The sequence below is a fragment of the Pseudoduganella namucuonensis genome (genome assembly GCF_900116645.1).
Taxonomy (GTDB): Bacteria; Pseudomonadota; Gammaproteobacteria; order Burkholderiales; family Burkholderiaceae_D; genus Rugamonas; species Rugamonas namucuonensis.
Map to the genome: position 1 here is coordinate 229,225 of NZ_FPBO01000006.1, position 57,671 is coordinate 286,895.

The following is a 57,671-nucleotide window of genomic DNA, read 5'->3' on the forward strand; positions in this document are numbered from 1 at the left end:
GGACCTGTCGCAGCGCAGCTTCACCGACGTCGCGGTGACCGTCTCCGCCTCGGCCGGACGCGGCGCGGGCCAGTCGCTGGCCGATGGCGGCGGCGGCCGCCAGCAGGAGCGCGAGCAGGCACAAGAGCAGCAGCGCGGCCCGGGCCGCGCGCTGTCCGAGGGCGAGCAGCCCTCTTCCACCTTTGCGATGATGCGGGAGTAACGGATAGATGAATAAAAAACTGGTGATAGCTTTGGTGGGCGTTCTGCTGCTGGGCGCGGGTGTGGCCGGCGGCGCGGTGTGGTACCTGGGCAAGCAGTCCGCCGCCACGGAAGGCAAGGGCGGCAAGGAGGTCAAGCACGAGGAAGCCAAAGCGGCCGATGCCGAGCCGCCCAAATACATCACAGTCGAGAAGGTGATCGTCATGCTGCGCCGCAGCGAGGGCGAGAGCGTGACCCACTATCTGTCGGCCGACCTGGTGATCGCCACCACGGCCAAGCAGGAAAAGGAATGCAAGGAACACCTGCCGCTGCTGCGCAGCGTGGCGGTCAAGGCGCTGTCGGCGCTGCCGATGGCGAAGGCGTCGACCATGTCGATCGACCAGTTCGCCGAGGAATTGAACAAGGCCTTCGACGAGACTTATGCGAAAGACAAGCGCGAGCGGCCTTTCAACGAAGTCATGATCGGGAAGCTGATCCTGGAGTGATGCCAAATGAATGGGGCGGGCATGGCCTATAAAGAGCAATACGGGGACAGTTACGGCGAGGGCTACGGCGAGGCCGGCGGCGCCCCGGCCACGCACAGCGTGGCCGACGAGCAGAAGCACCTGCTGTCCTTCGCGCCGCTGGTCAAGCGCATCGTGCGGCAGCTCAATTCGCAGATCGGCGGCGCCATCGACCGCGACGACATGGAGCAGATCGGCCTGATGGGGCTGCTGGAGGCGCTGCGCCGCTACGGCGAGCCGGACGCCGCCTTCCCCAGCTACGCCGGGCTGCGCATCCGCGGCGCCATCCTGGACGAGCTGCGGCGCCAGGACTGGCGCCCGCGCGCCGTGCGCCAGCAAAGCCACAAGCTGCGCGACGCGGTGCGCGAGCTGACCCGCAAGCTGGGCCACGAGCCGGACGAGCGTGAAATCCTGGCCCACCTGAAGATCACGCCCGACGAGTACCAGGCCTACCAGCTCGACGAAAGCGCCGAGCTGCTGGCCAGCTTCGACGAGGTGCTGCAGGACACGCTGGGCGGCGGCTCCGACAGCGCCCCCAACCCGGAGGACCAGCTGATGATACGGCGCAGCCTGGCGCAGGCGCTGAACGGCCTGGACGAGCGCGAGCAGCGCGTGGTGCAGATGTATTACGAATTCGAACTGAGCTACAAGGAAATCGCGGCCGTGCTGGACCTGACCGACGCCCGCGTATGCCAGCTCAACAAAGCGGCGCTGATCAAGATGCGCGCGGTGCTGCAGAGCGCCTGACAAAGACAAGACCATGACGCGGAAAGGCGTACCATCATGCAGCAACTATTAGGCATTCTCATCGTTTTAGGTAGCGTGTTCGGCGGCTTCTTCATGATGGGCGGGGTGTTCCATCAGATCTGGCAGCCGATCGAGCTGTTCGTCATCGCCGGCGCCGGCCTGGGCGCGATCGTCATCGGCAATCCGCCGCACGTGCTCAAGGAGATGATGACGCAGCTGAAGAAGATCGTGGTGCGCAAGAAATACGATTCCGAGTTCCAGCGCCAGTTGCTGCTGCTGATGTACGAACTGCTGCAACTGGCCGCCGGCGGCCTGAAGGCGCTGGACGCGCACGTCGAGGCGCCCAAGGACAGCCCGCTGTTCCAGCGCTATCCGCTGGTGCTGGAGGAGCCCAAGCTGCTCGCCTTCATCGTCGACAACTTCCGCCTGATGGCCATGGGCAAGATCAACGCGCACGAGCTGGAAGGCGTGCTGGAGCAGGAACTGGAAGCCATCCACGAGGAACTGAACCAGCCGGCCAAGTCGATCGGCAAGATCGGCGAGGCGATGCCGGGCTTCGGCATTCTGGCCGCCGTGCTGGGCATCGTGATCACCATGAACACCGTGTCCGAGGGCGCGACCTCGGGCGAGATCGCCGAGCACGTCGGCGCGGCCATGGTCGGCACCTTCATCGGCATTTTCCTGTGCTACGGCGTGCTGGACCCGATCGCCAACGTGATGAAGCAGTTGGTCAACCAGGAGGCCTCGAACAAGGAGTGCGTGAAGGTGGTGCTGGTGACGCACGTGGCCGGCAAACCGCCGCTGCTGGCGATCGACGCCGGCCGCCGCCTGGTGCCGTTGAACATCAAGCCGAGCTTCGCCCAGCTGGAACGCTGGATCACCGAGCTGGAAGGCGGCGACAGCGAGCCGGAAACCACGTCGCGCCGTGGAGGTGGCCGTGCAAAAGCCGCATAGCAAGGAACACGAACAGACCATCGTCAAGCGCGGCGGCGGCAAGCACGCGCACGACGATCACGGCGGCGCCTGGAAGGTGGCGTTCGCCGACTTCTGCCTGGCGCTGATGTGTTTGTTCCTGGTGCTGTGGCTGATGGCGGCCCGCAACACCGAGAGCCTGCAACACATCCTGACCGAGGCCGACGGCAACAAGACCGACCAGGGCAAGGGCGTCATGCCCGAGCAGGTGGGCGGCCCGCGCGGCAGCCTGATCGAACGCTTCCCGATGCCGCGCACCGGCAAGACCGACGCGCCCGGCACCGCCCTGGCCAGCGGCGCCGACACGCCGGAGATCCAGGACGCCAAGGTCAGCTACGAGACCCCGGGCGATCTGCAAAAGCTGTCCAAGGCGCTGGCCAAGATGAGCGTGGACGCCGGCCTGGCCAGCAACCTGGAATCCGTGGTCACGCCCTACGGCCTGCGCGTGATGCTGCACGACACCGACAAGCAAGGCATGTTCGTGCGCGGCAGCGCGGTGCCGACCGACCGCTTCCGCGACCTGCTGCGCAAGATGGGGCCCTTGTTCCAACGGATGAAAAACCAGATGCTGATCGTCGGCCACACCGACGCCACGCAGTACGCCGACACCGGCTATTTCGCCTATTCGAACTGGACGCTGTCGTCCAACCGGGCGATGGCGGCGCGCTCCATGCTGCTGTCCGGCGGCATGCGCAAGGACAGCGTGCTGCAGGTGGTGGGCATGGCCGACCGCGCGCCGATGGACACCCAGCGCGCCGACGCCGGCGTCAACCGCCGCATCGAGCTGCTGATCCTGACCAGCGGCCAGGCGCAGGCGGTGGCGGCCATGTTCGGCATGCCTGGCAACAGCCACGGCCTGGGCGATATCGACACGGCAACACCTGACGCGGAATCGCTACAGAAGTTGCGCAACAAGCTAGGGCCGGAAGGCAAATACGGGACGGGCCGCGATGCAAATTGATTTTAAAGATGCCCGCAGGCATAAGGCGGGTTAAGATGAGCGTTTCGAAGAGCAGAGGTCAGCGTATGAGAATCTCCAGCGGAATCGCGGACGGCATGGCCGTCCAGCGCGTCGCCGAGCCGGTCGCCGGCGCGGCGCCAGCCCCGGCCGCGCCGGCCGCGGCGCAGTCGGCGGGACTGCAATCGGCCGTGCTGCAGCCGGCCTTGGCGGCCATGAAGGACATGCCGGAAATCGACCACGACAAGGTGGCCCAGTTGCGCGACGCGCTGGCCAAGGGCGAACTGCCGTTCGACGCCAACAAGCTCGCCGGCCTGATCCAGCGCTTCCACGGGAGCGATCAGTGAACACGGCGGTGGCGGCGACCGGCGCGGCGGCGAACCCCGCGACGCGCCAGGAAGCCATGCAACAATTCCTGCAAGGGGTGGCGGCCGACACGGAAGCCTACCAGGCCCTGCTCGACTTGCTGGAACAGCAATTCCACGCGGCGCTGCGCCACCAGAGCGCGCGCCTGGGCGAGGTGGCCGAGGCGGTTTCCGCGCTGGCCGACACGCTGGAACTGCGGCGCCGGCAGCGCGTGGCGCTGGCCACCCAGCTGGCCGGGCCGGACGCCACCATGGCGCAAGTCTACGCCCTGCTCAAGCCGGAGCTGCGCGCGCGCCTGGAACAGGATTGGCGCCGCCTGGAAACCATGGTGACCGAATGCAAACGCCTCGGCAAGCGCAATAGCGACCTGCTGGTGGACCAGTACACCATCATGCAGCGCGTGCTGCACGGTGAAGACCAGATCTATGAACCCGTTTAATTTGCAGCGGGCCACCGCCGCGACCCCGTCCACCGCGGCCACCGCCAGCAATATGCGCCCGGCGGCGGCCACGCAGGGCATGGGCGGCGGCTTCGGCTCGGCCTTCAGCCAGGTGCAGCGCGACGTCTCGGCCTTCATCGCCCAGGGCGGCGGCATGTCCGCCGGCGGCGGCGCCAGCCCGCCCACCCTGTCGTCGCAAACGGCCAGCTCGATCGCGCTGGCGCTGCAGGCCCGCGCGGCCGGCGGCACCGACGGCAGCGGCGCCATCGCCGACGCCGCGACCGCCTCCCCCACGGAATCCCAGCAGCAATTCCTGGACAGCATCAAGCCCTGGGCCGCGGCCGCCGCCAAGCGCCTGGGCGTGGCGCCGGAACTGGTGGCCGCCCACGCGGCGCTGGAGTCCGGCTGGGGCAAGCACCCGGTCGGCAACAACCTGTTCGGCATCAAGGCCGGCGCCCAGTGGCAGGGCGAAACCGCCTCCTCCGCCACCACCGAATACACGCAGGGCGTGGCCATGAAAAAGGTCGAACGCTTCCGCAGCTATCCGGACCAGGCCAGCGGCTTCGACGACTACGCGGATTTATTGATCGACAACCCGCGCTACCAGCAGGCGCTCAACACGGGCAGCGACGCCAAGGCCTTCGCGCAAGGCCTGGTGCGCGGCGGCTACGCCACCGACCCGGCCTACGCCGCCAAGCTGGCGGCCACGGCGGCGCGGCTGCAGGCGATGCGGGTTCAGCCGGGCGATTGAATCGAAATGGGCATGTCGGCCGGTTCGACCAGGCCCGCCCCCGTCACGCGCGCGCGGATCACGTGGCCATGGACATTGCGCACCCGCACCAGCGCGCCGCGCGCGCCGGTGTCGAGCGCCTCGCCCGCCATGCTGACCTCGATCTGTTCGCGTCGCGCCACGATGCGCACCGCGTCGCCGCGTTTAACCAGGGGCATCGCCACCAGCATGTTCTGCCTTAACACTTCGCCATTGCGCAGCGAGCGCCGCGCCGACATGCCCTCCAGGGCCGCCAGGTCCGACACGGTCTCGGTGAGCGTCGAGATGTCGGTGCGCCGCAGCGCCACGTCGGCCGCCGCCACCGCCCGCCCGGCCGGGATGTCGGCCGCCAGCACCGCCACGTTGGCCGTGATTTTCGCGCGCACCACGAAGTCGTACCGCCAGCCCTCGGCCCCCGGGCACACCGCCACCAGCCGCACGCGGCTGGGCTGGCGCAGCTCCGGCGTCTCCACCGTCACCGCCTGCCCGCAGGGTGGAATCGGGCGCGCGCCGCGCACCGCGGCCAGCTCGAACACCGGATCGGACCAGCCTGCCGTTTCGGCATGCCTCTCCAACAAGGTTCGCGCCGTTTGTTCCACCCGCGCCACAGTCTGCTCGGCTGTCGAGGCCGCCGCACTAAAATCTGGCACGGCAACAACCATTGCGGCTGCGAACGGAGTTAGAATTCGTTTGTTGAACATGGGCAATTACCTTTATGATGAGGGCCGTGGCGAACACCGACCACACGGCTGACATTTTACATGGGCGACTGCGTTTCCAGAGGAGGATGGGCATGGGTATCAATTTCAAGGACGCGATCGGCGTGCACGCCGACGCGCTCCATTTGCGGGCGGACCGCACGCGCATCCTGGCGACCAATATCGCCAACGAGAACACGCCCGGCTACCAGTCGCGCGACATGGATTTCGCCGCCACGCTGGCGCAGACCCAGGCCGGCGCGGCCGGCGAGCCCCAGCTCGAGGGCGACGGCGACGCGCTGTACCGCGTGCCCTTCCATCCGACCCGCGACGGCAACACCGTCGAGATCGGCGTCGAGCAGGCCGCGTTCTCGCAGAACGCGAGCGAATTCCAGACCAGCCTGACCTTCATCAACATGAAGCTCAAGGGCCTGGCCAAAGCCATCAGCGGCCAATAAGCGGCAGAAGAAAGCACACCATGGGCTTCAAAGACATTTCCCAGATCGCCGGATCGGCCATGGCGGCGCAGACCGTGCGCCTGAACACCGTGGCCAGCAACCTGGCCAACGCCGACTCCGTGGCCGGCAGCGAAAACGAAACCTACCGCGCGCGCAAGCCGGTGTTCGCCACCGTGATGCAGACCGGCGACAACGCCGACGCGGGCGGCCGCGTCCAGGTGCTGGACGTGGTGCAGAGCAGCGAACCGCTGCGCAAGGTGTACGACCCGGGCAACCCGCTGGCCAGCGCCGAGGGCTGGGTGTTCTACCCCAACGTCAACCAGGTGGCCGAGATGACCGACATGATGTCGGCCTCGCGCGCCTTCGAAACCAACGTGGAAGTGCTGGGCCGCATCCGTTCCATGCAGCAGTCCCTATTGAAACTCGGCGAAGGCTAAGCCATGCAAACCAATCTGTTCACCAATACCAACGGCGCGGCCGCCACCAACGCCAGCGGCAACGTGCTGGCCTCGGGCAGCGAGACCTCGACCATGTTCACCAAGCTGCTGGTGGCGCAGATCCAGAATCAGGATCCGCTCGAGCCCAGCGACCCCAGCCAGTTCGTCGCCCAGCTGACCCAGCTGTCGCAGACCGAGGCGCTGCAAAAGCTGTCGACCCTGACCAGCACCAACGCCACCGTGCTGCAGGGCATGCAGGCGCTGGCCCTGGGCGCGCAGGTGGGCTCGGAAATGTCGGTCGCCACCGACCAGGTCAGCCTGACGAGCGGCACGCCCGCCCGCGGCGAGTTCACGCTGGGTTCGAACAGCAGCGTCACCACGCTGGTGCTGACCGGCGTCGACGGCGTCGAGCACAAGGTCAACCTGGGCATGCGGTCGGCCGGCGCGGTGCCGTTCGCGCTGGACCCGGCGGCCCTGGGCCTGCCGACCGGCAATTACAAGATGCGCGTCGAGACCAGCACGCAGGAAAACCCGCCGCTGGACATCGTCGGCCGCCTCAACAGCGTGCGCCTGGGTTCGGGCGGCGCCATCGTCTTGAATGTATCGAATGTCGGCGAGGTGTCGCCTAGCGCCATCACCGCCTTTAACGGCAAAACAACTGTTGCCAGCAACTAAGTAGCCTAGCGCTCACTCTCGCCACCCTTGAAAGGACTCTCAACATGAGCTTAGATATCGCATTGTCTGGCATTCAGGCCATCAACGACCAACTGGGGACCATCTCCAACAACATCGCCAACGCCGGCACCTTCGGCTTCAAGGCCAGCCGCGCCAACTTCGCCTCGCAATACTCCGGCGACCAGGCCAGCGGCACCCGCATCGGCTCCGTCACCCAGACCATCGGCACCGTCGGCAGCACGCTGCAGACCGGCCGCGGCCTGGACGCCGCCATCAACGGCCGCGGCTTCTTCGTGGTCAAGGACGGCAGCAACGCGCCCTCCTTCACCCGCGTCGGCATTTTCGATTCCGACAACGCCGGCTTCCTGGTCGACCAGAGCGGCCGCCGCGTGCAGGGCTTCGCGCAGCTGCCGGGCTCGACCGTGCTGGGCCCGCTGGGCGACCTGAGCCTGCCGAGCGGCCAGATTCCCGCCGTCGCCAGCACCGAACTGTCCTATCTGAGCAATTTCTCGGCCGACTGGAAGGCGCCGGACCCGGCCGTCAACCCCTTCGTGCCGCCCGATCCCGTCGCCGTGCCGGCCACCACCCCCGACCCCAGCTCGTACAACATGTCGCGCGTGTCGGTGGTCTACGATTCGCAGGGCAACCAGCACAGCGTGACCCAGTATTTCGTCAAGGCCGCCGCCCCCAACACGGTTGAAGTGCACTTTGCCATCGACGGCAAAGGCGCTCCCCTTGCCGGCATCCCGATGGCCACCCTGCATTTCGACGCCAACGGCAAGATCCTGGACGTGAACGGCGGCGACCCCCTGCTGCCGAAGACGCTCGCGGTGACGTTCCAGCCCTCCGTGCTGGACACCACCAACGGCGCCAGCGACATGAACATCACCATCGACTACAGCGGCAGCACACACTCGGCCGGCGAGGCGACCACCTCGGTGAACAAGGCCGATGGCTACGCGGCCGGCAACTTCTCCGGCGTGGAACTGGCCGGCGACGGCTCGGTGGTGGCCAAGTACACCAACGGCGAGCGCATGACCGTGGGCAAGGTCGCGGTGGCGACCTTCGCTTCGGAAAGCCAGTTGACCTCGATCAGCGACACCAGCTGGCAGGCCAACCTGGATTCGGGCACGCCGCTGTACACCACGCCAGGCACGGGCCTGGCCGGCTCGCTGACCACCTCCGCGCTGGAACAGTCGAACGTGGACGTGACCACCGAACTGGTGGGCCTGATGGTTTCCCAGCGCAACTACCAGGCCAACTCCAAGGTCATCCAGACCGAGAGCGCGGTGCTGCAGTCCCTGATGCAGGCGATGTAAGGACGGCCTGAACCATGGATGCATTGATCTACACCGCCATGAGCGGAGCCGAACGGGCTCTGCGCGGGCAACAGGTGCACGCCAACAACCTGGCCAACATCGACACCAACGGCTTCCGCGCGACGATGGAGCTGTCCACCTCGCGCGCGCTGGGCGGCTACGGCTACGACGACCGCCACATGTCGGAGATGCAGGCCAACACCGTGATGGACCGCACCGGCACGCTGAAAAGCACCGGCCGCGACCTCGACGTCGCCATCAACGGCGAGGGCTACTTCGCGGTGCAGCCGCCGGGTGGCGGCGAGGCCTACACCCGCGCCGGCGCCATCACGCTGGACGCGGACGGCACCATGACCGTCAACGGCCGCCCGCTGCTGGGCGAAGGCGGCCCGATCCGCCTGCCGCAGCACACGCGGGTGGAGATCGGCAGCAACGGCACGGTCTCGATCCAGACCCCGGGCACGGCCGACATGCAGGTGGTCGACAAGCTCAAGCTGGTCAAGGCCGAGGGCGCCGAACTGACCAAGAACGCCGCCGGCCTGCTGGTGGCGCGCGACAACCAGGCGCTGGCGGCCGACAACACCGTGGCGGTGCAGGCCGGCCACCTCGAGGGCAGCAATGTCTCGGCGGTGGAGGAGATGGTCGCCACCATGAGCTTGAACCGCACCTTCGACGTCCAAATGAAACTGTTCAAGGCCAACGACGCGATGGCCGAGGCAGGCAACCGCCTGATCGGCGGCTGAGCCACAAACCCAAGGAGCAACCATGAATCCCGCAATGTGGATCAGCAAGACCGGCATCCAGGCGCAAGACGCCAAGCTGCAAGCCATCGCCAACAACCTGGCCAACGCCAACACCGTCGGCTTCAAGCGCGACCGCGTGGCCTTCGAGGACCTGTTCTACTCGATCGACCAGCAGCCGGGCACGCAGCGCGCCGACAACAACACGCTGTCGCCGTCCGGCGTGCAGCTGGGCAACGGCACCCACCTGGTGGGCACGCACAAGATCTTCACCAACGGCAATATCCAGAACACCAGCAACGCGCTGGACGTGGCCATCAACGGCAACGGCTTCCTGCAGGTGCGCCGTCCCAACGGCGAGGCGGCCTACACCCGCGCCGGCCAGCTGCAGCTGGACGCCAACGGCACCATCGTCAACAGCTCCGGCCTGCCGCTGGTGCCGCAGATCACCGTGCCGGTCACCGCCACCGCCATCACCATCGCGGAAAACGGCGTGGTCTCGGCCACCATGCCCAACACCGCCACGCCGGCCGTGATCGGCCAGCTGACCTTGACCGGCTTCATCAACCCGGCCGGCCTGCAGGCGCTGGGCGAGAACCTGTTCGCCGAGACCGCCGCCAGCGGCGCGCCGACCGAGGGCAATCCCGGCACCGACCAGTTCGGCAAGCTGCGCCAGGGCGCCCTCGAGGGCTCCAACGTGCAGGTGGTCGAGGAGATGGTCGACATGATCGCGGCCCAGCGCACCTACGAGATGAACACCAAGGTGCTGACGGCGGCCGAGAACATGCTGCAATACCTGGCACAGGCGGCGCGCTGATGAAAACCGCCCTGCCCGTCCTGGCCGTGCTGCTGCTGGGCGGCTGCGCCGCCATCCAGCCGCCGGCCGTCCGGCCGGGATCGTTCGACGAGGCGCCCACGCTGGCGCGCTCGGCCGCCCCGCGCGGCAGCTCCGGCGGCGTCTACGCCGTCGACGCCGGCCTGTCGCTGACCTCGGACAGCCGCGCCTTCCGCGTCGGCGACGTGGTCACCGTGGTGCTGGAGGAAACCACCCAGGCCTCGAAGAGCGCCGGCACCTCCTTCAGCAAGGAGGCCAGCGTGGCGGTCACCCCGCCCAGCCTGCTGGGCAAGACCTTCGCCAAGGCCGGCGTGAACCTGGGCGCCAACCGCTCCTTCGAGGGCGACGCCACCAGCACCCAGCAGAACGCGCTGACCGGCGCGGTCACCGCCATCGTGCAGGAAGTCATGCCCAACGGCCTGCTGCGCCTGGCCGGCGAAAAGGTGCTGACGCTGAACCAGGGCGAGGAGTTCGTGCGCCTGCGCGGCTACGTGCGCGCGGCCGACATCGACGCCGAGAACCGCGTCTCGTCGCTGCGCATCGCCAACGCCCGCATCGCCTATTCGGGCCAGGGCTCGCTGGCGGACGCCAACACGCCGGGCTGGCTGGTGCGCTTCTTCACCGGCCCCCTGATGCCGTTTTAAGCCAGCCGTTTTTCGCGTCGCTCGCATGTTCTTATCTGTTCTCGCCGTTTTAACACCGCCGCCGTTCCGCCGCTTCCGCCGTCCCGAGGTCTTGCCATGAAACTCCGCCTGTTGTCCCTGCTCACCGCCGCCCCCCTGCTGCTGGCCTGCGCCCTGCCGGTCCAGGCCGCGCAAACGCTGCGCAACCTGGTCAGCATCGAGGGCGTGCGCGAAAACCCGCTGGTCGGCTACGGCCTGGTGGTGGGCCTGAACGGCAGCGGCGACTCGACCCAGGTCAAGTTCTCCAGCCAGTCCGTGATCAACATGCTCAAGCAGTTCGGCGTCAAGGTGCCGGACGGCACCGACGCCAAGAGCAAGAACGTGGCCACCGTCATGGTCAGCGCCGTGTTCCCGCCCGGCTACCGCCGCGGCCAGGCGATCGACATCACGGTCTCCTCGCTGGGCGACGCGAAAAGCCTGCGCGGCGGCGCCCTGCTGCTGACGCCGCTGCGCGCGGCCGACAACGAGGTCTACGCGCTAGCCCAGGGCAATATGGTGGTCGGCGGCCTGTCGGCGGCCGGCAAGAGCGGCTCGTCCGTCACCGTCAACACCCCGACCTCCGGACGCATCCCGAACGGCGCCATCATCGAGCGCGAGATCGTCAGCGACTTCGCCACCAAGCCCTCGGTGCGGCTGTCGCTGCGCCACCCCCATTTCCAGACCGCGACCAACATCGTGGAATCGATCAACAAGCGCTTCGGCGACATCGCCACCACCAGCGACGGCACCAGCGTGGAAGTGACGGCGCCGGAAAACCCGACCCAGCGCGTGGCCTTCATGGCCAAGCTGGAATCGCTGTCCATCGACGTCGGCGACGAGAACCCGAAGGTGGTGTTCAACTCCCGCACCGGCACCGTGGTGATCGCCGACGGCCTGCGCGTGAAGTCGGCCGCCGTCACCCACGGCTCGATCAAGGTGGTGATCACCGAGAGCACCAAGACCAGCCAGCCCAACGCCTTCAGCCAGGGCGGCACCACGCAGCAGTCGGCGCAGTCCCAGGTCAGCGTGGACCAGGGCTCGGGCCAGATGTTCAACTGGCCGGCCGGCGCCAAGCTGCAAACCATCATCGACACCATCAACAGCCTGGGCGCCTCGCCGGACGACATCATGGCCATCCTGCAGGCGCTGGACCAGGCCGGCGCCATCGAGGGCGAACTGGTCGTCATATAACTAGAGGAACGCCATGGACCGCTTCGCCCCCATCCCGCAGCGCCAGCTCGCGCTGGGCAAACAGGAAGACAAGCTCGCGCCGGTGGCCGGCAACGCCGGCGGCGCCGAGGCGCCGGCCGACACCGATCCGGCCAGCGCGGCCTACCGCGCCAAGGCCGCCGAGGCCGCCGTCAAGTTCGAATCTTTCTTCATTGGCAAGATGCTCAACCAGATGCGCTCGGCCAACCGGCAACTGGCCGGCGACGGCGAGGACGGCCACCGCGACAGCATCAACGACGACATGCTGGACATGGCCGACAACCTGGTGGCCGACCAGCTGGCCGGGCGCCACGCCTTCGGCGTGGCCGACGCCATCTTGCGTCAACTCCTCCCCACCGCGGCGCCCGCCGCGCCGCCCGCCCTGCCCGGCGGCGGCATGCCGCTGCCTTCTAGCACAAAATCTCGCTCTTCGATTTAATCGGCGCGCGAAAGCGGTCGCCTTTACACTGTAACGGGCGGATGGATGCGAAATTGCAAGCCGCCTGATGCCTTTCTGGAAAGATTCGCCCCATGAGCTTCATCAACAATGCCCTGTCCGGCGCCGTCGCAGCGCAAACCGCGCTGACCGCGACCAGCCAGAATATTGCAAATCTGCAAACCAAAGGCTACACGCGCCAGGGCGCGCTGTTGACGGCGGCGGCGCCCGGCATTTCCAGCAAGGCGCCCGGCATGGGCGTCGAGGTGTCCGGCCTGATGCGCTTCAGCGACTCCTACAAGACCCAGCAGATGTGGCGCGCCGCGTCCGAGCAGGGCCAGTACAGCCAGTCCCAGCCCTACCTGTCGCAGCTGGAACGGGTGATGGGCGACGACCAGTCCAGCCTGAGCAGCGGCATCGACGAATTCTTCAAGGCCCTGAACGCGGCCGGCGTGGAACCCAACTCCACCCCGCTGCGCCAGCAGGTGGTGACGGCGGCCAATTCCATGTCGCAGCACTTCAACAGCATCTACAACGTGGTCGCCAACCAGGAATTGTCGGTGAACCAGCAGCGCGGCGCCATGCTGCCGGCGCTGAACGCCGACCTCGCCAATATCGCCCGCCTGAACCAGCGCATCATCGGCGCGCAGGCGGTGGGCACCAACGTCTCCACGCTGATCGACGAGCGCGACCTGGCGCTCGACGCGCTGGCGTCCAAGGTGGCGATCGAGGTGATCGAACAGCCGGACGGCGCGCGCAACGTGGCGCTGCGCACCGGCCAGCCGCTGGTGGTGGGCACCCAGTCCAGCTCGCTGACCTTCGAAACCGCCAGCGGCGAGGCCGTGCTGGCGCTGAGCTTCGGCGGCACCCGCTTCGTGCTGGAGGACACCAAGCTGGGCGGCCAGATGGGCGGCCTGAGCGACTATGTCGCCAACACGCTGAAGCCGCTGCAGCAGTCCATCATCGACACCGCCGAGCAGATGTCGGCCATGATCAACACCCAGCTGCAGGCCGGCTTCGACGCGGCCGGCAACCCGGGCGGCCCGCTGTTCACCTTCGACGCCGCCAGCACCACCGGCATGCTGCAGATCAACCCCTCGTTCAAGGCCAGCGACCTGGCGTTCTCCGCCGACGGCACGCCGGGCGACAGCGCCAACCTGCAGGCCCTGATCGGCATCAAGACCCGGACCGTGAACCTGGGCTCGATCGGCCCCGTGCTGCTGGGCGACGCCGACACGCAACTGGTCGGCAAGCTGGGCATCGACAGCCAGCAGAACCAGGCGCTGCTCAAGACCGCCACCACCATCCGCCAGCAGGCCGAGGACGACTGGAAGTCGACCAGCGGCGTGAACCAGGACGAGGAGGCCGTGGCCCTGATGGAGTTCCAGCAAATGTACCAGGCGAACATGAAGGCGCTCGCCGTGGCCAATTCCCTCTTCGACGCCACCCTGGCGATGTTCAACTAGGAACCACCATGCGTATCGCCACTTCCCAGTTCCAGGCCTCGATGAACCGGTCGCTGAACACCAACCAGGAGCAGATCTCCAAGCTGACCGCGCAGATGGCGTCGGGCTCGCGCATCCAGGTGCCGTCCGACGACCCGGTCAACAACGTGCGCATCTCGCGCCTGAACCGCGAGGAGGCCATCCTCGGCCAGCACCGCGCCAACATCGACGCCGTCAAGATCCGCCTGCAAAAGAACGAAACCTATCTGACCAGCGTGGTCGGCGACATCAACCAGGTGCGCGACCTGATGGTCTGGGCGCTGGACGGCGGCGGCACCCAGCCGGACGACCTGCAGTCCATGGTGCAATCGCTGGAATCGCTGCGCGACAGCATGCTGTACAGCGCCAACGTGAAGGACGCCGAGGGCCGCTACGTGTTCTCCGGCACCTTGACCGACACCCCCGCCATCACCTTCGATGAAAGCGCGGCGCCCGGTTCGCGCTACAGCTACACCGGCAACAACAACAAGCAGCAAGTGGTGGTCGGCAACGGCATCGCGCAGACCGCCAACGTCGACGTGCAGGGCCTGGAAACCTATCTGAACCGGATCGACGCCGTGCTCGGCGGACTGGAGACCGACGGCGTCTCGTCCAACGACCCGGCCATGCGCGAGCTGCTGAAGGACGCGCTGACCGGCTCGGACACGGCGATGAGCTTGATTTCCGGCAAGATCGCCGAGTTCGGCGGCGCCCAGAACATCCTCAGCACGCTGGCCGACAACCACGGCAACGTCAGCCTGTCGAACCAGATGGCGATGACAGACCTGGGCAAGCTGGACTACGGTCTGGCCGCCACCGAACTGAATGGCTACAATATCGCGTTACAATCCACTTACAAGGCCTATGCCAAGGTAAGCAACCTGTCACTGTTCAACGTTCTGTAAACTCGCATGCAAATCGCCCAGCGCTCCAGCACCACAGGACTTGCCCCCAACGGGACGGGCAAGTCCGGCACCGCCGGCAAGGTCGACGAGACCGGCCAGGCGGCGCAGGCTGGCGCGCCCGAGGCGGCCGCCGCCCCTTCCGCCGCCGCGCCGGTGCCGCGCCGCGGCGTCAGCAACTGGGACCAGCCGCTGCAGCGCGACATCTCCGGGGCGCAGCAGGCGGTCGACTTCCTCGAGCAAAGCGCGGCCCAGCTGCGGGCCCTGAAGGCGGAACTGAGTTCCAGGCTGGCGAGCCGCGCCGGCCGCGACGGCCAGCTGGAGGCGCGCGTGCGACAGTTCAGCGATACCTGGCGCAACCGCGCCGAAGCGTCCGGCGGCACGCTGGACAACCAGCTCTCCTACAGCAGCGAGAATTCGGTGCAGCGCTTCAAGGTGCGCGGCATGAACATGGCCAACCTGCGCCACGGCGCGCGCGAGACGCTGGCCATCGCGGTCGGCAACGGCGCCCAGGGCCTGCGTTCGGTGCAGCTGGAGCCGGGCCTGTCGGACGAGGAGATCGTGCAGCGCTTCAACCAGGCGCTGGCGCCGGTGAACGTCGCCGTCGGCCTGGGCGACAACGGCGAGCTGGAGTTCGCCACCCCCGAATCCGAATGGGCCAATGTGCGCGACACGCTGGCCGTGCAGGGCGGCGGCATCCGCTTCCCGACCGGGCAGCTGAACCGCCTGCGCACCGAGCCGGAACCGGCCGCCATCACGCCCGAGGCGTGGCAGACCAGCGACGTGGAGGCCATCCGCGCCACGCTGAACCAGGTGATCCAGGCGCTGAACCACGTGGAGGCGGCGCTGTCCAAGGTCAACCTGGCGCTCAACGACGCCAGCCAGCGCGCCACCCAGGCCATGCCGCAGGTGAGCGCGGCCGGCATGGACCTGGCCGCCCAGAACTTCGTGTCGGCCTCCAGCGAGAGCAGCTACGCCTCCCTGCTGAGCCTGACCTCGGCGCTGACCGGCATCAACCGCGACCGCGTGATGGCCCTGCTCGGCCTGCGTTAAGCGCCCGCCGCGGACCCGATGGGTCCGCCCCTCCCCACGCTTTACTTGTCCTACGGCAGGCGCGGCAAGCCGTTGCGCGCCATGGCGGCGAACTTGTTCGCCTGCACCGCGTGCGCGAACACATAGCCCTGCGCGTAGTCGCAGCCGGCGGCCGCCAGCAGCGCCTGCTGCGCGCGCGTCTCCACCCCCTCCGCCACCACTTTCAGCCCCAGCTTGTGGGCCATCACGATCAGCGCCTCGCACAGCGCCAGGTCGCCGGAATCGCCCACCATGTCGCGCACGAAGCTGCGGTCTATCTTGATGAAGTCGATGTCGAAATTGCGCAGGTGCGCCAGCGAGCCGTAGCCGGTGCCGAAATCGTCCAGCGCCACCTGCAGGCCCATGGCGCGGTAGCTGCGCAGGCGCTCCAGCACCTGGCTGTCCTGGTTCATCAGGATGCCCTCGGTGATGTCGACCACGATCGAGCGCGGCGCCAGCTGCAGCTGGTCCACGTAGTCCATCCAGCCGGCGGCCGCGTCGCCGCGGAACTGCGCCGGCGACTGGTTCACGCTGACCTGGAACGGCCGTCCCAGCTCGCGCTGCCACAGCTGGACCTGCTCGGCGGCGCGCCGGAACACCCAGTCGCCGATCTCGACGAACAGGCCGCTGGCCTCGGCGCAGGCGATGAAATCCTGCGGGTGCAGCAGGCCGCGCTGCGGGTGGCGCCAGCGCAGCAGCGCCTCGGCGCGCTCTATCATGCCGGTGCCCAGGTTGACGATGGGCTGGTAGTACAGCTCGAACTGGTCCCCGGCCAGCGCGCAGCGCAGGTCGGCCGTCAGTTGCTGGCGCAGCTGCGCGGCCTGCTGCAAGTCCGGCGTGAAGTAGTTGTAGCGGTTGCGCCCGGCGCTCTTGGCCGCGTACATGGCCTGGTCGGCGTGGCGCAGCAGCTCGTCCGCCTCGGAGGCGTCCGACGGGTAGAAGGCGATGCCCACGCTGGCCGACACGTGGCCGCTGTCGCCGGCCAGTTCGAACGGGCGGGCCAGCGCGGCGATGATGTGCTGGGCCACCCGCTCCGCGCTGGACACGTGGTCCAGCCCGGACACGATGACGACGAACTCGTCGCCGCCCAGCCGCGCCAGCGTGTCGGAGGCGCGCACGCAGGCCGTGATGCGGGCGGCGGCCTCCACCAGCAGCGCGTCGCCCTGCTCGTGGCCGAACTTGTCGTTGATCTGCTTGAACTGGTCCAGGTCGATGAACAGCAGCGCCAGCAGCAATCCCTCGCGCCTGGCCTTCTTCATCTCGTGCGCCAGCCTGTCGTGCAGCATGTGGCGGTTGGGCAGCCCGGTCAACGCGTCGAAATTGGCCTGGCGCCAGATCAGCTCGGACGACTGCCGGCTGGCCGTGATGTCGGTCACCAGCGCCAGCGCGCCCAGGTAGACGCCGTCGTTGTCGAAGATGGGGTTGGTGGCCAGCGTGGTCCACAGCTCCTTGCCGTCCTTGCGCATGAACTTGAACTCGTGGCGCTCGGCGATACCCTGCTGGCGGCGCGCGATGTTGCGCTCCATGATGGCGCGGCCCTCGTCGTCCATGAAGGCCACCAGCGGCTGGTCCAGCATTTCCTCGATCGCATAGCCCAGCATCTGCGCCATTTTCGGGTTGACGAAGGAGGTGCGGGCCCTGCTGTCGATTTCCCAGATGCCCTCCTCCGCGCTGTGCACGATGCGGCGGAAGCGTTCCTCGCTGCGCTCGAGCGCGGACTGCTTGCCCTCGGCCAGTTCCAGCATCACGCGGCAGGCCTGGCCACTGCCGTCGGCGCTGGCGCGCAAGGTGACGGGGAAGCCCTGCTCGCCGGGCCGGCCGCGCGTCATCTGCAGGTCGCAGCGCAGCGGCGTGGCGCTGTTGAGGGCGTTGCGCACGAAGACGTCGAAGTCCGGCAGGAAGCGCGCGGCGATGAAGTGGCGGAACTGCGCCTTGCCCGGATTTTCCCGCGCCAGCCCCAGCAGGTCCGCGCCCACCAGGTTCATCTGCAGCACCGTGGTGTCGAAGGCCAGCACGTAGTAGCCCACCGGCGCCAGCAGGTAGATATCGTTGAAATAAGCTTGTTCCTGCTCGTGGCGCAGGCGCTCGGGATTGAGCGCGTAGTCCGCCATGCCCGGCGCGTCGAGCGCGGAAGCGGCGAACGGGGCCAATGGCGCGTCATCCCCCAGGACGGTGTCCAGCACATGGGGGGCGAAAAAAGCTGTAGCGTGCAGGTCCTTGTCCATCACACCCCTAAGTCTTGCGTTGTCCTGATCAATTCTAGACTAGTATGCGCCCCCTGGCCCGCCGCGTGTACACGGAAACAACACTTTAGCGGGCGTGCGCCCGGTTCAGGCGGCGCTCGGCGCGGCGCTGCAGCGCCTCGAAGGCCAGGCTCATCGCCCAGTAGAGGGCGGCCGCCGCCAGGTACAGCGGCAAGGGCTGGAAGGTGGTGGCGATGACCTCCTTGGTCGACAGCATCAACTCGGTGAGGGTGATGACGGACACCAGCGAAGTGTCCTTGATCAGGCTGATCAGGGTGTTGCTCATGCCGGGCACCGCCACCCGCAGCGCCTGCGGCAGCACGATGTGGCGCAGCGTCTGGAAATAGCCCATGCCCAGGCTGTAGCTGGCCCACCACTGGCCGCGCGCCACGCTGAGGATGGCGCCGCGCAGGCTTTCGGACAGGTAGGCGCCGGCGTTCAGGCTGAGCGCCAGGATGCCCGCCGTCACCGGCGTGAACTCGACGCCGACGCTGGGCAGGCCGTAATAGATGACGAACATCTGCACCAGCAGCGGCGTGCCGCGCATCACGCTCACGTAAAGCGCGGCCGGCCACGCCAGCGCGCGCCACGGCAGGATGCGCAGCACGGCGGTGGGAAAGCCCAGCAGCAGCCCGCCCAGCATGGCCGACACCGCGAACACCAGCGTGTAGCCGGCGCCGGTCAGCATGGCCGGCGCGGCCTCCCGCAACAGGGCCAGCAACTCCACTAGGGCGCCTTGCTGACGTCCGCGCCGAACCACTTCACCGAAATCGCCTTCAGGCTGCCGTCGTCGGCGGCGTCGGCCAGCGCCTTGTTCAGCGCGGCCTTGAACTCGGGATTGCCCTTCTTGAACGGGATGCCCATGCGCTCGACCGCGCCGACCTTGGCGCCGGCCTTGATCGGCAGGTCCGTGGTCTTCAGCAGGTAGGCCGTCATCAGGCTGTCGTTGAGCGCGGCGTCGACCCGGCCGACCGCCAGGTCGCGCAGGTTTTCCGGCGCCGCCGGGTAGCTGCGCACGTCGATGCCGGGCACCGCCTTGGCCTGCTGCTCGTACACGCTGCCCTGGCCCACGCCCAGCTTCTTGCCCTTGAGGTCGGCCAGCGCCTTGTACTGCGCCGTCTCGTCCTTGCGCACGATCAGCTGCGGCGCCGAATAGATGTAGGGGACGGAAAAGTCGAAGGCCTGCTCGCGCTTGGGATTGATGCCCACCTGGGCGACGATCACGTCGTACTTGCCGCTGGCCAGCCCGGCCAGGATGCTGGCCCACTCGGTGGTGACGAATTCCGGCTTCAGGCCCAGCTTCGCGGCCAGCAGCCTGGCCACGTCCACGTCGTAGCCGGCCAGCTCGCCGGTTTTCTGGTCCTTGTAGTTGAACGGGGGATAAGTACCCTCCATCGCCACTTTCAGGGTGCCGCGCGCCTTCGCGGTGGCCAGCAGGTCGGCGGCCGACGCGTGCAGCGCGGCGCAGGCCAGCAGCGCCGCCGCGGCCAGCTTCAAGGGTGTACGCATCTGGACCGTCCTCAAATTGTGGTTAATAACGGCGGCGCTGGCCGCGCCCGAAATCATGCCCCGCCACCAGGATGGAGCTGGCGATCAGGCCGCTCAGCCCGATGATCAGCTGCACCAGCTTGTCGTCCGGCAGCACCCACAGCGCGCCGGCCGGCGGCTCGACCCGCGCCACCGCCACGATCAGCGGCGACACCCACTCGGCCTCGGACGACACGTCCAGCAGCACCGCGCCGTCCTGCGTGGTCTGCATGTAAATCTCGCCGCCCTCGGCCAGGTTGAAGCACACGCCGTAGCCGGTCTCGTTGGGACCGATATGCTCCTTCAGCGCGAGGTTGTGCTCCTCTATCCACAGCTCGACGTCGGCCGGGGTTTCCAGCGCCGTCCACGGCACCGGGCGGAAGCGCGGGCGCTCATTCATCACATCCTGCATGGGTTTCCTGTCGGTAAAACCAATCGAATCCGACAGTGTACAACATCACCCTTTCCAGGTGCGCTTCAGGCCGGTGTCCGCGTGGATCCAGCCGCCGCGCGGCCCGGCGCGGTAATAAAAGCCCACGCCGCCCTGGCGGAAACTGCGCACCAGCCCGCCCAGCACCTCCTCGTTCAAGTGCGCGATGCGCACGTCCGCCGCGCGGCCCTGGATGTGCAGCGACTGGCGCGCGGCCGGCACGCCCTCCTCGATCAGCCGCTTGTTCGACGCCGGCGTGCGGTAGCCGGACAGGATCTCGACCGGGCTCTCGATGCCGTAGCGCGCCACGAAGGCCTGCGCGCCCCACAGCGTTTCCAGCAGCTTGGGGTCGATGGGCGCGGTTTCCTTGCCGTTCACGTCGCGCAGCAGGTGGCACAGTTCCTGGTAGGCCGAGTCGATCATCTCGCCGTCGCGCCAGTACAGCAGCCTGGCCTTCTCGCCGCTGGCCGGCCGCGTCACGCTGATGGTGCGCGGCTTGAGCCAGAATTCCAGGTCCAGCGCCTGGGCGTCGAAGATGTCCGGCGGCGGCTCGATGTCGACCTCCGGCGCGGGCGCGCGCGGCGTGTTCTGCGCCAGCACGGTGGGCGCCCTGGGGCGGGGATTGCGCGCCACCGTCTCGGCGCGCGCGGCGCAGCCGATCAGCGGCGCGGCGATGAAACCGGCGGCCGCCAGGGCCGATCCGGTCTGTAAGAAGTCTCTGCGCGTTACCATAGCAATTCCGTTGAAACAATTAGCGGACACTATAGCGTGAGCGGGGGGAGTTGAGAAACCTCTTTAAGAGTGCGCGCCAACTTTAAGGCGAAATTAAGCCGCCGCGCCCAGGCCCTGCTCGCGGATGGCGTCGCGCAGCAGGGTGCGGGGCGCGTCCAGCAGATAGCCCTGCGCCAGCAGCGGCGCGCCGGCGGCCTCGCCGATGCGCTGCAGCGCCTGCAGCGATTCGCGCGTCTCCAGTCGTTTGAACACCACCCCGGCGTTCTGCCGCGCGCTCTGCGCCAGCAACGCCACGATGCCCTCCTCGTCCTGCAGGTAGCGGGCGTCCAGGCGCACCACGTCCGGCCGCACGCGCTCCAGCAAGTTCAGTCCCTCGCGCGCCGATCCCGCGCTGACGGCGAAGCGGAAGCCGTTGCGGCGGTAATTGTCCGCCACGTAATTCAGTAGCCAGCCCTGCTGCGCCGTCACCGGCGGCAACAACAGCACGATGCGGGCGATGGGCAGGCCCAGCGCGTCCAGGATGCGCTGGAAGGCGTAGCCGTGGTTGCTGCTGACGGCGCTCAGCAGGCGGTCGTGCACGTTCAGGTACAGGTCGGCGTCGCCGCTGTCCTCCTGGCGGAAGAAGTTAATCGCGTGCAGCATGCGGCACAGGCGGTCCAGTTCCACCGACTCGTCGTCGCTGGCCGCGTGGTCCAGCAGCTTCCACAGCGACAGCCCCTCGTCGGCGGAGGACACGCTGCGCGCCAGGCCCTCGTAGGCCACCACCTCGCCGCGGTGCAGTTCGCGCACCGGCTGGAAGGCGCTGGTCATGGTGCAGTTGAAGAAGCGGCCGAGCGCGCGGCCCTGCGGGTCGAGGCGGATGCTGGTGGAGGCCGTGCTCTGATCGGACAGGCGGGCCAGATACTGGTTCAAGACGGGGAAACTCATGCGTACTCCTGATTCGCTGCAATACCCGAAGATTATCCGGGCGGCGCCGCGGCAAGAAGGAATGGTTTCACCGTTTGTTATTCGCTTTCCGAATAAGCCGGCGGGAACGCGCCGTGTATATGCATATGATGAAACATTCCTTCCTGGCCCGGAAAGGCGTTGATATCGTAAGCCCATCAGCAATCTTCCACGGATCCGCCCATGTGCCAGCTTCTCGGTATGAACAGCAGCAAGCCCGCAGACCTGCGCTTCTCCTTCGCGGGATTCGCCGAACGCGGCGGCCGCACGGGCGAGCACAAGGATGGCTGGGGCATCGCCTTCCACACGCGGCAGGGCTGCCGTTTATACACCGACCACCGCGCCTCGACCGCCTCGCCGCTGGCCGAGCAAATGAAGCGGCGCCGCATCAAGGCGCACAACGTGGTGGCGCACATCCGCAAGGCCACGCAGGGCCGCGTCGCGCTGGAGAACAGCCACCCGTTCACGCGCCGGCTGTGGGGCCGCACCTGGTCGTTCGCCCACAATGGCGACCTGAAGGGTTTTGATCCGGACGAGGGCCTGTACGCGCCGGACGACGACACCGACAGCGAACGCGCCTTCTGCCACCTGCTGTCCGGCTTGGCCGACCGCTTCCGCGAGGCGCCCGGCCGGCGCGCGCTGTACGTGGCGGTGGCCGAGCTGAGCGCGGAGATCGCCGTGCACGGCGTGTTCAACTTCCTGCTGTCGGACGGCGCCACGCTGTTCGCGCACTGCTCCACCCAGCTGCACTACGTGGCGCGCGAATATCCGTTCTCGACCGCCACCCTGATCGACTGCGAGCGCAGCATCGACTTCCGCCGCCACAACGGCCGCGACGACCGCATCGCCGTGATCGCCACGCAGCCGCTGACCTCGAACGAAAGCTGGACGGCCTTCGTGCCGGGCGAGCTGAAGATGTTCGCGGACGGGAAGGTGGTGGATGGCGCCGCGCTGGCGCTGCAAGGAACGCGGCACGCGCGGGCGGGCGCCTGCGCGGTGTGCTAGCGTCCCCGGTTCAGGCGGCGACGGCGTTCATGCCGATGGCGACCCGCGGCGTGGCCGACGGGTGCGGCTCGATCTGATGCTCCAGCCAGTTCGGAAACACCAGCAACTGCCCCGCCAGGGGCTGCGCCGCCGTCATGCCGCCGCCGTTGAAGCCGCGTCCCGCCACCTGCCCCAGCGCCACCGCCGGGCGCGGATCGCGGAACAGCAGCGGCGCCGAACCCTCCGGCGCCTGCAGGGTGAAACAGCCGCTCAGCAGCCGGTTCGGCTGGATCCGCGGCATGCTGAAGCCGCCCTCGTCGTGCACGCCAATCCAGCCCTCCACCCGGAAGCGAATCGCGCCGGGCAGCTGCATTTCCTGCAGCGCCTGGCCGAACGCGGCCTGCGCGGCCGTGTGCAGCGGCTCGAAGGCCTGCTGCTGGAACAGGGTCGGCTCGCTGGTCCAGCCGCGCCGGCCGCGGCCGCCCGCCTGCGGCTGGGCCGCGCGCCACTGGCGCACCGCGTCCAGCCACAACGGGAAATACGGCTGCAGGTAGGCGAGGTCGAACGACCAGATGGTGGTGGGGAAGATGTCCTGGCGGCTGACGGCGATTTCGGGCATGGGCAAGGGGGAGGAAAAGTCGGTCAGGCCGAGTTGCAGTTGCAGAAGCGCTTGCGCGGCTTGGCGGCGGCGCCGGCCTCGGCCGGCACGTCGTCGCCCCCGCTGTCGAGCTGCTTCCAGAAGAAGACGGTGTCCACGCCGTAGGGCGAGCGCACGTGGCCGGCACGGATGTAACCCTGGCTGGCGAAGAATTCCTCGCCGGTGGCCGTGCTGTGCAGCTGCAGCGCCTTCACGCCCCAGTTGCACGCGGTCTCCTCCATTTTGGCCAGCATGGCCTTGCCGGCGCCGTGGCGGCGCGCCTCGGGCAGCAGATAGCACAGCGCCAGCTTGCCGGCGCCCGTCAGCAGCGACACGCCGACGATCTCGCCGTCCAGCACCGCCACCAGCGAATGGTTGGTGGGCGATTCGAACCAGCTGGCCACCATTTGCGGGGTCTTGTTGCCGAGCCACGCGCCCAGGATGGCGGGGTCGTTTTTATGATCGAGGACACAGCATTCGGCGATGGATCGCCGCAACACATTGCATGCCGCAAAAGCGTCGTCCGATGCAGCAATACGAATTTCAAGACTCATGTGTGCTCACAAAATATTCCCGATAAAATCCATCGGGCGGCATAATCAAACGCCCCCGCCCGGCGCACAGCCCGACTATACACCAGACGGGAAATCTAAGCATATTACGAAAAATTCGTATCTTTTCCGGCGCGAATTATAGACCATGCAACCCAGTTTTTTCACCAGGGCCCACGATGACCAAATCCCAATTCAAAAATAAGTCGAGCCAGCGCCGCCTGCTGCTGGCCGGCGGCGCCGTGGCCGCCGACACCACCATCCTCAACGTGTCGTACGACGTGATGCGCGAAGTCTTCAAGGACATCAACCCCGCCTTCATCGCCGACTACAAGAAGAAAACCGGCGAAACCGTCGCCGTCAACCAGTCGCACGGCGGCTCGTCCAAGCAGGCCCGTTCGGTGGCCGACGGCCTGGAGGCCTCGGTCGTGACGATGAACCAGGCCAACGACGTCGACCTGCTGGCCGACCGCGGCCTGGTGACCGCCGACTGGAAGACCAAGTTCCCCAACAACGCCGCGCCGTTCTACTCCACCGTGGTGTACCTGGTGCGCAAGGGCAATCCCAAGCAGATCAAGGACTGGGCCGACCTGGCCAAGCCGGACGTCAAGGTCATCATCCCCAACCCCAAGACCTCGGGCAACGGCCGCTACACCTACCTGGCCGCCTGGGGCTCGGTGCTGAAGAAGGGCGGCGGCGAGGCGCAGGCGCGCGAGCTGGTCGGCAAGATCTTCAAGAACGTGCCCGTGATGGACACCGGCGGCCGCGCCGCCACCACCACCTTCGCGCAGCGCCAGATCGGCGACGTGCTGGTGACGTTCGAGAACGAGGTGCACCTGGTGGCCGGCGAGTTCGGCGACGCCTTCGAGATCGTCTACCCGCCGTCGTCCATCCTGGCCGAGTCGCCGGTGGCGGTGGTGGACAAGGTGGTCGACAAGCGCAACCTGCGCAAGCCGGCCACCGCCTACCTGAACTTCCTGTACTCGGACGCCGGCCAGGAGATCCTGGCCAAGCACAACCTGCGTCCCCGCTCGGAGGCCATCGCCAAGAAATACGCGGCCAACTTCAAGCCCATCAACCTGATCAGCGTGGACGAGGTGTTCGGCGGCTGGCGCGCGGCGCAGAAGAAGCACTTCGACGACGGCGGCGAATTCGACAAGATCTACTCGACAAAATAAGTCCCATCCCCCGGAAAAGCCCCGCGGTTCGCGCCGCGGGGCTTTTTTTCGTCCACGGCGTGGCGCGGGTGACGCGCGCGCCAGACTATCCATGGACGAGCTCAGCAATTTACTGTATCGTCCTCTATGGGACTATTGCCGTACAGCTAGAAACATTTTGTATGCCGCCGCTCCCCTCAACCCCGAACACGAACCTATCATGATCAAGAAAACAGTAGCCGCGTTGCTGATGTCCTTGAGCGCCGCCGCCATGGCGCTGCCGCTCGGCTCGCAATCCGTGCTGGTGGTCGAAGACGACACCGGCAAGATCCTCGTTGAAAAGAACGCCAACACCGTGGTGCCGATCGCCTCGCTGACCAAGCTGATGACGGCGATGGTGGTGCTGGACGCCAAGCAGGACATGAACGAGGCCATCAACATCGACCGGGTGGACGTCGACATGCTCAAGCACAGCACCTCGCGGGTGCCGGTGGGCGCGTCGATCTCGCGCGCCGACGTGCTGCAGCTGGCGCTGATGTCGTCCGACAATCGCGCCGCCGCCGCGCTGGCGCGCACCTTCCCCGGCGGCGACGCCGGCTTCCGGCGCGCCGTCAACGCCAAGATCCGCGCGCTGGGCCTGACCCAGACCGTGATCGAGGAGCCGACCGGGCTGTCGCCGAACAACAAGTCCACCGCCGCCGAGCTGGTCAAGATGGCGGCCGCCGCCGCCAAGTACGAGACCATCCGCGAGATGACGACCGACAGCAAGGACATGATCAACATCAACGGGCGCCAGGTCGAATACCGCAACACCAACCGGCTGGTGGGGGCCAAGGGCTGGGACATCGGCATGTCCAAGACCGGCTACACCGAGGAGGCGGGGCGCTGCCTGATCATGCGCATCAAATCGGCCGGCCGCAACGCCACGCTGGTGCTGCTGAACGCCGGCGCCAGTTCTGCGCGGCTGATGGACGCCTTCAAGATCCGGCGCTTCATCGGCGGCGAAGAAGAAAACGAAAAGCCGCGCGCCGCCAAGCGCACGCTGCGCAAAAAAGCCCCCGCCACCCCGCCCCGCCGCCGCCGCGCCACCTGACTTGACAGAATAACATCGGTGTCAGGCGCGACATTCGGACATTTTCCTGCGGAAATGTCCGAATGTCGCGCCTGACACCGATGTATCGGCGGTAACTAGTTGCCGGCGATGAGGGTGCGCAGGCCGCTGGCGCGCTGGGTGCGCTCGGCGATGGCGTCGTCCAGCACGTCGGCCACCGGCGTCAGCAGGGTGAAGTGGTGCTTCGCGCGCGTGATGCCGGTGTAGACCAGCTCGCGCGCCAGCACGGCGCTGCTTTCCTTGGGCAGCGCCATCACCGTGTGGCTGAATTCCGATCCCTGCGATTTGTGCACCGTCATCGCGAACGCCGTTTCCACTTGCCGCAGCCGCGTCGCCAGCACGCTGCGCACGGCCTGGCCTTCGCTGAAGTAGACCCGCAGCGATCCCGGCCGCGCCGGATCGGGCAAGGTCAGGCCGATGTCGCCGTTGAACACGCCGGTGCCGTAGTCGTTGCGCGTCACCATCACGGGACGGCCCTCGTACCATTCGCCGCGCCGGCGCAGCAGCCCGGCCGCCTCCAGCCGCTGTTCGATGGCCTCGTTCAGCCCCGCCACGCCCCACTCGCCCACCCGCACCGCGCACAGGATGCGGAACGATTCGAACGCGGCCAGCACCCGCATCACCCATTGCTCGTGCCCGCCTTCGTGCCCCCCTTCATGCGTCCCGGCGTCGTGGCCGGCGCGTATCAGCCGCAGGTAGCGCTCGTATCCGCCGCCGGCGCCTTCGCGCCCGGCGAGCGCCAGTTGCAGCGCGTCAGACGGTTGCGCGGGGGAGATCCACGCCAGCTGGCCGCCGCTGTCGCCGCCCAGCGCGGCGCGCGCGGCGGCGGCGTCGCCGGCGTTGACGGCCAGCGCCAGCTGCCCGATGGGGCCGCCGAAGCGGCGGCTCTGGCGCAGCATCACCGTCTGCTGCGCCAGCGGGCCGGCGTCGCGCAGGAAGCCTTCCGGGATCGCCTGCCCGCTCGCGGCGAGGATGTAGGCGGCGGTCGAGGCGCTGTAGCCGCCGGACTGCGCGTCCTGGCACAGGTCCCCCAGCACGGCGCCCGCCTCCACCGACGCCAGCTGGTCCTTGTCGCCCAGCAGGATCAGCCGCGCGTGGTCCGGCAGCGCGTCCAGCAGCGACGCCATCATCTCCAGGTGCACCATGGACGCCTCGTCGACGATCAGCACGTCCACGTCCAGGGGATTGCCCTTGTTGTGCACGAACTGGCGCGTGTCCGGCCGCGCGCCCAACAGGCTGTGCAGGGTGCGCGCCGCGCCCATGCGGGCGGCCAGTCCGGGCAGGTCCAGCTCCGGCACCTTTTCCGCCAGTTCCTCCAGCGCGTGGTCGATCGATTGCTTGAGCCGCGCGGCGGCCTTGCCGGTGGGCGCGGCGAGCGCGATGCGCAGGCCGCCCGCCGCGCCGGCCTCGAACTCCGCGCCGGGCGCCAGCTCCCGCTTGCCGCCGGCGGTGGCGAACAGCAGCGCCAGCAGGCGCGCCACGGTGTAGGTCTTGCCCGTGCCGGGTCCGCCGGTGATGATGCCCAGGTTGGCCCGCAGCGCCACCGCGCAGGCGATCTTTTGCCAGTCCGGCCCGCCCTCGCGCGGCGCGTGCGGGAACAGGATGTCCAGCCAGTGCCGCACGCGGCCCACGTCCACCGGGCGCGCCTCGCCGGCCCGCGCGCGCACCGCCCGGGCCACCGTGCTCTCGTCGCGCCAGTAGCGACGCAGGTACAGCCGGTCCTGGTCCAGCACCAGCGGCTGGCCGAAGTCCAGGTCGGCCACCGGCCACACCTGTTCGCTGGTGTAGAGCAGCGCGCGCCAGGCGCTGGCGTTCTTGGGCAGCGGCCCGGCCGACGCCTTCAGCGCCCTCCATTCCTCCTCGGTCCAGCCCAGCATGCCGCGCGGGTCGGACGCGAGCTCGGACAGCAGCAGGCAGCTGTGGCCCCGCCCCTCCAGTTCGGACAGCAGCACGCAGGCCAGCATCAGCGGCGGCGAGCTGTTGCCCAGGGTGGCAATGAAGCGGGCGAAGGCGCCGCTCAGGCGGCGCAGCTGGCCGGCCTCGGTCAGCGCGTCGATCTGGGCCAATAGCGCGGCGTGGTTGGCCGCTTGCGCGGGATGGATGCTCATGTTCGCTCGCCTTTGGTGGTGCGCAACAAGGCGTCCAGGCCGTCCAGCAGGGCCGCCTCGGGCTCCAGCAGGTAGCAGCCGCGCGTCTGCGCGTTGCCTATGCCGCGCAGGAAGAAGAAGATGGCACCGCCCAGGTGCAGCGCGGGGTCGTAGTCGTCCATGCGGGTTTGCAGCAGCCGGTGCAGGGCCAGCATGTAGATCGCGCCCTGGATGTCGTAGCGGTGCTCGGCCATGCCGTGCGCCAGCGCCTGCGTGTGGTAGGCCGCGTCGTTGGCGCCCAGCGCGTTCGATTTGTAGTCCAGCACCCAGTAGCGCCCCTCGTGCTCGAACACCAGGTCGGTGAAGCCTTTCAGCATGCCGTGCAGGCGCCGCTCCGGCAGGGCGGGACGGGCCACGCCCTGCAGCAGGTGGCGCCGGCACAGCCGGTCCAGCGCGCCGCTGCTCAGGTTCTCGCTGGGGAACCAGAATTCCATCTCGGGCAGCACGGCCTCCAGGCTGGCCAGCGGCGCGTCCAGATGGGGCAGCGGCTCGGTGGCGATGGCGCGCAGCCAGGCGACCGTGTCGTCCTGTCGGTGCGCCCAGCCGGCGCGCTCGATGCGGCGTATCAGGCGGGTGTCGAAGTGCGGGTCCAGCACCTCGCCGAAGCCCTCCTGGCCCATCCACTCAAGCTGCTCGTGCAGGAAGTTGCCGGGCACCGAGCCGCGCGGGAAGCGGTGCCATGGCGCGTCCTCCGGCCGAAGCGGCGCGGCGGCCAACGCGCGGGGCGCGGCGGCGTGGGCGTTGCTGGTGTGGGCGGCGGTGGCATGAGCGGCGGCGGACACGCCGCCGGCCGCCCGCGCCGCGTCCTGCGAGGCGGCGGCCTCCAGCAGCTTCTCCTGCAGCGCGGTGCGCGGCACGTAGGCGCCGTCCATGCCCGCGCCGCCGCTGGCCGGCGCGATGGCCGCGTCGACGGTCTCGAAGGGATCGTCGGCGGCGGGCGGAACGACGGGGGCGGCCGGCGTGGCGACCGCGTTCACCGTGCGCGGCGCGCCGGCCTGGTTGCCGCGCCGGGCCAGCGAGGTGAAACTGCCCACCGTCCAGTCGCGCTCGAAGTCGCCCTCGAAGCGCAGCGCGGCGATCAGTTGCGGGCGCTGTTCGACGCGGTCCAGCATCGTCACCGCCCCCGCCTCCTCCAGCATGCGCACCGAGATGGCGTCGCACCCGCCGCGCACCCGCTCCCAACGCGACGCCAGTTCGCCGGCCGGTAGCGGCTCGCCGCCCGTGAGCAGATAGCCCAGCGCCGAGTCGTGCAGCGTGTTCTCGCCCGCCTTGCGCGCGGCCAGCGCGGCCACGCCCAGCCACAGGAAGTGGCGCGGCCGCGTCAGCGCCACGTACAGCAGCCGCAGGTCCTCGGCGATGCGCGCGGCCTCCACCGCCTCCAGCGCCTCGTCGCTCAGCGCCATGTCGATATGCCGCGCGCCGCGCGCGTCGGTGTACTCGAGGAAGCTGCGGTTGCGCCGCTCCGCCTTGCGCGCGGTGACGGCGAACGGCAGGTACACCAGCGGATACTCCAGCCCCTTGGACTTGTGCACCGTCACCACCTTCACCAGTTCGGCGTCGCTCTCCAGCCGCAGCACCCGTTCGTCCCCGCCCTCGCCGCCGCCCTCGATCTGCTCGGCCAGCCAGCGTATCAGCGCCTGTTCGCCGTCCAGCTGGCGGCTGGCCGATTGCAGCAGCTCCGCCAGGTGCAGCAGGTTGGTGAGGCGGCGTTCGCCGCCGGCCTGCCGCAGCAGCGCGGCCGGCAGTTTCAATTCGTGGATGAAGCGCCGCAGCATGGCCAGCACGCCCTGCCGCTGCCACACGATGTGCAGCGTCTTCAGTTGCTCGACGCGCTCTTCCCACGCCAGTTCGTCGGACGACAGCCGCGCCAGTTCGGCCATGCCCAGGCCCGCCGTGCGGGTGGCGAAGGCGGCGCGCGCCAGGCCGCCGTCCAGCGGGCTGGCCAGCGCGGACAGCCAGCGCAGCACGTCCGCCGCCTCCTCGCTTTCCAGCACCGAATCCTTGTCCGACAGGTAGACGCTGGCCACCTTGCGCCGCTGCAGCGCGCGCCGTATCGCGGACGCCTCCCTGCGGTCGCGCACCAGCACGGCGATGTCGGCCGGCTGCAGGCGCTTGAAGCCCTGCGGCCCGTCGAAGCCCGCGTGCGGATCGTTCAGCAGGCAGACGATATGCTCGGCGCAGTGGTGGGCGAAGAAGTCTCGGTAGGCCTCGGCCTTCATGTCCTCGGACGGGGTGCAGGACACCAGCAGCGCCTCGACCTGTCCTTGCGCGCCCACCAGGAGCTCCTTGCGCCCGCTGGCGTCCACCGCGTCGAAGGGCAGCGGATTGCCGTCCGGCGTGCGGAAACGGAAGGCGCCGCGCTCGAAGCCACCCGACTGGCCCGCGCCCTCGGCGTGCAGGAACACCTGGTTGACGGCGGCCACCAGCGGCGCCGTGGAGCGGTAGTTGGTGCCCAGCTGATAATGCCGCCCTTCCGTCGCGCGCCGCGCGGACAGGTAGCTGTGGATGTCCGCGCCGCGGAAGCCGTAGATCGACTGCTTGGGATCGCCGATCAGGAACAGGCCGAGCGCCGGATCGTTGTCGGCCACGCGGTACAGCAGGTCGAAGATCTGGTACTGGCTGGGCGCGGTGTCCTGGAATTCATCGACCATGGCCACCGGATACTGCTCGGTGATGCGCTTGCGCAGCGCGGCGCCGTTCGCGCCCAGCAGCGCCAGGCGCAGGCGCTCCAGCATGTCGGCGAAGCCGAACTGGCGCGCGCGCTTCTTCAGCTCCGCCATGCGCCGCGCGATGGCCGCCGCCGCGTGCCGGTACAGCGGGTGCCGCAGCGGCTCCAGCCTGGCCAGCCCCTCGGCCAGCGCGGCGGTGTGCTCGAAGTCGTCCGGGATGGCGGGCGAGTAGCCCTTGGCGCAGGCGTCCTCGATGCCCGCCGTGGTCAGGCGGCGCCAGGCCGTGTCGCTGATGTCCGGCTGCACCATGGCGTCGTCCTGGGCCCAGGCGCGCAGGCCGTCGAACCATTTGACCAGCGTCTCCGGCTTCATCTTCACGCCGTTGAAGCACTTGGGCGCGGCTTCCCGTTCGCGCGCGATCCACTGCTCCATGCGGTTGGCGCGCTCGCACCAGCCCTCCTTCAGTTCCAGCAGCTGCGAGCGCTGGAAGCGCTGCACGCGCGTGATCAGCGCCGACAGCGATTCGTCCGGCGCGCCGGCCTGCTCGGCGAGCAGCTCGGCGCGGCGGGCCAGTTCGCCCACGCTGCGCTTGAGCACCTCCACGTCCGGCCAGCAGGCCAGCAACGCGTCCAGCGCCTGCGCGTTCAGCGGGTAGACCTGCTGGCGCCAGTAGTCGTGCGCCGCGTCCTCGAACAGCGCCGCCTCGTCGCTGACCAGTTCCTCGTCGAACAGGCTGCCGCTGTCGAAGGCGTGCTCGCGCAGCATGCGCTGGCACCAGGCGTCGATGGTGAAGATGGCCGCCTCGTCCATCGTCTCCGCCGCCAGCATCAGCCGGTGCGCGGCCCGTTGCCGCTCCTCGTGCGAGGGATAGCTGCCGAGCAGCGCGTCCAGGTAGGGGTCGGCGGCGGCGGCCTGGCCGCGGAAGTGGGCCGCCGCCTCGATCAGCCTTTCGCGCACGCGGTTGGACAGCTCGCGCGTGGCGGCGCGGGTGAAGGTCATCACCAGGATGTCGGCCGGCATCAGGGGTCGGCGGTGGCCGTCCTCCCCGCCGTGGCCCAGCACCAGGCGCACGTAAAGGGCGGCGATGGTCCAGGTCTTGCCGGTGCCGGCGCTGGCCTCGATCAGGCGCGAGCCGTGCAGCGGGAACGTGAGGGAATGGAGCAACTGGCTCATGCCGCGTCCTCCCCGTCCCCGGGGGCGATGGGCGTCAGGGTGATCTGCCCGTCCAGCCAGTCCGCCAGCGGGCCATACAGCTCGCGCGAGCAGTCCGCCCATTCCGGTTCGGCCGCCAGCGCGGCGAAATCCGGCCACAGGCGCGCCAGGCACAGGTCCGTGTTCTCGCCGTCGCGGTTGAAATCGCCGTCGTAGACCGCGCGCGGGTCGCCCTCGCGCACCAGCGCCAGCGCGGTCTTGCAGGCGGTGGGCAGCGGCTTGTCCATGCCGTGGCGCCACAGCGCGACCACGGTGGCCAGCGCCGCGGCCGCGGCCTGGGGCTCCAGCGGCGCCATTTTCACCACGGCGTCGCGCGCCACCAGATAGCCGGTGACGGGCTGGCCCTGCGCGGCGGCGGCCAGCTGGCGCAGCCACATGGCGATCAGCTTGTCGCCGCGCGGCCTGGGTTTCTCGCCCGGCTTGGCCTTGTCCGCCACCTTGGACGATATCTGCGCCAGCCACACGGTTTCCGTGCCGTTGCTGCGCAGCTGGTCCACCCAGTCCTCCAGCGGGATGCGCGCCTCGCCGGCGCCGAACGACAACAGCACCGGCAACTTGGGCGCGGGCAGCGGGTAGCGCGCGCGCAGGCGCAGCCATTCGGTGCGCACCGGCACCAGCGCGTCCACCAGCTTGCGCTGCTCGTGCTTGCCCACCAGGCCTATCGGCAGCAGGCCCTCGCGCTCCAGCCGCTCGGCGCGCTCGGTGAGGGTGGCGCGCACCTCGGAGACCGGCTCCGGTTCGCCGTCGTCTTCCAGCAGCTTGTCCTCCAGGCCGTAGCGCTCCAGCGCGTTCAGCGAGAACGGCTCCTCGTCCTCGCCCACCAGCACGGCCTCGGCGAACAGCACGCCCAGGCGCTGGCGGAAGAAGTAGCGCGCGGGCTGGCGCATGAAGCTGGCCAGGGTGTTCAGGCGCAGGCGGTAGTTCTGGTCCATTTCGAACGGCGGCAGTTCCTCCGGGGCGCCATCGGCGTCGCCGCCCGCGTCGGCGACGTCGCCCGCCCCATCGCCGCCCATGTGCGCCGCGCGCCATTCGCCGGCGTAGGTCGGCAGGCCGCCCTGCTCGAAGTAGCGGCGGCTGAAAGGCTGCAGCGCGTGCTCGGTGGTGCGCTTTTCAAGGTCGAGGCGCCAGCCGGCGCGCAAGTAGTCGATCAGTTGCGACACCAGCACCGACGGCGGCTGCTCGCTGTTGTCGCGCACGTTGCGGCCCACCCAGCTGATATACAGCTTGTCGCGCGCGGCCAGCACGGCCTCCAGCATCAGGTAGCGGTCGTCGTCGCGGCGCGAGCGGTCGCCGGGACGGCCCATGCCGGGCAGCGCCAGCAGGTCGAAGTCCGCCTTGCGCGCGCGGCGCGGGAAGTCGCCGTCGTTCATGCCCAGCAGGCAGACCACGCGGAACGGCACCGCGCGCATCGGCATCAGCGTGCAGAAGGTGACGCCGCCGGACACGAACTGGTGGTCTAGCGTGGGCTCGTCCAGCGCGCCCAGCCAGGACTCGCGCAGCACCGCCAGCGGCACGGCCTCGTCGAAGCCGGCGCTGTCGCAGGTGTCCAGCCAGCGGTTCAGGGTGTCGTTCAACAGCGCCAGCGTGAGGCGGTCGCCCTCCTCGCGCGCGTCGAAGAAGGCGGCCAGCAGCGCGCGCGCCTGCGCGCCCCACTCGGCCGGCGTGCGCGGCTGCGCCAGCAGGTCGCGCCAGGCCAGCAGCGCCTCCACCAGCTGCGCCAGCGAGCCGGCCAGCGCCGCGTCCAGGCCGCCCACCTCGCCATAGGATTCGATGCCGCCGAAGGCCACGTTGCCGCCGCAGGCGTAGCCCAGCAGCATGCGGCGCAGGCCGAAAATCCAGGCGTTCTGTTCCCCGGCCGGGGCCAGGTCCAGGCCGGCCCGGTGCTTCTTGTCCAGCCCCCAGCGCACGCCCGAGCCCTCGGTCCACAGGCCCAGCGTCGGCAGGTCGTCCTCGGTCAGGCCGAAGCGGCGCGCCAGCGCGGGCACGTCCAGCAGGTCGCGCACCTCGCTCTGGCGGCAGCGCTGCTGCGGCAGGCGCAGCAGCCATTCCAGCGCCACCAGCAGCGGATTGACGCTGCGGTCGTTCACGTCGCCGATCTCGAACGGGATGTAGCGCGGGTCGCTGCGCTTGTGCTGGGCGAACACCGCGTGGATGGCGGCGCTGAAGACGTCGATGTCGGGCACCATCACCACCACGTCGCGCGGGCGCAGCGGATTCCCTGCATGCTGCGCGTCGGCGAACATCGCCAGCAGCTGGTCGTGCAGCACCTCGACCTCGCGCTGCACGCTGTGGGTGACGTGGAATTCGATGGAGCGGTCGCCGTCCGGCGGCGGCGTGTGCGGATGTTCGGACAGCGGCAGCAGGTCGCGCACGGCGGCCTGCATCTGGCCCAGCAGCGTGCCGCCGTCGCCCTCGCTGAACAGGTCCACGCGCAGCGGCGCGGCGCCATCGCCGCCGGAGGCCTCGGCCGCATCGTTCGCGGCCGCATCGAATTCGTCCAGCATGCGCACGAAGTCGCGGCCCTGGCGGCCCCAGCTCGCCAGCAGCGGATGGCTGTGCGCGTGCAGTTCCTCCAGCGGGATCTGCGCCAGGTCCCGGCCGTTGCGCAGCTGCTGGCGGCGGTGGGCGGAGCGCAGCAGGTCGCGCCCGTCGATGATGTCGCCCCAGTAGAACTGGCAGGGATTGGGCACCGCCAGCACCACCTGCGTGTAGCGCGCCAGCGACGCCAGCGCCTGCAGGGTCTGGTACGGCAGGGCCGACACGCCGAACAGCACGATGCGGCGCGGCAGGCGCCCCTGCGGCCGCTCGCCGCGCGCGGCGGCCTGCACGAATTCGGTGTGGACGGTGGCGCGTCCCAGGCCGCGCTCATCCTCCGGCACGCTGGCGATCACCTCGCGCCACAGCGCACCCTGCCACTTCTGGTCGTCCGGCAGCGGCGCGTGCTCGCCGCGCGCGGTGCGCAGCAGGTCGCGGCCGGCGGCCCAGTCCTCCAGCCAGTCGGCGCGGTACACCTGGTACTGGTCGAACAGGTCGGCCAGGCGCTCGGCCAGCTGCAGGCGGCGCTCGGGATCGCCGTCGCCGAGGAAGTGGCGCAGCGGCGCGAACACCTCGCCGGCCAGCAGCGCCGGCAGCAACCGCATCAGGCGCCAGGTCAGCGGCGCCTTGTCGAAGGCCGAGACGCGCGGCACGCGGTCGCGGCCCAGCATGCCGCGGTAGGTCTCCCACAGGAAGCGCGCCGGCAGCGCCACGCGGGTCGCCGCGCACACGCCCAGTTCCTCCGCCAGCGCGATCTTGAGCCACTCGGCCACGCCGTTCGACTGCACCAGGAAGATGTCGGTCTCCAGCGGCGCCAGCGGATGCCCGCGCAGCCACTGGAACACGGCCGCGCGCAGCTGTTCCATCTGGTTGCCGTGCAGGATGAGTAAGCCGGGTGTGATCATGGTGTGTGCGTTGTGGGCCGAGCCGCCATTATCGTCGCAACCCGGCCCGCGCGGCTACACGCTTATGGTCAGCCGGCCGCGTGCGCGTCCAGCTCATGGGCGATGTGGTCCTTCAGGTGGTCCAGCATGGGCTGCATGCGCGCCACGATGTGGCGGGCGCGCGCCGGGTCGGAGTCCGGCTTCAGGTGCTCCAGCGCCAAGCACAACTCGCCGAAGCGCATGGCGCCGACGGCGCGCGCGGAGGACTTGATGCGGTGCCCCAGCTCGGACAGCCGCGCCAGGTCGCCCTCGGCCAGCGCGTCGTTCACCTCCACCATGCCGTCGCGCGCGGAGTCCAGGAACATGACGGCGTACTTGCGCATCTTTTCCTGCCGGTTGCCGAAGGTCTGCGCCAGCGAATTGATGTCGAACATGTCCGCCGCGGCGATCGCCGCGTCCACGGCCTGCGCCGCGCCGTCGCCCTGCGCGGCGGTGGGCGCGGCGTTGGCGGCGTTGGGCGCGGGCCGGTGCCCGTCGCCGCCCCCGGCCTGGGCCGCCGGCGCGGCGCCGGCCTGCACGCCGGGACTGGCCGGCGGCGCCGCCTCGACGCCGGCGGCGGCCGACACCATGGGACGCGCGTCCATGCGCGGCGGACGCCCGCCCTCGCCCGCGCGCTGGTTCATCCAGCGCGACAGCACGGTGAACAGCAGGTTGGGCGCGATCGGCTTGGTCACGAATTCGTCCATGCCGGCGGCGATGCAGCGGGCCTGGTCCTCGCGGCCCGCGTTGGCCGTCATCGCGATCACCAGCGTGCCGGCCAGCTTGGGATGCGACCGTATCAGGCGCGTGGCCTCGTAGCCGTCCATGACGGGCATCTGCACGTCCATCAGCACGCAGTCGAACTTGTCCCGCAACAGCATGTCGATCGCCTCCTTGCCGTTGTTGGCGATGCTGACCGTGGCGCCCGCGTCCTCCAGCAGTTCCTGGCCCACCTGCTGGCTGAAGACGTTGTCCTCCACCAGCAGGATGGCGGCGCCCTTGATGGTCTCCATCACGTCCGCCTGCAGCGGCTTGCCGTGGCTTTGCGCGAGGAAGTTGGTGCCCTTGGCCAGGCGCGCGGTGAACCAGAAGGTGCTGCCCTGGCCCTCGACGCTGTCCACGCCCACGCCGCCGCCCATCAACTCGGCCAGCTGCTTGCTGATCACCAGGCCCAGGCCGGTGCCGCCGTACTTGCGCGTGGTCGAGGTGTCGCCCTGGTGGAAGGACTGGAACAGTTTCGTCATCTGGTCCCGGCTCATGCCGATGCCGCTGTCCTGCACCTCGAAGCGCACCACGGTGTGGGTGTCGCGGTCCTCGACCGGGCGGGCGCGGATGAAGATCTTGCCGTTTTCGGAGAACTTGATGGCGTTGCTGGTGAAGTTCAGCAGGATCTGTTCCAGCCGCAGCGGGTCGCCGCGCAGCTGGTGCGCCAGGCCGGGCCAGATCTCGAACGCCAGCTCCAGGTTCTTGCGCGCCGCGTTCTCGCCCAGCTGGTTGGCCACGTTGCCCAGCAGGGTCTCGAGCGCGAAGTCCAGCACCTCCAGCTCCAGCTTGCCGGCCTCGATCTTGGAGAAGTCCAGGATGTCGTTGATGATGCCCAGCAGGTGCTGGCCGGAGTGGAAGATCTTCTGCAGGTAGTCGCGCTGCTTGGGATTGGTGACCGACTTGATGGCCAGGTGCGCCATGCCGATGATGCTGTTCATCGGCGTGCGGATCTCGTGGCTCATATTGGACAGGAAGTCGCTCTTGGCCTGGTTGGCCGCCTGCGCCTGTTCCTTCAGGTTGTGCAGCTCCGTGATGTCGGTGGCCAGCGCGATCACCGCCGCCACCTCGCTGTCGATGCGCACCGGCGCCTTCACCGCCCACAGGTGTTGCACCTCGCCGTGCCGGTCCACGTAGCGCTCCTCGCCGGCGCGTTTCAGGCCGTCGGCGAACACCAGGCGCTCCTCGGCCCAGGCGGCGTCCGCCTCGCCGGCTGGCATCAGTTCGCGGTCCATCTTGCCGATGATCTGGTGCACCGGGCGGCCCATCACCTCGGCCATCTTGGCGTTGACGTAGATGTAGCGGCGGTTCTGGTCCTTCATGAAGACGCGCGCGTCGATGTTGTTCAACACGCTGTCGAGCAGCTGGCGCTGCTCGACAGCGCTGCGGCGCGAGAAGTACAAGGTCAGCAGGTAGCCGTAGATCAGCATGGTGCCGATGAAACCGGTGCCCAGCGCGATCCACGGGAAATACGGGTCCAGGCCGTTGTGCAGGTCGGACTTCTTGACGCGGAACAGCGCCTTCCACAGCGTGCCGTTGAAGTCGATCGGCAGCACCGTCTCCAGGTAGTCCTCGGGATGCTCCGGCGCGGCCGGCGCGGCCTCGATCGAGCCGTTGTCGTTGTACAGCAGGCGGTCGGTCTTCTCGATGGTCAGGCGGCGCTTTTCCACGTCGGTCGAACTGTCCGCGTACAGGATCATGTGCACCTGGCGGATCGCCATCTCGTCGATGGCGCCCTGCACCAGCTTGGCCACCGAGAAGCCGATGCCGACCGAGCCCACATAGGCGGCGCGGCGGCTGGCCACGTCGTTGACCGGCATGCCGCGCTTGTAGACCGGCAGGCGCATGCCCAGGCCGATGTGCGGCACCGGCTTCTTCACCACCACCGGCTGGCCGGAGGCGCTGACCTGGCCGGTGTCGCGCGACAGGTCCATGGCGCGCGCGATGGCCGGATTGGCGCCGATGTCCACGCCAAAGCGCTCCATCACCATTTCCATCGGCTCGATGTAGAGCATCACATTGTATTTCTCGCGCCGGCCCGGCGGCTTGATGTCGAAGTTGGGATAGCCGCCCGGATGCAGGCTGCGGTCGTTGCGCACGCCGGCCACGAAGGCGTCGCGGTCGGCGTCGGCGACCGGCACCACGTAATTGAGCGCCTCGATGGCGGGGAAGTGCTGCGGCAGGTTCAGCGCCGCCACGTATTGATGGAATTGCAAGCGGTCCAGCGAGTCGCTGGTCTGGAACAGGGCCACCAGGCCGCGCACCACGTCCGAATACGACTTCACGCGGGCCGAGATGCTGTACTGCGTGCTGCGCGCCAGGTTGTCGAAACGCTGGCGGTCGTCCTCTTCCACCACCCGCGCGGCGTTGGCATACAACACCATGCCGACGGCCACGGCCAGCGACATACCTATGCCCCACAGCAAGGTACGTATATTCATCAGGCTTTTGAGCAATGCACTCAATTTACGCATCGGCTATCACTTCATGCCAAAAATAGTTTTTGCATTGCAGCAGCATACTATTAAAAACCGTTTCCACACCAGAATAAACATCCCGAACCTGTCCAGAACAACACCACGCGGAACCTATCTTCGCCCCGCTCCTCTAATTGCAGAGCAGGGAGGCGATCATGAAAACACCATCCGCAAGGGCATTCGCCATGTTAACCGCTGGCGTCGTCTGCTGGGGGTCGCACGGCACTATAATGTGCGCCCCTTCGCAACAGCGCGACCACCACGAGTTCGAAGCCGCGCTGGAGGCGCCGTACCGGCTGGACACGGGCGGCGCGCCGGCGCGGGTCACGCTGCGCTTCAGCCAGCCGGGCGGCGAAGCGGCGGTGCGCTGGCGGCTTGAACTGGTGGACCCGGCGGGACGGGTGCTGCGCCGCTGGCGCGGCCGCGCGGCGCTGCGCGACGGCGCCGCCAGCGTGACCGTGCCGGTGAGCGCCCCGTCGGTGGCCGCGGCCGGGGCGCCCGGCCCCCACCGCTTGCGGATTCGGGCCGAGCCCATGGACGCGCGCGGCCGGACGCGCGGCGCCGAAGCCGTCGCGCAACATTGGGACGTCGCCCTCGCGCCGCCGGCGCGGCTGGCGATGCCGCCGGCCGGCGCGGCCGCCGCGGCCGCCCAGGCCCTGCCCTACACGGTCTATTACGGCAACCTGCACAGCCAGACCAGCCACAGCGACGGCGGCGGCGCCCTGGACCACTGCGAGGGCGCCCAGGCGCCGCAAAGCGCCCCCTTCGGACCGGACGACGCCTACGAATACGCGCGCGTGCACGGCCTGGACTTCCTGTTGACGTCCGAACACAACCACATGTACGACGGCTCCGAAGGCACGGAGCCGGCCGCCGATCCCGCGCGCGCCAAGGCGCTGTACCAGTCCGGCCTGTCGGCGGCGGCGGCCTACTCGGCGGCGCACCCGGGCTTCCTGGCCCTGTACGGCATGGAATGGGGCGTGATCAGCAACGGCGGCCACCTCAACATCCTGAACAGCAACGAACTGCTGGGCTGGGAGCGCAACGGCGCCGGCGAGCTGCTGGCCGACACGCACACCGCCAAGGGCGGCTACGCCGCCCTGTACACGCTGATGCGCCAGCGCGGCTGGCTGGGCCAGTTCAACCATCCCAAGCAAAGCCAGTTCAAGGTGCGCGGCAAGGCCCTGGGCTACAGCGAGGCCGGCGACGAGGCCATGGCCCTGTGCGAGGTGATGAACACCTCCGCCTTCTCCACCAACACCACGGAGACCGAGGGCTTCCGCAGCAACTACGAGGACAGCTGCGTGCGCCTGCTGGAGGCCGGCTACCACCTGGCCTTCGCCAGCAACCAGGACAACCATTGCGCGAACTGGGGCATGTCCTACACCAACCGCACCGGGGTGCTGATACCGGAGGGCGAGGCGCTGACCATGGGTAGCTTCCTGCAAGCGATCCGGGCGCGCCGCGTGTTCGCCACCATGGACAAGCAGGCGCGGCTGATACTGACGGCGAACGGGCGCCTGATGGGCGAGCGCTTCGACAACAGCGGACCGCTGACCCTGGAGGTGCGCCACCTGAACACGGCCGGCGTGGGCGCCAGCGCGCTCAGCATCGTGGCCGGGGTTCCCGGCAAGCCGGGCTCTTCCGCGCCGCTGCCGGGCGCCGCGGCGGTCACCACCATCACGCCCGAACCGGGCGAGCATTTCTATTACGCGCGGCTCACGCAGGAGGACGGCAAGCTGCTGTGGTCCGCGCCGGTCTGGGTGCGGCAGCGCTGAGGGGTGGCACGGGTGGCGATATGCGGATAGACTGCCTCATCACCAAGGCGGCGCCCACCGGAGACCTGCATGACCGAACACCCCCTGAACGAGCCCAAGCTTGATTCCGACCTGGATCCCCACGCCGATCCCCACCTGTGGCTGGAAGACGTCGAGGGCGACGCCCAGCTCGACTGGGTGCGGCGCCAGAACGCCGTCGCCACCGAGGAACTGCAAAGCCTGCCGCAATTCCCCGTGCTGCACGGGCGCCTGAAAACCATCCTCAACTCGCAGGAGCGCATCCCCTACGTCACCCTGCACGAGGGCCATTACTACAACTTCTGGCGCGACGCCGAGCATGTGCGCGGCGTCTGGCGGCGCACCACGCCCGAGCAGTACCGCCGCGCCGAGCCGGAATGGGAAACCATCATCAGCCTGGACCGGCTGGCCGACGACGAGGACGAGAACTGGGTCTGGGGCGGCGCCTCCTTCCTGCACCAAAGCGAGCGCTGCCTGATTTCGCTGTCGCGCGGGGGCGGCGACGCCCACGTGTTGCGCGAATTCGACCTGGCCACCGGCGGCTTCGTCGCCGACGGCTTCATCCTGCCCGAGGCCAAGGGCAGCGCCTCCTGGATAGACCGCGACACCGTGTTCGTCTGCACCGATTTCGGCGCCGGCACCCTGACCAGCTCGGGCTACCCGCGCGTGGTGAAGGAGTGGCGGCGCGGCACGCCGCTGGACCACGCGCTGACCCTGTACGAGGCGCTGCCGGACGACCTGAGCGTGGGCGCCGGCAAGGATTTCGCGCCGGGCTGCGAATTCGAGTTCATCTGGCGCTCGATGAGCTTTTACACCAACGAGCTCTACCTGCGCGACGGCGCCACGCTGACCAAGGTCGACAAGCCGGACGACGCCACCGCCTACACGGTGCGCGACCAGCTCATCATCGACCTGCGCTCCGAGTGGACCACGGGCGGGCGCAGCTACCCGCAGGGCGCGCTGCTGGCCACGGACTTCCGCCGCTTCCTGGCGGGCGAACGCGACTTCGCAGTGCTGTTCGAACCGACCGCGGCCACGTCGCTGGACGGCGTCAGCGTGACGCGCTCGGCCATCCTGCTCAACGTGCTGGACAACGTGAAGAACCGCGTCATCGAACTGACCTTGGACGACGGCGAGTGGCATCGCCGCCCGGTGGCCGCGCCCGCCTTCGGCTCGCTGGAGGCGGACGCGCTGGACTCCATCGACAGCGACGAGTACATGCTGTCGGTGACCGACTTCCTGACGCCGACCACGCTGTGCCTGTGCCGCGTGGGCAGCGACGAGCGCGTCGTCCTGAAATCGCTGCCGGCCTATTTCGACGCCGCGCCCTACCGGGTGCTGCAATACGAGGCGGCCTCGCGCGACGGCACGCCGGTGCCCTACTTCGTCGTCATGCGCGACGGCGCACCGGACGGCGCGCTGCCCGGCGACCGCCCCGCCAACCCGGCGCCCGCGCTGCTGTACGGCTACGGCGGCTTCGAGGTGTCGCTGAAGCCGTATTACAGCGGCGCCACCGGCGCCGCGTGGCTGGAGCAAGGCGGCATCTACGTGCTGGCCAACATCCGCGGCGGCGGCGAGTTCGGGCCGCGCTGGCACCAGGCCGCGCTCAAGCGGCACCGCCAGCGCGCCTACGACGACTTCATCGCCGTGGCGGAGGACGTCATCACGCGCGGCCTGAGCAGCCCGCGCCACCTGGGCATCATGGGCGGCAGCAACGGCGGCCTGCTGGTGGGCGCCGTCATGACGCAGCGGCCGGACCTGTTCAACGCCGTGGTCTGCCAGGTGCCGCTGCTGGACATGCGGCGCTACCACCAGTTGCTGGCGGGCGCCTCCTGGATGGGCGAATACGGCGACCCGGACGATCCCGAGCAATGGGCCTACATCGCCCGCTACTCGCCCTACCACAACGTGGCGGCGGACCGGCGCTACCCGCGCGTGCTGTTCACCACCTCCACCCGCGACGACCGGGTCCACCCCGGCCACGCCCGCAAGATGGCGGCGCTGATGATGGAACAGGGCCACGACGTGCTGTACTGGGAAAACACCGAGGGCGGCCACGCCGGCGCCGCCAACAACGACCAGCAGGCGCTCATGTGGGCGCTGACCTACGCCTTCCTGCTCAAGCAGCTGGCCGCCTGACGCGCCGGCCGCGGCGCGCGGACTCCCGGGCGGCGTCGCGGCGGAAATAATATAAGTTATAACTTTTTTGTTTTATAATAGTTATAAATAATAATTATTTCCCTCAAAACCACCACGGGAGACATTCGTGAAAATTTCCTCGCGCGCCATCGCCTGCGCCTGCGTCATGCTCGTACTGGCGCTGGCCGGCCCCGCCGAGGCGCACGTGAAGTGGTTCGCGCAGTGGGACATCGTCTGCCCGCCACGGGATCCAAGACGCGTGCTGTCGCTGGACCTGTGGCGGGCCTTCTTCGCCGCCGCGGTGGCCGCGATGGCGGCGCTGGCCGCGCTCGATTGGCATCTCGCCCGCAACGACGCGCTGGACCGCTTCAGCCGGCGCGTGCACGACGCCGTCGCGCCCCGCGCGATACCGCTGTTGCGCTGCGGGCTGGCCATCTACTTCGTGCTGGCCGCGACTTGCCTGGCGGAGCCCGCCTACCTCACCCCCGAACTGCGGGCGCCGCACTGGGTGGCGGCGGTGCAACTGGCCGCCGCCGCGCTGGTGCTGTGGCGCCCCACGGCGTGGCTGGCCGGGCTCGCGCTGATCGGCCTGTACGCGATGGCGGTGGCCGAGTACGGCTGGTTCCACCTGCTGGACTATCCCTTGTTCCTGGGCCTCGGCGTCATCCTGCTGCTGCCCAAGCTGGCGCGCGGCGACAGCGTCTTGCTGAGCCTGGACGTGCTGCGCGCCAGCGCCGCGGTCACGCTGCTATGGGGCGGCATCGAGAAATTCGCCTACCCGGAATGGAGCTTCGACCTGATGAAGAACATCTCCTTCCTCAGCCTGGGCGTCTCGCCGGAGACCGCGATGTATATGTACGGCTTCGGCGAAGTGGCGCTGTCGTTCGGGCTGCTCGCCTTCGGCGTGGGCAGCCAGATCGCCGCCGCGTTGCTGCTGCTGGTGTTCGTGGTCGCGATCCCGCCCTTCGGCATGGTCGATCTGGTCGGGCACAGCGGCATCATCGCCGGACTCGTGCCGCTGACGCTGACGCGCTCGCGCCTGCGGGTGCGCCTGCGCTCGGCCGCGCGCAATGCGGCGTGGCACGGCGCCGCCTTTTCGGCCACGCTGGTGGCGCTCGGCATCGGCTACTTCGGCCTGCACGAACTGTACATCGCCCCCAAGACGGCCGCCCGGCTGCTCGCCTGACCTTCCCCCGACTGTCCCCCTGGGCGCCCCCCTCGGGCGGTCCAAGTCCCCGCCGCGCCAATCGTGCGCGGTGGAAATAAAATAAATTTTATTCTATGACAAAAAGTTTCCGTTGGTAATTGTAAAATTACCAACGTAACGTTTTCCATACACTATGCCGTTTTGCACTTAATAGCTTGACTCGCGGTGGCACCGGAGTATCTTTTTACCTGCTCCCCACCCTGCGGCTTTCCCCTCCGAGGACCTCTTCGATGAATGACATGACCGATTTTTCCGAGCAGCTCGACGTCAAGCTGCTGCTCCAGACTTTAATGGCGTTGAGGAAGGGCGATTTCACGGCGCGCATGCCGTCCGGCTGGACCGGCATCCCCGGCAAGATCGCCGACACGCTGAACGAGATCATCGAAACCAAGGAAAAGATGGTGAAGGCGGTCACCGAGGTGAGCCGCGTGGTGGGCCGCGAGGGCCGCCTGACCCAGCGCGCGGCCGTGCCCAACGTGACCGGCGGCTGGCAGACCATCCTCAGTTCCGTCAACACGCTGATCGACGACCTGGTGCGCCCCACCACCGAGATGGCGCGCGTGATCGGCGCCGTGGCCAAGGGCGACCTGTCGCAGACCATGGCGCTGGAGGTGGACGGCCACCCGCTGAAGGGCCAGTACCTGCGCGCGGCCACCACCGCCAACACCATGGTGGAGCAGCTTTCCTCCTTCTCCTCCGAGGTAACGCGCGTGGCGCGCGAGGTGGGCACCGAGGGCAAGCTGGGCGGCCAGGCGCAGGTGAAGGGCGTGGCCGGCACGTGGAAGGACTTGACCGACTCCGTGAACTCCATGGCGGGCAACCTGACTTCTCAGGTGCGCAACATCGCCGAGGTGACCACCGCCGTGGCCAACGGCGACTTGTCGAAAAAGATCACGGTGGACGTGCGCGGCGAGATCCTACAGTTGAAGGACACCATCAACGTGATGGTGGACCAGCTGCGCTCCTTCGCCTCTGAGGTGACGCGCGTGGCGCGCGAGGTGGGCACGGAAGGGAAGCTGGGCGGCCAGGCCTACGTGCCCGGCGTGGGCGGCACCTGGAAGGACTTGACCGACAACGTGAACTTCATGGCGTCGAACTTGACGGGCCAGGTGCGCAACATCGCGGCGGTGACCACCGCCGTGGCCAACGGCGACTTGTCCAAGAAGATCACGGTGGACGTGAAGGGCGAGATCCTGGAACTGAAAAACACCATCAACGTGATGGTGGACCAATTGTCCTCCTTCGCCTCCGAGGTGACGCGCGTGGCGCGCGAGGTGGGCACGGAAGGGAAGCTGGGCGGCCAGGCCTACGTGCCCGGCGTGGGCGGCACCTGGAAGGACTTGACCGACAACGTGAACTTCATGGCGTCGAACTTGACGGGCCAGGTGCGCAACATCGCGGCGGTGACCACCGCCGTGGCCAACGGCGACTTGTCCAAGAAGATCACGGTGGACGTGAAGGGCGAGATCCTGGAACTGAAAAACACCATCAACGTGATGGTGGACCAATTGTCCTCCTTCGCCTCCGAGGTGACGCGCGTGGCGCGCGAGGTGGGCACGGAAGGGAAGCTGGGCGGCCAGGCCTACGTGCCCGGCGTGGGCGGCACCTGGAAGGACTTGACCGACAACGTGAACTTCATGGCGTCCAACCTCACGGGCCAGGTGCGCAACATCGCGGCGGTGACCACCGCCGTGGCGCGCGGCGACTTGTCGAAAAAGATCACGGTGGACGTGAAGGGCGAGATCCTGGAACTGAAGGACACCATCAACGTGATGGTGGACCAATTGTCCTCCTTCGCGTCGGAAGTGACGCGGGTGGCGCGCGAGGTGGGCACCGAGGGTAAGCTGGGCGGCCAGGCCAACGTGTCCGGCGTGGCCGGCACCTGGAAGGACTTGACGGAGAACGTGAACCAGCTGGCGGCAAACCTGACCAACCAGGTGCGCGCGATCGCCGAGGTGGCGACCGCCGTGACGCGGGGCGACTTGTCCCGTTCCATCCAGGTGGAGGCGCGCGGCGAGGTGTCCTACCTGAAGGACAACATCAACGAGATGATCCGCAACCTGAAGGAAACCACGCAGAAGAACGCGCAGCAGGACTGGCTGAAGACCAACCTGGCGCGCTTCACCCGCTTGCTGCAGGGCCAGCGCGACTTGCAGGCGGTGACGAAGCTGATCCTGTCCGAGCTGGCGCCGCTGGTGTCGGCGCACCACGGCGTGTTCTACATGATGGACTCGCAGGAGGCCGACGCCCGCCTGCGCATGATCGCCAGCTACGGCTACCGTTCCAGCCGCAAGCTGCCGACCTCCTTCCTGCCCGGCGAGGGCCTGGTGGGCCAGTGCGCGCTGGAGAAGGTGCGCATCTGGCTGACCGACGTGCCGCGCGACTACATCGTGGTCTCGTCCGGCCTGGGCGCCGCGCCGCCGACCAACATCGTCGTGCTGCCCATCCTGTTCGAGCAGCAGGTGAAGGCGGTGATCGAGATCGCCTCGCTGGACCGCTTCACCGAGACCCACTTGTCCTTCCTGGACCAGCTGATGGAATCGATCGGCGTGGTGCTCAACACCATCGAGGCCAACAGCCGCACCGAGTCGCTGCTGACGCAGTCGCAATCGCTGGCGCAGGAACTGCAGCAGACCAACCAGGAGCTGGCCGAGAAGGCCCGCCTGCTGTCCGAGCAGAACATCGAGGTGGAACGCAAGAACCGCGAGGTGGAGCAGGCCAAGCTGGCGCTGGAGGAAAAAGCCACGCAGCTGGCGCTGTCCTCCAAGTACAAGTCCGAGTTCCTGGCCAACATGTCGCACGAGCTGCGCACGCCCCTGAACTCGCTGCTGATCCTGGCGCAGCAGCTAGGCGACAACCCGGAGGGCAACCTGTCCGGCAAGCAGGTGGAATTCGCCAAGACCATCCACGGCTCCGGCTCCGACCTGCTCACGCTGATCAATGACATTCTCGACCTGTCGAAGATCGAGTCCGGCACGGTGACCCTGGACGTCTCCGAATACCGCTTCGCCAACCTGCGCAACTACGTGGACCGCACCTTCCGCCACATGGCCGAGGCCAAGCACCTGGGCTTCTCGGTGGAACTGTCGGACACCCTGCCGACCGCCGTGATGACCGACACCACGCGCTTGCAGCAGGTGCTGAAAAACCTGCTGTCGAACGCCTTCAAGTTCACCAACCACGGCCAGGTCTCGCTGCGCATCGCGCTGGTGTCCACCGGCTGGACCAGCGACCACCCCAACCTGATCCACGCGGACGCGGTGCTGGCCTTCGCCGTGTCCGACACCGGCGTCGGCATCGCGTCCGACAAGCTGCAGCTGATCTTCGAGGCCTTCCAGCAGGCCGACGGCTCCACCGCCCGCAAATACGGCGGCACGGGCCTGGGCCTGTCGATCTCGCGCGAACTGGCCCGCCTGCTGGGCGGCGAGATCCGCGTCGAATCCGTGGTCGGCAGCGGCTCCACCTTCACGCTGTTCCTGCCCTACAACCGCGCCGGCTTCATCAATTACGACCTGGGCCGCCAGCCGCCGACCCGCGCGCCGGCCCAGGCGCCGAAGATCGTCTACGTGCCGCCGGTGCAGGAGCCGCAGGCCGAGACCATCACGGACGTCGAGCTCGATCCCGAACTGGCCGAATACAGCTCCAGCCTCGACGACCGCGGCCTGGTGGCGCCGGGCGACCCGTCCGTGCTGATCATCGAGGACGACGAGCGCTTCGCCAAGGTGGTGCTGGACTTCGCCCGCGAGAAGAACTTCAAGGGCGTGGTGACGCACCAGGGCGACTCCGCGCTGTCGCTGGCGCGCGACTACCTGCCGTCGGCCATCCTGCTCGACATCGACCTGCCGGACATCGACGGCTTCACGGTGCTGGACCGCCTGAAACGCGACCCGAGCACGCGCCACATCCCGGTGCACGTGATGTCCAGCCTGCGCGAGCGCGAGCGCGCGCTGCGCCAAGGCGCCATTTCCTACATGGCCAAGCCGGTCAGCAAGGAGGCGCTGCATGAGGAGTTCACCCGCATCCAGAAATTCCTGCTGGGCGGCAAACGCAGCCTGCTGGTGGTGGACGACGAGCAGCACCAGCGCGACGCCATCGTGGCCCTGATCGGCGACGCCGACCTGCGCATCGTCGCCGTCGACACCGGCGAGGCGGCGCTGAAGGCGCTGCGCGACAGCCACTTCGACTGCATGGTGCTGGACTTGACGCTGCCCGACATCAGCGGCTTCGAGCTGCTCGACATCATCGGCAAGGACCCGAGCCTGCGCGACCTGCCCATCGTGATCAACACGGCCAAGGACCTGAACCGCAAGGAAGTGACGAAGCTGAAACGCTACGCCAAGACCATCGTCATCAAGGACGCCCGCTCGCCCGAGCGCCTGCTGGACGAGACCGCGCTGTTCCTGCACCGCTCGCAGGCCAGCCTGCCCGAGCTGCAGCGCCGCATGCTGGAGGAGATCCACGCGGCCGACAGCGGCCTGGCGGGACGCAAGGTGCTGATCGTCGACGACGACCTGCGCAACATCTTCGCGCTGTCGTCGCTGCTGGAGCGCCAGCAGATGCACGTGCTGTTCGCCGAGAACGGCCGCGACGGCATCGAGGTGCTGGAGCGCGACCCGACCATCGAGATCGTCCTGATGGACATCATGATGCCGGAGATGGACGGCTACGACACCATGCGCGCGATCCGGCGCATACCGAAGTTCAAGTCGCTGCCCATCCTCACGCTGACGGCGAAGGCGATGAAGGGCGACCGCGACAAGTGCATCGCGGCCGGCGCCTCGGACTACATCACCAAGCCGGTGGACGTGGCGCAGCTGCTGTCGCTGATGCGCGTCTGGCTGCACTGATGGGGGCCGTGACGCCATTGCGGCGCGAGGCCGCCGCTGAGGTCGAGGAGCTGGAACTGGAGCTGCTGCTGGAGGCGCTGTTCCAGCGCTACGGCTACGACTTCCGCAGCCACGAGCGCGCCCTGTTGCGGCGCAAGCTGCGCGGCGTGATGCGCACGCGCGGCCTGCGCACGCTGTCCTCGCTGCAGGACCGGGCGCTGCACGACCCGGCTGCGGCCAGCGCCACGCTGCGCGCGCTGCACGTGCCGCCGGCCACGCTGTTCGACGACACCGACGAGGCGCGCCAGCTGCGCCAGCTGGCCGGCGGCTGCCTGCGCGGCGCCGCCCTGCCCCGCATCTGGCTGGCCGACTGCGCCGGCGCCGAGCAGGCCTGGACGCTGGCGGTGATCCTGGCCGAGGAGGGCCTGCTGGAGCACACCGAGATCCACGCCACCGTGGCCAGCGACGAGCAATTGGAGGAGGCGCTGGACGCGGCCATCCCGCTCGATCGCATGGCGGCCGCGCAGGCCGCGTACGCGCGCGCCGGCGGCGCCGGCCAGCTGGCCTCGCACTTCCAGGTGGACGGCAAGCGCGCCGTGCTGGCGCCCGCCTTGCGCAGCCACATCACGTGGGCGCAGTACAACCTGGTGACGGACGCCTCCTTCAACGAGTTCAACCTCATCGCCTGCCGCCGCGCCCTGCCCGACTTCGGGCCGCTGCTGCGCCAGCGCGTGCTGCACCTGTTCCACGAAAGCCTGGCGCCGTTCGGCATCCTCGGGCTGGACCGCCCGCTGCAGCAATCCGACCCGCTGTGGGGCAGCTACGCCCCCGCCGCCCCGGCGCCCTGGCACCGCCGCATCGCTTGAACGCCCGCGTCAGCCGGCGGCCGCGCTGGGGCGCTCCGCGATGCGGTCGCGCCAGGCCTGCAGGTGCGGCAGGCCTTCCGCGCTGGGCCGGAACTTCATCAGCCCGCGCGCGAACTCCACCGCGCAGAAGGCCGTGATGTCGGCGATGGTGAAGCGCAGTCCCGCCACGTAGGGCTGGCCGGCCAGCACCTGGTCCAGCCAGCGCAGCGGCTCGCGCACCTTCTCGCCCTGCGAGGCGCCGAAGTCGGGGAACTGCGGCTGCTCCAGCGCGGCCAGGCCGGGATGGGTGTGGCGCACGCAGTTGGCGATGCCCGCGAACACATGCAGCTCGACGCGGCGGTCCGCCATCTCGATGAAGGCGCGGTCGTCGTAGCCGTCGCCCATCAGGTTCGGTTCCGGGTACAGGCCCTCCAGGTAGGTGCAGATGGCGCGCGTCTCGGTCAACACGCGGCCGTCGTCCAGTTCCAGCGCGGGCACGCGGCCGAAGGGATTCTTGGCGATGAATTCCTCGCCGCGGTTCTGCAGCGCGCCCAGGTCGATATTGACGGTCTCGATATCGTTGACGCCCTTCTCGGCCAGGAACATGGCCACCCGGCGGGGATTGGGCGCGCGTGCGCTCGTGTACAGTTTCATGGGCTTAAACACCTTTCTCGCGGGATTGTCCGGTCTCCAGCATTTTGCGCGCTTCCGCCGCGAACTGCTCGGTTTTTTCGGCGCTGGCCGTGCGGTCCAGCCGCGATGGCGGCAGCGTGATGCCGCGCTGCACGGCGGGCCGCCCTCCCACCAGCGCCAGCCAGCGCTGCAGGTGCGGCAGGCCGTCCGTGTCCACGCCGGACCAGCTGTGCGTGCGCACCCAGGCCCAGTTGGCGATGTCGGCGATGGAATAGTCGCCGGCCAGATATTCATGGTCCCGCAGGTGGCCGTCCAGCACGCGGAACAGCCGCTTGCTCTCGCCCTGGTAGCGGTCGATGGCGGCGGGGATCTTTTCGGGGAAATAGCGGTAGAACACATTGGCCTGCCCCATCATCGGGCCGATGCCGCCCATCTGGAACATCAGCCATTGCAGCACCCGCGAGCGGGCCTTGGCGCCGGCCGGCATCAGGCGGCCCGTCTTCTCGGCCAGGTAGATCAGGATGGCGCCGGACTCGAACACGGCGAAGTCGTCCTCCGCGCGGTCGACGATGGCCGGGATGCGCCCGTTCGGATTGATGGCCAGGAACCACGGCTCTTTCTGCGTGCCCGCCGCCAGGTCCAGCGCGTGCAGTTCATAGGGCAGTTCGAGCTCCTCGAGCGCGATGGAGATCTTGTGGCCGTTGGGCGTGGCCGCTGTGTACAGATCGATCATGGACGTCCTTTCAAATCTTGCTGGGGAAGATGAACTCGTTGCCGCAATTGCCGTAGCTGTTGGCGCCGCCCTTGGTCCTCATCGGCGCGCCCGGCTGCTGCTGGCCCCACTCGAAGGAGACGTACAGCGAATTGACGAACTTGCCTTTGCACTTCAGGTGGACCGCGCCGTCCAGTTTGGGCAGCTTCTTCGCGATCACCGCGTCGAACTCGGAACGGGCCACGGGCCGGTCCAGCATGGGCGCGACCGCGTCGGCGAAGGTCTTGGTGTGCTCCAGCGCCCAGCCGAAGTAGTCGGCCGGCTTCATCGGCGAGCAGGTGCCGTGCTTGACCCACTCGTGGCGCTCAAGGCATTTCTCCAGCCCCGCCATATAGCCCTTGCCCGCGTTCCAGGCCTTCGATTCGTACAAGCCCTCGGGCTTGGGATAGGCGCAGAACTTGCCGCCGCCGTTGTCCTTGCCCTTGCCTTTGCAGGCGGAGCCGCAGGTGCCGGACGGGTAGCCCGCCTGATAGTTCGGCCACAAGCCGTGCAGCTGCACGCCCGGCTTGGGGAAGCTGGCGCAGCTGGGATCGCTCCTGCCGCCGGAGCCCATGCAGAAGGTGGCGGGCACGGTCAGTTCGAGGCGATAGTACTTGGGCTTGCTGGGGTCGATGCTGCAGCTGGGGCCGTCCGGGCGGGCGGCGTGGGCGCCCGCCGCCATGGCCAGGGCGGCGATCGTGCCGATGAGTGCGCGCATGGTTTCTCTCGTGTGGTAAAACCGCAAGTGTAGGCGAAATCCACGGAAAAGACGGGCAAAAAAAGACCGGCTGATCTCTGGAGGAAAGGAGCCGGTCGAAACGCTTTTGGAGCGCGGGGATATCGTGCCGCATCTGAGGGATACGGCAACCTGGCGCACGGAGGAGGCCGCGCGCTACAGGTGTTACTTTGCCAGCAATCTTGCCGCCGAGGCTTAGGAGTTCATTAAAGACCCGGCGGCCAAATGTAACAATTAAAACAAGGCAAACCGTCCAGGCAAAAAAAACCCGCAATCGTTGGATTGCGGGCCAAGGGATTCAAATCGGGAGAGATTTGAAAGAGCGATAAGATCATCTCACTGCATCATGACCGGCGGATGACATCGCGCGCCAGTCAATCGGTGGTAAGGTGGAGCTCCGAATCCGTGCTGTCAGACGTAAGATTAGTACATAGAAACACCTTAGAATCTCTCGAATAGTCACAATGCCGAAATATCTGCGTTTCCATGCAACACGCCGGACCTTTTTACCGCTGACGGCGGCCTTGCTCGCGGCCCTGCTCGCGGCATGCGCGCCGCTGAGCGGCATGCTGCCAGGGGCCTCGCCGGAGGCCGCCCCGCCCTCGGCAGCCGCCGCGACGGTCCCGCCCGACGCCTGGCTGGACCAGGCGCGCGCGGCCCGGCGCCAGGTCTTGCGCATCGATACGGCGACGTCGCTGATCGCGGTCACGGTCCGCCGCGGCGGCGCCCTGGCGCGGCTGGGGCACGACCACGTGATCGCCACGCGCGGCCTGTCCGGCTGGGCGGTGCCGGCCGCCGGCGCCAAGCCGGGCAGGACCAGCTTCAGCTTCCGCCTGGACCAGATGATCGTCGACGACACGGAACTGCGCGCCGTCGCGGGCCTGAACACGGTTCCGTCCGCCGACGCGATCTCCGGCACGCGCAACAACATGCTGGTCAAGGTGCTGGACGCGGAACAATACCCGGAAGTGCGCGTCGTGGCCGACACCACCGGCCCCGGCGCGCCGCTGGAGACGGCCATCACGCTGCATGGCGTGACCCGCCACTACGCGGTGCCCGCCACCCTGAGCGCGAGCGGCGGCCGCGTGACGGCCAGCGGCACGGTGCAGCTCAAGCAAAGCGATTTCGGCATCAAGCCGTTTTCCGTGCTGGGCGGCGCGCTGGCCGTGCAGGACGAGATGGAGTTGCGCTTCGAGATCAGCGCCGTGAAGGCGCGTTAGCGAGAACTCAGCGCGCCGCGATCAGGCGCACGCCCAGGCCGATGAAGATGGCGCCGGCGGTCCGGTCCAGCCACAGGCCGGCGCGCGGATTGCGGTTGATCCATTTGCCGACCGTGCCGGAGAAATAACCCAGCAACCCGAACAGCACGCAGGCCTGCAGCGTGAAAATCAAGCCCAGTTGCGCGGTCTGCCAGCTGACGCCGCCGCGCTCGGCGACGACGAACTGCGGCAGGAAGGACAGGAAGAACAGCACGACCTTGGGGTTGATGCTGTTGGCGAACAAGCCCTTGCCGAACAGCGCCAGCAGCGAGCCGTCCGCGCTTCCCTTGCCGTCGCCGCGCCCGTTCTCGTCCACGCGCGCGCCGCCCTTGCTGCGCAGCGCGCCCCAGCCCAGCCACACCAGGTACAGGCCGCCGAACACCTTGAGCGCCGTGAAGGCCACCGGCGAGGCGGCGATCAGCGCGCTCACGCCCAGCGTCGCCAGCAGCGTGTGCGTCAAACACCCCAGCGCGCACCCCAGGCCGAACACGATGCCCCGCGCGCGTCCGCGCGACATGCCCACGCCCAGCACCATCAGGTTGTCAGGTCCCGGCGAGGCCGTGATCAAAATGGCGGCGGCCAGAAAACCATAGAATTGGTCGGGCGATATCAGCAACATATGTATTCCGTCTATAGTCGATTAGAATATGGCAAGTTCGCCATTTTACTATCACCGCGCTGTGCCACAGCGGCAAACAACATGAGTCCAGTTCGCACGATGCTATACCAGCTCATCGCCCTGTTCGCCTGCCACCTGCGCAAAGCCTTGTCCCCCGCCTTGCCGCTGTCGCCGATGGCGCCGCTGATCGTGTCCCTGATGGCGCTGCTGCTGGCAGCCCCCGCCCCGCGCGCCGAACCCGTCGCCGACAGCCGCCAGGGCCAGGCGGTGCTCACCCAGCTCCGCTCGCTGGACCTGCTCAAGCACGCCAAGCTGTACCACGCCGACGCCAAGACCTTCCCCGCCACCGCCGCCGACATTCCCGCGCTGATCGCCACGCTCAAGCCGGCCGACGGCGTGGACCTGCTGGGCGGCGGCTACTGGCTGCACGCGCGCCTGCGCAACGACACGCGGCAAACGGCCTGGGTGGTCGACCCCAACGACACGCTGATCGAGGAAGTGGAAACCCGCCTCTACGGCCCGGACGGCTCGCTGCAGCGCCTGCCCACCGGCTACGTCGCCTCGCACGAATACCTGCTGCACTACGGGAAGGACGTCCAGCTGCAGCCGGGCGAAACCTACGAGGTGCTGATTCATTTCTCCAGCCCCTATTACGCGCGCAAGCCGGTGTTCGCCGTCACGCCGCAAAACGCCTACCACCGGCTGGTGGCGCGCGAGAACTTCCTCATCATCGGCTCCGTGGGCGCCCTGCTGGCGCTGGCCATCTTCAATTTCTTCATCTACACCTACACCCGCGACCGCTCGCCGCTGTACTACTCGCTGTACGTGCTGACCTACGCCGCCGGCTGGGGCCTGACCTTCCACCTGCCCGCCGACATGTTCGGCTGGCACGACCTGCGCTTCCACTACGTCCCCTTCTTCCTGCTGCCGGTGGCCAGCACCCTGTTCTACACCAACTTCCTGCGGCTGAAGGAAAACGCGCCCAGGCTGTACGCGCTCAGCCGGATCAACCTGGTGCTGCCGCTGCTGCTGCTGCCCAGCTGCTTCCTCGCCCTCAGCTACGCCCACACGCTGGCCACCATCGCCATCATGGTGTGGATGCCGATGGCGCTGGCGACCGGCGTCATCGTCTGGCGCAAGGGCTACCAGCCGGCCCGCTTCTTCGTGTTCGGCTTCATCGCGCTGATGCTGCCCGGCCTGGTCATCCTGCCCGCCAACGTGGGCCTGATCCCGGCCCTGGTGGAGAACGCCCAGCTGTTCACGCTGCTCGGCGGCACCCTGGACGGCGTGCTGCTGGCGTTCGCGCTGGCCGACCAGATCCGCCTGCTGCGCAACCACCTGGAACAGCGGGTGCAGGAACGCACGGTCGAACTGACCGAGGCCAAGGAACACGCCGAGATCGTCAGCCGCCACCGCATCGACTTCCTGTCCGCCATGAGCCACGACATCCGCACCCCGCTGGCCGGCGTGATCGGCATGCTGAAGTTCGCGCTGCGCGACCAGACCGTGCGCGGCCGCACCGAGGAATACCTGCGCATCGGCCTGCAGAACAGCGAGGCGCTGCTGGCCATCCTCAACGACATCCTGGACTTCTCCAAGATCGACGCCGGCAAGCTGTCGATCGAGGCCGTCGACGTGGACCTGCGCTCGCTGGTGGACGACGCGGTCGGCATCCTGCAGGCGCAGGCGGACGCCAAGAGCCTGCTGCTCAAGTGCGACCTGGCGCTGGACATGCCGCGCTACGTGCAGGGCGACCCGACCCGCATCCGCCAGATCCTGCTCAACCTGCTGGGCAACGCCATCAAGTTCACCGACCGCGGCGAAGTGCGGCTGGAGGCCTCGGCCAAGCCGGGCCGCAACGGCCTCACCTTCGTCAGCTTCCGCATCACCGACACCGGCCCCGGCATCAACCCGCAGACGCTGGGCCGCCTGTTCCAGAAGTTCGAACAGGCCGACATCTCCACCACGCGCCGCTTCGGCGGCACCGGCCTGGGACTGGCCATCTGCAAGGAACTGGTGGAACTGATGGGCGGCACCATCGGCGTCGACAGCCAGCAGGGAGTCGGCTCCACCTTCCACTTCACGCTGCCGCTGGCGATGGGGGTGCCGCCCGAGACCGAACTGGCCGAGCCGCGCGAACAGCGCCACGCCTACCGCCTGCGCATCCTGTGCGCCGAGGACGTGCGCACCAACCAGATCATCATCAGCACGCTGCTCGAAAGCATGGGCCACGAGGTGGTGATCGTGGAAAACGGCATCGAATCGCTGGAGGCGCTCAGCACCGGCGAGTACGACCTGGTGCTGATGGACGGTCGCATGCCGGCCATGGACGGCGAGCAGGCCGCGCGCCTGATACGCCGCGGCGGCACCGAGGACTACCGCGTGCGCGACACCAGCGTGCCCATCATCGCCCTGACCGCCAACGCCAGCGACCACGACCGCGCGCGCTACCTGGCCGTCGGCATGGACGGCTTCCTCAGCAAGCCGGTGGACGAGCGCCTGCTGTACGACCAGATCGAAAAGACCATCGCCCAGCTGCTCAACCGCGGCCGCACGCTGACGCCGCTGGACCCGTCCACCCTGCCCGTCCAGGACGACGAGGAGTCCGCCGTGGAGCAAGCCTACTACGCCGCCGCGAACAAGGCCGCCGGCTGCGCGCTGGACGGCGCCATCCTGTCCGGCCCGCCCAGCGAGGCCGAACTGGCCGCGCAATTCGGCGTCGATCCCCCGGCCGAGGCCTGTCCCGACAGCGCCAGGATACGCATCGTGCCGCTGGCCGGCCTGTCGCACAAACACATGCAGCGCATTACGCAAGCCTTCCTCGAGGAGGCGCCGCGGCGCTTGGAACTGGCGCGCAACGCGGCCCAGGCCGGCAAAGGCAGCACCGCCTCCGCCGCCTTCCACGCCCTCAAGGGCAGCGCCGGCTACCTCAGCTCCAGCCACCTGCACACGCTGTGCCACACGCTGGAAAAACTGGCCGCCGCCGGCGAGCTGGACAAGGTGATGGCCGCCCTGCCCGAGGTCGCCGCCGCGCTTGACGCCGCCTGCGCCGACCTGCGCGGCCAGCAAAAGCGCGCGTTTTCCGAAACCAGCCTGGCCTCCTAGCGTCCTTCCCGCAAGCGTTGTGTGCGCTGGGCAACCGAGTCCGCCCGCGCGCCGACGTATGCTGGACGCATGAAACGTGACCTCCCCGCGACCGACGCCCCCGCAGCCGCCAAGGCGGCCGGCCTGCGCTATGTGATGGACCGCCTGCCCGGCCTGGGCCGCCGTCCCGGCGGCAAGCGCTTCCGCTATGTCGACGCCGACGGACGGCCGGTGCGCGATCCCGAGACATTGGCGCGCATCCGCGCGCTCGCCATCCCGCCCGCCTGGCGCGACGTGTGGATCTGCCCGCTGCCGCACGGCCACCTGCAAGCGACGGGCCGCGACGCGCGCGGCCGCAAGCAATACCGCTACCACCCGCACTGGCGCCGCGTGCGCGACGAGGTCAAGTACGACCGCATGCTGGCGTTCGGGCAGGCGCTGCCGCGGATCCGCCAAAGCGTGGAAGAGGCCCTGAAGCTGCCCGGCCTGCCGCGCGAAAAGGTGCTCGCCACGGTGGTGATGCTGCTGCAGACCACGATGATGCGGATCGGTAACGAGGAATACGCGCGCGAAAACAAGTCATTCGGCCTGACGACGCTGCGCAACCGGCACGTGCGGATAGACGGCGGCGCGGTCGAGTTCCGCTTCCGCGGCAAGAGCGGCGTGCAACACGCCGTGCGGGTGCAGGACCGGCGCCTGGCGCGCATCATCCGCGGCACGCGCGACCTGCCGGGTCAGGACCTGTTCCAGTACGTGGACGACGACGGCGCGCTGCACAGCGTGGGCTCGGCCGACGTGAACGACTACCTGCGCGCCATCAGCGGCGAGGACTATACGGCCAAGGACTTCCGCA

General features: G+C 68.4%; 48 protein-coding genes (2 of these 48 only partly in view). 31 read left to right on the plus strand and 17 right to left on the minus strand.

Features of this window, described 5'->3' with window-relative positions; all coding sequences use genetic code 11:
• The 8 genes from BM436_RS38465 to BM436_RS09110 all read left to right on the plus strand — a co-directional run.
• Nucleotides 1–202, plus strand: the end of a protein-coding gene (locus tag BM436_RS38465; protein WP_143133025.1) for a flagellar hook-length control protein FliK. The gene continues 2,132 nt to the left of window position 1, outside the view; the window shows 202 of its 2,334 coding nt (coding positions 2,133–2,334); the start codon falls outside the window, past its left edge; its stop codon occupies nt 200–202.
• Between the two features lie 7 nt (nt 203–209).
• Complete coding sequence (locus BM436_RS09080; RefSeq protein ID WP_093555181.1) at nt 210–686, plus strand: flagellar basal body-associated FliL family protein; 477 nt, start codon at nt 210–212, stop codon at nt 684–686.
• Nucleotides 687–707: 21 nt separating this feature from the next.
• The gene (locus tag BM436_RS09085; RefSeq protein WP_093555182.1) at nt 708–1,451 is read left to right on the plus strand and encodes a FliA/WhiG family RNA polymerase sigma factor; all 744 of its coding nucleotides are present in this window, start codon (nt 708–710) and stop codon (nt 1,449–1,451) included.
• Nucleotides 1,452–1,487: 36 nt separating this feature from the next.
• Complete coding sequence (motA, locus tag BM436_RS09090; protein WP_093555183.1) at nt 1,488–2,405, plus strand: flagellar motor stator protein MotA; 918 nt, start codon at nt 1,488–1,490, stop codon at nt 2,403–2,405.
• Nucleotides 2,389–3,384, plus strand: a complete 996-nt coding sequence (locus BM436_RS09095; RefSeq protein ID WP_093555241.1) for a flagellar motor protein MotB — start codon at nt 2,389–2,391, stop codon at nt 3,382–3,384. Before motA ends, BM436_RS09095 begins: the two co-directional genes overlap by 17 nt.
• Before the next feature lie 65 nt (nt 3,385–3,449).
• Nucleotides 3,450–3,728, plus strand: coding sequence for a flagellar biosynthesis anti-sigma factor FlgM (gene flgM / locus BM436_RS09100; protein ID WP_093555184.1), 279 nt, complete (start codon nt 3,450–3,452; stop codon nt 3,726–3,728).
• Nucleotides 3,725–4,186, plus strand: a complete 462-nt coding sequence (flgN, locus tag BM436_RS09105) for a flagellar export chaperone FlgN (protein ID WP_229489702.1) — start codon at nt 3,725–3,727, stop codon at nt 4,184–4,186. Before flgM ends, flgN begins: the two co-directional genes overlap by 4 nt.
• Nucleotides 4,173–4,937, plus strand: a complete 765-nt coding sequence (locus BM436_RS09110) for a glycoside hydrolase family 73 protein (protein ID WP_093555185.1) — start codon at nt 4,173–4,175, stop codon at nt 4,935–4,937. Before flgN ends, BM436_RS09110 begins: the two co-directional genes overlap by 14 nt.
• On the opposite strand, the gene flgA is transcribed toward BM436_RS09110, so the two are convergent.
• Nucleotides 4,922–5,533 (minus strand): flagellar basal body P-ring formation chaperone FlgA, encoded by a 612-nt coding sequence (flgA, locus tag BM436_RS09115; RefSeq protein WP_229489712.1) that lies wholly within the window; start codon nt 5,531–5,533, stop codon nt 4,922–4,924. The two genes, BM436_RS09110 and flgA, sit on opposite strands and share 16 nt — an antisense overlap.
• 215 nt (nt 5,534–5,748) lie before the next feature.
• On the opposite strand from flgA, the gene flgB reads away from it, so the two are divergent.
• From flgB to BM436_RS09175, 12 genes are all read left to right on the plus strand, one after another.
• Nucleotides 5,749–6,111: a flagellar basal body rod protein FlgB gene (gene flgB, locus BM436_RS09120; RefSeq protein ID WP_093555187.1), complete on the plus strand. Its 363-nt coding sequence runs from the start codon at nt 5,749–5,751 to the stop codon at nt 6,109–6,111.
• Between the two features lie 20 nt (nt 6,112–6,131).
• Nucleotides 6,132–6,548, plus strand: a complete 417-nt coding sequence (gene flgC, locus BM436_RS09125) for a flagellar basal body rod protein FlgC (protein WP_093555188.1) — start codon at nt 6,132–6,134, stop codon at nt 6,546–6,548.
• Nucleotides 6,549–6,551: 3 nt separating this feature from the next.
• Complete coding sequence (locus tag BM436_RS09130; RefSeq protein ID WP_093555189.1) at nt 6,552–7,223, plus strand: flagellar hook capping FlgD N-terminal domain-containing protein; 672 nt, start codon at nt 6,552–6,554, stop codon at nt 7,221–7,223.
• Nucleotides 7,224–7,267: 44 nt separating this feature from the next.
• The gene (locus BM436_RS09135; RefSeq protein ID WP_093555190.1) at nt 7,268–8,542 is read left to right on the plus strand and encodes a flagellar hook protein FlgE; all 1,275 of its coding nucleotides are present in this window, start codon (nt 7,268–7,270) and stop codon (nt 8,540–8,542) included.
• A gap of 14 nt (nt 8,543–8,556) precedes the next feature.
• Nucleotides 8,557–9,285, plus strand: a complete 729-nt coding sequence (locus tag BM436_RS09140) for a flagellar basal body rod protein FlgF (RefSeq protein ID WP_093555191.1) — start codon at nt 8,557–8,559, stop codon at nt 9,283–9,285.
• Between the two features lie 22 nt (nt 9,286–9,307).
• Nucleotides 9,308–10,099, plus strand: coding sequence for a flagellar basal-body rod protein FlgG (gene flgG / locus BM436_RS09145; protein WP_177307070.1), 792 nt, complete (start codon nt 9,308–9,310; stop codon nt 10,097–10,099).
• Nucleotides 10,099–10,761: a flagellar basal body L-ring protein FlgH gene (gene flgH / locus BM436_RS09150; RefSeq protein ID WP_093555193.1), complete on the plus strand. Its 663-nt coding sequence runs from the start codon at nt 10,099–10,101 to the stop codon at nt 10,759–10,761. Before flgG ends, flgH begins: the two co-directional genes overlap by 1 nt.
• A 96-nt stretch (nt 10,762–10,857) precedes the next feature.
• Nucleotides 10,858–11,970, plus strand: coding sequence for a flagellar basal body P-ring protein FlgI (locus BM436_RS09155; protein WP_093555194.1), 1,113 nt, complete (start codon nt 10,858–10,860; stop codon nt 11,968–11,970).
• A gap of 13 nt (nt 11,971–11,983) precedes the next feature.
• Nucleotides 11,984–12,427, plus strand: a complete 444-nt coding sequence (locus BM436_RS09160) for a hypothetical protein (protein WP_093555195.1) — start codon at nt 11,984–11,986, stop codon at nt 12,425–12,427.
• Nucleotides 12,428–12,519: 92 nt separating this feature from the next.
• The gene (gene flgK, locus BM436_RS09165; protein ID WP_093555196.1) at nt 12,520–13,890 is read left to right on the plus strand and encodes a flagellar hook-associated protein FlgK; all 1,371 of its coding nucleotides are present in this window, start codon (nt 12,520–12,522) and stop codon (nt 13,888–13,890) included.
• Nucleotides 13,891–13,898: 8 nt separating this feature from the next.
• Nucleotides 13,899–14,813, plus strand: a complete 915-nt coding sequence (gene flgL, locus BM436_RS09170) for a flagellar hook-associated protein FlgL (RefSeq protein ID WP_093555197.1) — start codon at nt 13,899–13,901, stop codon at nt 14,811–14,813.
• A gap of 6 nt (nt 14,814–14,819) precedes the next feature.
• Complete coding sequence (locus tag BM436_RS09175) at nt 14,820–15,863, plus strand: hypothetical protein (protein ID WP_229489715.1); 1,044 nt, start codon at nt 14,820–14,822, stop codon at nt 15,861–15,863.
• Between the two features lie 50 nt (nt 15,864–15,913).
• Here BM436_RS09175 and BM436_RS09180 read toward each other — a convergent pair whose 3' ends face one another.
• The 6 genes from BM436_RS09180 to BM436_RS09205 all read right to left on the minus strand — a co-directional run bounded on the left by BM436_RS09180 (nt 15,914) and on the right by BM436_RS09205 (nt 21,740).
• On the minus strand, nt 15,914–18,106 hold the full coding sequence (locus BM436_RS09180; protein WP_307664877.1) for a putative bifunctional diguanylate cyclase/phosphodiesterase: 2,193 nt from the start codon (nt 18,104–18,106) through the stop codon (nt 15,914–15,916).
• 85 nt (nt 18,107–18,191) lie between these two features.
• A complete protein-coding gene (locus BM436_RS09185; RefSeq protein ID WP_177307072.1) occupies nt 18,192–18,851 on the minus strand; it encodes an amino acid ABC transporter permease in 660 nt (219 codons plus the stop codon).
• Nucleotides 18,851–19,633, minus strand: coding sequence for a transporter substrate-binding domain-containing protein (locus BM436_RS09190; protein ID WP_093555198.1), 783 nt, complete (start codon nt 19,631–19,633; stop codon nt 18,851–18,853). Before BM436_RS09190 ends, BM436_RS09185 begins: the two co-directional genes overlap by 1 nt.
• A 22-nt stretch (nt 19,634–19,655) precedes the next feature.
• Complete coding sequence (locus BM436_RS09195; protein ID WP_093555199.1) at nt 19,656–20,063, minus strand: hypothetical protein; 408 nt, start codon at nt 20,061–20,063, stop codon at nt 19,656–19,658.
• Nucleotides 20,064–20,108: 45 nt separating this feature from the next.
• Nucleotides 20,109–20,813, minus strand: a complete 705-nt coding sequence (locus tag BM436_RS09200) for a YcbK family protein (protein WP_093555200.1) — start codon at nt 20,811–20,813, stop codon at nt 20,109–20,111.
• A 93-nt stretch (nt 20,814–20,906) separates the two neighbouring features.
• On the minus strand, nt 20,907–21,740 hold the full coding sequence (locus BM436_RS09205) for an EAL domain-containing protein (protein WP_093555201.1): 834 nt from the start codon (nt 21,738–21,740) through the stop codon (nt 20,907–20,909).
• A gap of 201 nt (nt 21,741–21,941) precedes the next feature.
• Between BM436_RS09205 and BM436_RS09210 the strand changes: the two genes are divergently transcribed.
• Nucleotides 21,942–22,763 (plus strand): class II glutamine amidotransferase, encoded by an 822-nt coding sequence (locus BM436_RS09210; protein ID WP_093555202.1) that lies wholly within the window; start codon nt 21,942–21,944, stop codon nt 22,761–22,763.
• A 10-nt stretch (nt 22,764–22,773) separates the two neighbouring features.
• On the opposite strand, the gene BM436_RS09215 is transcribed toward BM436_RS09210, so the two are convergent.
• Together BM436_RS09215 and BM436_RS09220 are read right to left on the minus strand one after the other, a co-directional pair.
• A complete protein-coding gene (locus BM436_RS09215) occupies nt 22,774–23,361 on the minus strand; it encodes a putative 2OG-Fe(II) oxygenase (RefSeq protein ID WP_093555203.1) in 588 nt (195 codons plus the stop codon).
• A 23-nt stretch (nt 23,362–23,384) separates the two neighbouring features.
• The gene (locus BM436_RS09220) at nt 23,385–23,876 is read right to left on the minus strand and encodes a GNAT family N-acetyltransferase (protein ID WP_229489721.1); all 492 of its coding nucleotides are present in this window, start codon (nt 23,874–23,876) and stop codon (nt 23,385–23,387) included.
• A gap of 233 nt (nt 23,877–24,109) precedes the next feature.
• Here BM436_RS09220 and BM436_RS09225 point away from each other — a divergent pair, with 233 nt between their 5' ends.
• Both BM436_RS09225 and BM436_RS09230 read left to right on the plus strand, forming a co-directional pair.
• Nucleotides 24,110–25,108, plus strand: a complete 999-nt coding sequence (locus BM436_RS09225) for a sulfate ABC transporter substrate-binding protein (protein ID WP_093555205.1) — start codon at nt 24,110–24,112, stop codon at nt 25,106–25,108.
• Between the two features lie 199 nt (nt 25,109–25,307).
• Complete coding sequence (locus BM436_RS09230; RefSeq protein WP_093555206.1) at nt 25,308–26,180, plus strand: serine hydrolase; 873 nt, start codon at nt 25,308–25,310, stop codon at nt 26,178–26,180.
• A gap of 95 nt (nt 26,181–26,275) precedes the next feature.
• Here BM436_RS09230 and recD read toward each other — a convergent pair whose 3' ends face one another.
• The 4 genes from recD to BM436_RS09250 form a co-directional block, all read right to left on the minus strand.
• Nucleotides 26,276–28,306, minus strand: a complete 2,031-nt coding sequence (gene recD, locus BM436_RS09235; protein ID WP_093555207.1) for an exodeoxyribonuclease V subunit alpha — start codon at nt 28,304–28,306, stop codon at nt 26,276–26,278.
• The gene (gene recB, locus BM436_RS09240) at nt 28,303–32,187 is read right to left on the minus strand and encodes an exodeoxyribonuclease V subunit beta (RefSeq protein WP_093555208.1); all 3,885 of its coding nucleotides are present in this window, start codon (nt 32,185–32,187) and stop codon (nt 28,303–28,305) included. The genes recD and recB overlap by 4 nt, the downstream gene beginning before the upstream one ends.
• Nucleotides 32,184–35,666 carry an exodeoxyribonuclease V subunit gamma gene (gene recC / locus BM436_RS09245; protein ID WP_093555209.1) on the minus strand — a complete coding sequence of 1,161 codons (3,483 nt, stop codon included), beginning with the start codon at nt 35,664–35,666 and terminating at the stop codon, nt 32,184–32,186. The genes recB and recC overlap by 4 nt, the downstream gene beginning before the upstream one ends.
• A gap of 68 nt (nt 35,667–35,734) precedes the next feature.
• Nucleotides 35,735–38,887, minus strand: a complete 3,153-nt coding sequence (locus tag BM436_RS09250) for a CHASE domain-containing protein (RefSeq protein ID WP_229489740.1) — start codon at nt 38,885–38,887, stop codon at nt 35,735–35,737.
• 266 nt (nt 38,888–39,153) lie between these two features.
• Here BM436_RS09250 and BM436_RS09255 point away from each other — a divergent pair, with 266 nt between their 5' ends.
• The 5 genes from BM436_RS09255 (at nt 39,154) to BM436_RS09275 (ending at nt 49,757) form a co-directional block, all read left to right on the plus strand.
• Nucleotides 39,154–40,701, plus strand: coding sequence for a CehA/McbA family metallohydrolase (locus BM436_RS09255; RefSeq protein WP_229489757.1), 1,548 nt, complete (start codon nt 39,154–39,156; stop codon nt 40,699–40,701).
• Between the two features lie 69 nt (nt 40,702–40,770).
• On the plus strand, nt 40,771–42,858 hold the full coding sequence (locus BM436_RS09260) for a prolyl oligopeptidase family serine peptidase (protein ID WP_093555211.1): 2,088 nt from the start codon (nt 40,771–40,773) through the stop codon (nt 42,856–42,858).
• Between the two features lie 127 nt (nt 42,859–42,985).
• On the plus strand, nt 42,986–44,044 hold the full coding sequence (locus BM436_RS09265) for a hypothetical protein (RefSeq protein ID WP_093555212.1): 1,059 nt from the start codon (nt 42,986–42,988) through the stop codon (nt 44,042–44,044).
• Nucleotides 44,045–44,295: 251 nt separating this feature from the next.
• Entirely contained in the window at nt 44,296–48,912 is a 4,617-nt protein-coding gene (locus tag BM436_RS09270) for a response regulator (protein WP_093555213.1), read from the plus strand.
• Nucleotides 48,912–49,757 carry a CheR family methyltransferase gene (locus BM436_RS09275; RefSeq protein WP_093555214.1) on the plus strand — a complete coding sequence of 282 codons (846 nt, stop codon included), beginning with the start codon at nt 48,912–48,914 and terminating at the stop codon, nt 49,755–49,757. Before BM436_RS09270 ends, BM436_RS09275 begins: the two co-directional genes overlap by 1 nt.
• A gap of 9 nt (nt 49,758–49,766) precedes the next feature.
• On the opposite strand, the gene BM436_RS09280 is transcribed toward BM436_RS09275, so the two are convergent.
• From BM436_RS09280 to BM436_RS09290, 3 genes are read right to left on the minus strand one after another with little or no spacing between them, the layout of a single operon-like run.
• Nucleotides 49,767–50,390, minus strand: a complete 624-nt coding sequence (locus tag BM436_RS09280) for a glutathione S-transferase family protein (RefSeq protein ID WP_093555215.1) — start codon at nt 50,388–50,390, stop codon at nt 49,767–49,769.
• Nucleotides 50,391–50,394: 4 nt separating this feature from the next.
• Complete coding sequence (locus BM436_RS09285; RefSeq protein ID WP_093555216.1) at nt 50,395–51,102, minus strand: glutathione S-transferase family protein; 708 nt, start codon at nt 51,100–51,102, stop codon at nt 50,395–50,397.
• 10 nt (nt 51,103–51,112) lie between these two features.
• Complete coding sequence (locus BM436_RS09290) at nt 51,113–51,838, minus strand: ribonuclease T2 family protein (RefSeq protein WP_093555217.1); 726 nt, start codon at nt 51,836–51,838, stop codon at nt 51,113–51,115.
• Nucleotides 51,839–52,320: 482 nt separating this feature from the next.
• Between BM436_RS09290 and BM436_RS09295 the strand changes: the two genes are divergently transcribed.
• Nucleotides 52,321–53,076 carry a YceI family protein gene (locus BM436_RS09295; RefSeq protein ID WP_229489759.1) on the plus strand — a complete coding sequence of 252 codons (756 nt, stop codon included), beginning with the start codon at nt 52,321–52,323 and terminating at the stop codon, nt 53,074–53,076.
• 7 nt (nt 53,077–53,083) lie between these two features.
• On the opposite strand, the gene BM436_RS09300 is transcribed toward BM436_RS09295, so the two are convergent.
• Nucleotides 53,084–53,734, minus strand: a complete 651-nt coding sequence (locus BM436_RS09300) for a LysE family translocator (protein WP_177307076.1) — start codon at nt 53,732–53,734, stop codon at nt 53,084–53,086.
• 81 nt (nt 53,735–53,815) lie between these two features.
• Between BM436_RS09300 and BM436_RS09305 the strand changes: the two genes are divergently transcribed.
• The gene (locus tag BM436_RS09305) at nt 53,816–56,839 is read left to right on the plus strand and encodes a 7TM diverse intracellular signaling domain-containing protein (protein ID WP_229489769.1); all 3,024 of its coding nucleotides are present in this window, start codon (nt 53,816–53,818) and stop codon (nt 56,837–56,839) included.
• Between the two features lie 69 nt (nt 56,840–56,908).
• A protein-coding gene (locus BM436_RS09310) for a DNA topoisomerase IB (RefSeq protein ID WP_093555218.1) crosses the window boundary here: on the plus strand, nt 56,909–57,671 show its 5' portion. 275 nt of this gene lie beyond the right edge of the window; 763 of the gene's 1,038 nt are visible here — the first part of the coding sequence; its start codon is at nt 56,909–56,911; the stop codon falls past the right edge of the window.

Coding starts and splice junctions, on each gene's coding strand:
- BM436_RS09295 (WP_229489759.1), top strand. CDS start 52,321: ATGCCGAAATATCTGCGTTTCCATGCAACACGCCGGACCTTTTTACCG.
- BM436_RS09300 (WP_177307076.1), bottom strand. CDS start 53,734: ATGTTGCTGATATCGCCCGACCAATTCTATGGTTTTCTGGCCGCCGCC.
- BM436_RS09135 (WP_093555190.1), top strand. CDS start 7,268: ATGAGCTTAGATATCGCATTGTCTGGCATTCAGGCCATCAACGACCAA.
- flgC (WP_093555188.1), top strand. CDS start 6,132: ATGGGCTTCAAAGACATTTCCCAGATCGCCGGATCGGCCATGGCGGCG.
- BM436_RS09200 (WP_093555200.1), bottom strand. CDS start 20,813: ATGGTAACGCGCAGAGACTTCTTACAGACCGGATCGGCCCTGGCGGCC.
- flgG (WP_177307070.1), top strand. CDS start 9,308: ATGAATCCCGCAATGTGGATCAGCAAGACCGGCATCCAGGCGCAAGAC.
- BM436_RS09285 (WP_093555216.1), bottom strand. CDS start 51,102: ATGATCGATCTGTACACAGCGGCCACGCCCAACGGCCACAAGATCTCC.
- BM436_RS09175 (WP_229489715.1), top strand. CDS start 14,820: ATGCAAATCGCCCAGCGCTCCAGCACCACAGGACTTGCCCCCAACGGG.
- BM436_RS09290 (WP_093555217.1), bottom strand. CDS start 51,838: ATGCGCGCACTCATCGGCACGATCGCCGCCCTGGCCATGGCGGCGGGC.
- BM436_RS09270 (WP_093555213.1), top strand. CDS start 44,296: ATGAATGACATGACCGATTTTTCCGAGCAGCTCGACGTCAAGCTGCTG.
- BM436_RS09190 (WP_093555198.1), bottom strand. CDS start 19,633: ATGCGTACACCCTTGAAGCTGGCCGCGGCGGCGCTGCTGGCCTGCGCC.
- BM436_RS09275 (WP_093555214.1), top strand. CDS start 48,912: ATGGGGGCCGTGACGCCATTGCGGCGCGAGGCCGCCGCTGAGGTCGAG.
- BM436_RS09140 (WP_093555191.1), top strand. CDS start 8,557: ATGGATGCATTGATCTACACCGCCATGAGCGGAGCCGAACGGGCTCTG.
- flgH (WP_093555193.1), top strand. CDS start 10,099: ATGAAAACCGCCCTGCCCGTCCTGGCCGTGCTGCTGCTGGGCGGCTGC.
- BM436_RS09225 (WP_093555205.1), top strand. CDS start 24,110: ATGACCAAATCCCAATTCAAAAATAAGTCGAGCCAGCGCCGCCTGCTG.
- BM436_RS09215 (WP_093555203.1), bottom strand. CDS start 23,361: ATGCCCGAAATCGCCGTCAGCCGCCAGGACATCTTCCCCACCACCATC.
- BM436_RS09085 (WP_093555182.1), top strand. CDS start 708: ATGGCCTATAAAGAGCAATACGGGGACAGTTACGGCGAGGGCTACGGC.
- BM436_RS09260 (WP_093555211.1), top strand. CDS start 40,771: ATGACCGAACACCCCCTGAACGAGCCCAAGCTTGATTCCGACCTGGAT.
- BM436_RS09160 (WP_093555195.1), top strand. CDS start 11,984: ATGGACCGCTTCGCCCCCATCCCGCAGCGCCAGCTCGCGCTGGGCAAA.
- BM436_RS09280 (WP_093555215.1), bottom strand. CDS start 50,390: ATGAAACTGTACACGAGCGCACGCGCGCCCAATCCCCGCCGGGTGGCC.
- flgL (WP_093555197.1), top strand. CDS start 13,899: ATGCGTATCGCCACTTCCCAGTTCCAGGCCTCGATGAACCGGTCGCTG.
- BM436_RS09195 (WP_093555199.1), bottom strand. CDS start 20,063: ATGCAGGATGTGATGAATGAGCGCCCGCGCTTCCGCCCGGTGCCGTGG.
- flgB (WP_093555187.1), top strand. CDS start 5,749: ATGGGTATCAATTTCAAGGACGCGATCGGCGTGCACGCCGACGCGCTC.
- BM436_RS09255 (WP_229489757.1), top strand. CDS start 39,154: ATGTGCGCCCCTTCGCAACAGCGCGACCACCACGAGTTCGAAGCCGCG.
- BM436_RS09210 (WP_093555202.1), top strand. CDS start 21,942: ATGTGCCAGCTTCTCGGTATGAACAGCAGCAAGCCCGCAGACCTGCGC.
- recD (WP_093555207.1), bottom strand. CDS start 28,306: ATGAGCATCCATCCCGCGCAAGCGGCCAACCACGCCGCGCTATTGGCC.
- flgK (WP_093555196.1), top strand. CDS start 12,520: ATGAGCTTCATCAACAATGCCCTGTCCGGCGCCGTCGCAGCGCAAACC.
- recC (WP_093555209.1), bottom strand. CDS start 35,666: ATGATCACACCCGGCTTACTCATCCTGCACGGCAACCAGATGGAACAG.
- BM436_RS09205 (WP_093555201.1), bottom strand. CDS start 21,740: ATGAGTTTCCCCGTCTTGAACCAGTATCTGGCCCGCCTGTCCGATCAG.
- BM436_RS09180 (WP_307664877.1), bottom strand. CDS start 18,106: ATGGACAAGGACCTGCACGCTACAGCTTTTTTCGCCCCCCATGTGCTG.
- flgM (WP_093555184.1), top strand. CDS start 3,450: ATGAGAATCTCCAGCGGAATCGCGGACGGCATGGCCGTCCAGCGCGTC.
- BM436_RS09305 (WP_229489769.1), top strand. CDS start 53,816: ATGAGTCCAGTTCGCACGATGCTATACCAGCTCATCGCCCTGTTCGCC.
- BM436_RS09230 (WP_093555206.1), top strand. CDS start 25,308: ATGATCAAGAAAACAGTAGCCGCGTTGCTGATGTCCTTGAGCGCCGCC.
- BM436_RS09155 (WP_093555194.1), top strand. CDS start 10,858: ATGAAACTCCGCCTGTTGTCCCTGCTCACCGCCGCCCCCCTGCTGCTG.
- BM436_RS09080 (WP_093555181.1), top strand. CDS start 210: ATGAATAAAAAACTGGTGATAGCTTTGGTGGGCGTTCTGCTGCTGGGC.
- BM436_RS09110 (WP_093555185.1), top strand. CDS start 4,173: ATGAACCCGTTTAATTTGCAGCGGGCCACCGCCGCGACCCCGTCCACC.
- recB (WP_093555208.1), bottom strand. CDS start 32,187: ATGAGCCAGTTGCTCCATTCCCTCACGTTCCCGCTGCACGGCTCGCGC.
- motA (WP_093555183.1), top strand. CDS start 1,488: ATGCAGCAACTATTAGGCATTCTCATCGTTTTAGGTAGCGTGTTCGGC.
- BM436_RS09130 (WP_093555189.1), top strand. CDS start 6,552: ATGCAAACCAATCTGTTCACCAATACCAACGGCGCGGCCGCCACCAAC.
- BM436_RS09250 (WP_229489740.1), bottom strand. CDS start 38,887: ATGAATATACGTACCTTGCTGTGGGGCATAGGTATGTCGCTGGCCGTG.